The organism is Rouxiella silvae, assembly GCF_002093625.1.
Taxonomy (GTDB): Bacteria; Pseudomonadota; Gammaproteobacteria; order Enterobacterales; family Enterobacteriaceae; genus Rouxiella; species Rouxiella silvae.
In genome coordinates this window covers 1-50,622 of sequence record NZ_MRWD01000042.1, presented here as the reverse complement: position 1 = coordinate 50,622, position 50,622 = coordinate 1, and the positions used below count along the sequence as shown (strand labels likewise).

The following is a 50,622-nucleotide window of genomic DNA, read 5'->3' as shown; positions in this document are numbered from 1 at the left end:
CTAGCAGTAAGCCTTTTTCAGGCTCAAAGAAATAAATTATAAAAGCTATTTTATTTGGAACTGAAGGGCTGTTATTGTCTGTTAGCTGGAGTCTGCACTGAGATTATATACATTTTTTAGCGAATTGGTTGCTACAAGCCAAGGGCGGTAGCGTTACCTTTTCTAAGTCGTAGTCTGAAAACTCTAGAAACAACGCGTGATTTTTCACAATTTTCCGCGCTGCCGAGTTAAAGTACCGGCACAATTACTTGTACTTGTGTCTAATCATTATCACCTGGCCGGAAAGTGATGTAGACAGTGACTCTTAAAAATCGAGATGGTCTGAAACCTATGCACAAAAATCTGTTTAAACTTTCTGCGCTATTCTTTGCTGTGGGCTTTTTGAGCAGCTGTACAGTTGTACCGGGACAGTCGTTAACCGCCGGAAATAAAAACGTCGTTGAGGTGCCAGACAGCGATTATGATCTGGATAAACTGGTAAATATCTATCCAATGACGCCAGGGCTTGTTGCCTCTATGCAACCTGCTCCTATTATTGCGCGCCCTAACCTTCAGTTGGATACCACACTTAAGAGCTACCAGTATCACATCGGCATCGGCGACGTGTTGATGGTAACTGTCTATGACCACCCAGAATTGACTACGCCTGCGGGACAGTATCGCAGCGCCAGCGATACCGGTAACTGGGTGGGTGCCGACGGCAATATTTTCTATCCTTATATAGGCAAGGTACACGTAGCGGGTCTGACGCTGAGCGAAGTTCGTACTACTATCGCCAAAAGGCTGGCTACTTTCGTAGAGAGCCCGCAGGTTGATGTCAGCATTGCGTCGTTCCGTTCGCAAAAAGCCTATATAACGGGTGAAGTTGTTACCTCAGGTCAGCAGGCGATTACCAATATTCCTTTGACCGTGATTGACGCAATCAATGCCGCAGGCGGCCTGACTGCCAACGCTGATTGGCGGGATGTTGTTTTAACCCACAATGGTCGCGATGAGCATTTGTCGCTGGAAGCGTTAATGCAGGACGGTGATTTGACTCAAAACCGTCTGCTTTACCCGGGAGATATCCTTTATGTCCCGCGTAACGATGACCTAAAAGTGTTCGTAATGGGTGAAGTGATTAAACAAGGCACCTTGAAAATGGACCGCAGCGGCATGACCCTCGCAGAAGCGCTGGGTAATGCTAACGGCATCTCGCAAGATTTGGCCGATGCGACCGGTATCTTTGTTATTCGCAGCACTCGTGAGGGCAAACTGGCTGATAAAAACGATAAAGGCAAGATTGCCAATATCTATCAGCTGAATGCAAAAGACGCATCGTCAATGGTATTGAGCACCAATTTCCAGCTCCAACCCTATGACATCGTCTACGTAACTACCGCACCAATCGCACGTTGGAACCGCGTAGTCAGTCAGATCGTACCAACGATTACCGGCTTGAACAGCGCGATTGAAAGCGGCTACTACATTCGTAATTGGGATTAACACTACGATCCCGGGTATCGCAGCCTAACCCAAGGTCAGCAGCCTGATACCCGGGTTCATATTATTCATCTCTGGCGAATCCAGGAAAAGATGATGAAATATTGTCTGGCTATACCCACCTTAAACGGTGGTGGAGTTTGGAAAGAATCAATAGAAAGCATTAAAAAGTATGCACCTGATGGCCTTGATGTTTTGGTTATTGATTCCGGGAGTCGCGACGAAACCGCCGTTTTAGCCGAACAGGCCGGATTCAAAGTTGTGAGTATTAGCAGTCAGGAATTCAATCATGGAGGCACGCGAAACCTGGCCGTTGAGTTAGCCCCGGAGGATTGCGAAATTGTGGTATTTTTAACACAAGATGCCATCCCCGAAGAAGGAAGCCTGCAAAGACTGGTCGCAACCTTCGAAGATCCCAAAGTCGCATGCGCCTACGGTCGCCAGTTACCCCACCGAGACGCAACGCCAATATCCAGACATGCTCGAAATTTTAATTACACAGCACAAAATCATGTATACACCCGGGAAGATATCCCCGAGGTTGGCCTAAAAACTGTTTTCACCTCAAACTCGTTCGCAGCCTATCGCATTTCTGTATTTAAAGAATTAGGTGGGTTTCCTTCTAATACTATTCTCGGTGAAGATATGTTTTACGCTGGGAAAGCAGTATTAGCAGGATATAAAGTTGCTTACGAGGCAGAAGCTATCGTCCGACATTCTCATAATTATACTTCGGTTGAGGAATTCAAACGTTATTTTGATATCGGTGTATTCCATGGAAAGGAGACCTGGATACACGATAATTTTGGCGGTGCGGGGGGAGAAGGAAAAAAGTTTATTTTTTCTGAGCTGCGATTTTTGCTTAAACACGGAGTGTTGTATCTCCCGCGCGCGTGCATTAACAATTTTATGAAAATTGCTGGATATAAGTTAGGGAAGAATTATAAAACCCTGCCTTTCAGATGGGCCCAAAAGCTTAGTATGCACAAGCGGTATTGGAAGTAACGACTCCCCTTTGCTTTACTTTATTCGTTGAGGAAAAAATGAAAATTATCGTAACAGGTGGTGCTGGTTTTATTGGCTCGGCCGTCGCAAGAAATATTATTAAGAATACCCAAGACAGCGTACTGGTTATTGATAATCTGAGCTACGCAGGCAATCTTGCATCATTAGCTCCGGTCAGTGATCATTCACGTTATCGGTTTGCTCAAATTGATATTTGTGACGCCGAAGCCCTTAACGCTATTTTTGCGGATTACCAACCTGATGCGATAATGCATTTGGCTGCAGAAAGTCACGTAGACCGGTCTATTGATGGCCCGGGTGCTTTCGTGCAAACCAACGTGGTGGGCACCTACACTCTGTTGGAAGCAGCACGTCGTTACTGGTTGAGTTTGGCTGAAGACAAGAAAGCGGATTTCCGTTTCCACCACATCTCTACCGATGAAGTTTACGGTGACCTGCACGGCGTTGATGACCTGTTCACCGAAGAAACGCCGTATTCACCAAGCAGCCCGTACTCCGCTACCAAAGCAGCCAGTGACCATTTGGTGAGGGCCTGGACTCGTACCTACGGTCTTCCTACGCTGGTTACCAACTGTTCGAATAACTACGGCCCGTATCATTTCCCTGAGAAGCTGATCCCGCTGATTATCCTCAACGCGCTGGCGGGCAAACCGCTTCCCGTTTATGGCAAAGGCGACCAGATCCGTGACTGGCTCTATGTAGAAGACCATGCTCGTGCGCTATACAAAGTGGTTACCGAAGGCAAAATAGGTGAGACATATAATATCGGTGGTCACAATGAACGCCAGAATATTGATGTCGTTAATACTATTTGCGATTTACTGGAAGAACTTGTCCCACAAAAACCTGAAGGTATTAAACACTACCGTGATTTAATTACTTGGGTTGCCGACCGCCCTGGCCACGATAAACGTTATGCTATTGATGCAAGCAAAATTGATCGTGAATTAGGTTGGAAACCAGAAGAAACGTTTGAAAGCGGAATTCGTAAAACGGTTGAATGGTATCTGCAAAATTTCGAGTGGGTAAATACTATTAAAGCGGGTACTTGGACTGAACGTCTTGGTCTTACAAAATAAATTTAAGGTGACAGTATCATGAAAGGTATCATTCTGGCTGGTGGTTCAGGAACGCGTTTATATCCCCTTACCCGCGGTGTGTCGAAGCAGCTGCTCCCTATTTATGATAAGCCAATGGTGTATTATCCAATCTCTGTATTAATGCTGGCAGGCATTAAAGATATATTGATTATTACAACACCTGAGGATAACGAAGCATTTGTCCGCCTGTTAGGTGATGGATCACAGTTCGGTATTAATTTAAGTTTCGCGATTCAACCAAGCCCGGACGGTTTGGCCCAGGCCTTTATTATTGGTGAAGACTTTATTGCTGGAGATAAATGTGCGCTGGTATTAGGTGACAACATCTTCTTCGGTGAAAGTTTCGGTCGTAAGCTGGAACACGCCGTTCAAAACAGTGAAGGCGCTACCGTCTTTGGTTATCAGGTTATGGATCCTGAACGCTTTGGTGTGGTTGAGTTTGATGCCGACAACCGCGCGATTTCCATCGAAGAGAAACCGACTCATCCTCGCTCCAACTGGGCGGTGACCGGCCTTTATTTCTATGACCATCACGTGGTTGAAATGGCCAAGCAGATCAAACCTTCTCATCGCGGTGAGCTGGAAATTACCACGCTGAACCAGATGTACATGGATTTAGGCAAGCTGAAGGTTGAACAGTTAGGCCGCGGCTTTGCCTGGTTAGACACCGGCACCCACGATAGCCTGCTTGAAGCGTCTCAATTTATTCACACTATTGAGAAACGTCAGGGCTTCAAAGTTGCCTGCCTTGAAGAGATTGCCTTCCGTAAAGGCTGGATTTCGCGTGAACAAGTTTCTGAACAGGCGAAAGTTCTGGCTAAAACCGGCTATGGCAAATATCTGACACAGCTGATTGAATCCAAGGAAATCTAACATGGAAATCATCGATACGCCTCTCGTCGGCGTGAAAATTATCCAGCCAAAAATCTTTGGTGATAGCCGTGGTTTCTTTCTAGAAACGTTTGAGAAAAAACGTTATCAAGAAATGTTGAATATCGATCTGGAGTTTGTGCAAGACAACCACTCCCGCTCTTCCAAAGGCGTCTTGCGCGGCATGCATTTTCAAACGGCCAATCCTCAGGGAAAACTGGTTCGCGTTGTGCGCGGTGAAGTCTACGACGTTGCCGTAGACATTCGTCCCGACTCCCCTTCCTTCGGCAAGTGGCACGGCGTGCTGCTTTCTGAAGAAAACAAAACCCAATTCTGGGTGCCACCGGGTTTAGCGCACGGGTTTGTCGTTCTGTCAGACGTTGCTGATTTTGAGTACAAATGCACCAATTATTATGCGCCTCAGCTTGAGGCGTGTTTAATCTGGAATGACCCGGAAGTCGGCATTGAGTGGCCAATCGAAAACCCGCTTTTGTCAGAGAAAGACAAATGTGGGAAACCACTGCGGGAACTGGTGAAATGAAAATTTTACTGACCGGTGCTAACGGCCAATTGGGGCGCTGTTTCCAGGACCGCTTACCTGAGGGCTGGCAGATTGAGGCCCTCGGTTCTGCGGAACTTGATATCAGCAATGCCTCCCAGGTCGAAGCAGTTATTGCGGCATGGAAACCCGACGCCATTGTTAATGCCGGTGCCTACACTGGCGTTGATAAAGCTGAAAGTGAGCCAGAAGTGGCGGCGCGAGTTAACACTCAAGGGCCTAAAAATCTGGCGCTGGCGGCGCGCGCAATCGGCGCGAAGCTGATCCACGTTTCTACCGACTATGTGTTTGATGGCCAAGGCACCCAGCCGTATTTAGAAACCGACCCAACGGCTCCGTTGGGGGTTTACGGCAAGACGAAATTAGACGGTGAGCATGCGGTTCAATCCGTACTGCCTGACGCCGCGATCATTCGTACCGCCTGGGTATTTAGCGAATATGGCAATAATTTCGTAAAAACCATGGTTAAGCTTTCTGAGAAACGCGATGCACTTGGCATCGTTAGCGATCAGCGCGGATGCCCGACCTATGCCGGTGACCTTGCTACAGCAATCATCAAGCTGCTTGAGCAGGATGCAGCAGGCGGCATTTATCACTACGGCGGAAGCCGTGAAGTTTCATGGTTCGAATTTGCCGATAGAATCTTTGACGTGGCAGTTTCTCAAGGTCGTATCGAGAAAAAACCTGCGCTGAGTGCTGTCACTACCGAGCAGTACCCCACTCCGGCAAAACGTCCAGCGTATTCAGTGCTTGACGGTAAAAAGATTAAAGCTCTGGGAATTTCCCTGTCCGACTGGGACAAGGCGCTGACTGAAATTATCAATAAGTTTTGACGTTAAGCACGACTGTCTTACAGCTAAATCGTCGAATCTATCCGGTGATTTAGCTCATGAATCTTCCGAACGCTGAGACACTATGAGAAAAATAAACGTTATTCTGGCTGCCTATAACGGTGAGAAGTACATAACAGAGCAGATACAGTCGATTTTACTCAATTTTACTCATCTCCCCGAGTACGACTGCCACCTTTTAGTGTCCGATGATAATTCTTCTGATAACACCTCGGCGATTGTTCAACGTTTCAATCAACAGGACCCGCGCATTGAGCTGCTTGATAACAGCAAAAAAGGCGGACCTCGCGAGAACTTCAACTACTTGATTACGCATACTGACGCCGATTACACCTTCTTCAGCGACCAGGATGACCTGTGGTTGCCGAATAAAATGCGTTTGTTTATGGATAGATTTGTTGAGCTGGAACAGCAGAAATCAGGTCCAATACTGATTCACTCGGACCTCTGCGTTGCCGACAAAAACCTGTCACCGGTGCATCCTTCGATGTTCACCTACCAGAATTTGAATCGAAACCCAAATTTCGCCGCACTCATTGTCAGTAACTCGGTAACCGGCTGTGTAATGGCGCTCAACCGTGAACTGCTCATCGACGTGCAAAACAGTCGCATCGGTGAGTCCATCATGCATGACTGGTACATCGCCCTGCTGGCATCAGCCACGGGACGTCTCAATTTTATTGATCATTCGCTCATTCTTTATCGTCAGCATGGCAACAATCAGGTCGGCGCGAAATCAGCCTCTCTCCGCGATATGCTGTTTGGTGGTTCGATGAAGAAAAAAATGGCGCTGACGCGTGAGTCGGTGCTCAAAACGCGAGCCCAGGCTCAGCTGTTTCTTGAAGATCACGGCCAACGGTTAAAACCGGAAGATAAAGCGCTGCTGCAGGACTACGTTGAATCCTTTGAAAAAGGCAGCTTCTCTAGATTTAAACTATTTAACAACCGTGGCATTCGAAAATCCGGTATGTTAAGAAGCGTTTTCTTCTTCATTTTTTACGTACTGGGTCGCTAGAACCGAGACTGGTTTCGGCATTTGTACTCATTTATCCGTTATCGTCATGCCTGACCAAGCAATGCGGTGCTGCCTTGATTAGGTAAAAGGTTATTAGAATGTTCACGATCCATGAGCCGAAGAAATTTTTATCGAAAATAGCCATTTTTCTCATAATGGGCCGCAGCGTTTTATGCATTCCAATGATTGGTCTGCACCTCATTTGTGATTCCCGAGCACTGGCGCGCTTCTTTAAACTTATTGCCCCCCTGACGCTGCTGATTTTCATTTTTGCCGTGTATTCACTAAACCAGATTAATGAACTTAGGTGGGTGCTCGGTCAGTCGCGTGACATTATGCTGGCGTTTGTCGTTTTTGCTTTTCTGGCCTCAATTCCGGCAAGCTTTGGCGGTGAACTGCTGGCCTATCGCTCGCTGAAAAGTGCAGCAATATTTATTGCCGTGGCCAAAATTTTAATCATCCTGATTGGTGCCGTCACCGGTATCGACCCGATGGTTATCATAAAGCTCATCACCAAAGTGTGGGATATTCACCTGATGACGCTGGGCGTGGACGACAGCTTTTTAACGCGCTTGCAAATCCCGATTGACTCCGCAACGCCGTTCCTGCTTTACGTCGTGGTGAGCGAATTGCTGCTTAGCAACCGCAACAGAATTAGAAATTATATCGGTTTTGCCCTGTTGCTGGTTTCTTTGTTGCTGACTTTCTCGCGATTCTTTTGGGGCTGCGGGCTGCTGCTGATGGCATTGAGCTTAATTTTTAACTCTAAGCTGTCGACCAAAATGTACTTCATTATTGGCGCCTGTGTGATTGGCTATATTCTTTATGCCTTCACACCAGTGGGAGATTATTTTGACAAGATTGTTGGTACCCGTTTTGGTGCTAACGTGAATAACTCGGCGTCGGACAGTTTCCGTATTACCCAAAAGGCGGCGCTCAGCCAACGCATTTATGACAACGTCATCTTTGGACACGGACTGGGCTACTATTTACCTAGCCTAATACGTGCTTCCGATACGCCCTATCTTTATGAAAACCAGACGCTGTCAATGATCATGAACCTGGGATTTGTCGGGTCAATGCTGTTGATATTAACGCTCGGCATGGTTATTTTCGGCTATTGCTACAATCAGCAGGAAACCAAGTTCCTTAATATTATGTTGACCCTGCTTTTCATGACGCTGTGGATCGCGGGAGGATACTTCAACCCACTGCTGTTCGGGTCATCCGGGGGCGTTATCCTGTTTTTCTGCGCACGCCATCATGCGATTGTAAAAAACTTTAAAATGGAATCGTCGCCTGTGTACTCGGCAGCAAGGACTTAACATGAAAACGTTGATTCAACCGTTACGGTCAAGAGCCTTTAAGACTCAGAATCTCAACGAAAGCCTGCAGGCCGCCGAAATGTATGGCTCTTTGCTACATACCGTGGATATTGGCCAGTATGACGACCCTGCGCTTGAGCAGGCTTTGATTGACGCAGCTGAAGCCGCACTTCCTTCGCTGGCGCCTGTGGCCGATAAAAGAGACTGCCTGCACATTATTTCTGAAGCTTATATTATTGGCGGCCACACGCGACTAATGGAAAAGTTGGCCGGCATGCACACTGAAAAGCCGGACCTGCTGATTACCCGCAGCGCCGACGAAAAGGCGCTGGCGCGATGCAACTCGGTGTTTTCGACAGTGTATGAAATTAAGTCTGTTGAATTACTCGAAAAAATTGCCGAAATTCGCGCGCACTGTGCTCTCTATAAACGCGTGGTGTTGCACATTCACAGCAATGATATTACGACGGTCGTGGCCTGCGGGTTGGTAAAGAAGATCCAGCCGCTGCGTGTTTATTTTGTCAATCACGCCGATCACGCCTTCACGTTCGGCAGCGCTATCGCCGACTACTACTTTCAATTAAGCAGTTATGGTGCTCGCCTTGACAGCTTAAAAACATTAGCTGGAGAAACCTCATTTCTGGGTATTCCGGTTACCGACGTTCGCCCTGCTACCTCAGCCAGCGTTGATTTGTCATCGCCAGAGCTGTTGGTTGACAGCAAACTTAATTTTTTCAGCTCCGGCTCAGCCATCAAGTTCAAACCTTTTCAAGGTGCAGATATTCGCCCGCTGGTCAGGCGCATTCTTGATACCTGGCCAAAAGCCACCTTTACGCTGGTCGGCATCACACCGCTGACTAACTTCTGGTGGTGGCCACTGAAAATACGCTACGGCAGCAGACTGAAAATATTGCGTTTTTTACCCTACGATAAATTTATCGGCCTATCGCGTGAAGCGGATTTTTATGTAGACAGCTACCCCTTCCCTGGAGGAACGGCTTTTGCAGAGCAGATACTTGGCGGCAAACGTGGCATTGGGTTGGTATCGAAGGTGCAAGGATATTCTCCCGCTGACAAGCTGAAAACAGACTCCGTGGATCAGGTTATCGATAAAATTAAAAATTATTCAGACGAGGGCGTGGTTGAAGAAATTATCAGTGTGAACGGTTATGAAGCCGTAAAAGCACGCTATCTGGCCTGTTTATACGAAGATACCGCATCAACGTTCAACATGGAGAGTCTGGTTCCCTGGAGCGGCGATTCACAAAGTCTGCGGGTACGTAAACAGATATTCGTTCCGGTGAGCCCTGCGGTGATGAAATACCTGTTCAAGACCGACAAGCAACTTTTTATAAATCTCTTTTTACGCATGTCGCTATTTAATAAAGCCTACATTAGCTGGAATGCAATAAAGGGCTAATTAACTTTTATGACTTCCTTGAAGTACTCCAATAAACGACTATTATCTACTCGGCTCAATCTGGGCCTATTAACTGCCGTCATTGGCGAATAAAAATATAAATAAGACTCTGCATTCATCCGCCCCTTAATTCCGCAACGTTGTGAAAAAAGGCGGAATAATTGCATGATTTTCATCCAAGAATATCTGTCATAACCATTCTATCTCGGTGGGCTTAGCAATAGATACCGGCTTTAAAATGTGACATTAGAATTGGCCTATAAGGTCTCCTAAAAGTCCCAAGTATAACTAATCATAAGGTTAGAGGCGTTATTATGAATTTATTTACACACACTGATGAAAAAGACTCTTTGCAGCCGCCACAGCAGGCCGTCGTCGACCTGGTGACATTCACCGATGAGCGCGGCTGTCTGGTCAGCGTGGAATCAATGAATCAAGTGCCGTTCGATATCAAAAGACTGTTTTACATCTTCAATACTAACGCTAATCAGAATCGCGGTTTCCACGCACACCGTAGAGACAAGCAGTTCCTGATTTGTTTGGTGGGTAAACTGCGTGTGCGCCTGAACGACGGGACTAAAATCAGCGATCATTGGCTCGACAGCCCTTCAAAGGGTCTGCTGGTCAAGGACATGGTTTGGGTCGAAATGCATGACTTCAGTAAAGACTGTGCCCTCGTGGTACTGGCTAGCGAAAAATACGATAAAACCGATTATATTCATGACTATGATGTCTTTTTAGCGGAGGCAAAAGAGCGAAATGAAAACTAAATATTCGGGAAAGACTATTTTTCTGCGTTTTGCCGAAGTTGAAGACTACGCGTTTGTACACAGCCTGCGCGTTGCGCCCAAAAGCGCCACTTTTCTTTCCAAAGTGGATGATGACCCCCTTCAGCAAAAAACTTGGCTGACCGAGTATAAAAAGCGTGAAGCGGCAGGCGTCGAGTTCTACTTCATCATTTCACGTATTGACACGCAGCAGCCTGTCGGCTCAATACGCGTTTACAACGTGGATTTTGAGGCAGGAACGGCACAGGTTGGTAGTTGGATCCTCAATGATAACAAAACAATGTCGGCGGGGATCGAGTCAATCCTGCTGATTATTGAGATCATGTCTGACATGAAAATGCCGGTTCTGATTGTTGATGCGCGTAAAGATCATTCAACCGCGCTGCGTTTTATCAAGAAGATATCTCACCGCTATCGTGGAGAAGACGAGACTAATCATTTTTATGAGATAGACGTACCTGTCTTGTTGGCCACTTTCTATAAAGAAAACCAACACTATATTTTGCCAGAGCTCCCTGAAAAGGACGTTTGAATGATCAACTTTCTTAACCTCAAGAAGATAAACGCATCCTATGCGGAAGAGTTAAAAGCGGCTTCGGCGCGCGTCATCGACTCTGGATATTATATTCTTGGTCCTGAAGTACGCACTTTCGAGCAGGAATTTGCAGACTTCTGCGGGGTTAAACATTGCATTGGACTTGCTTCCGGACTGGATGCATTAGTTCTCATACTGCGTGCCTGGAAACTGATGGGCAAACTGCAGGACGGTGATGAAGTTATTATTCAGGCCAATGCCTACATCGCCTGCGTACTTGCCATTACAGAAAACAACCTTAAGCCCGTATTTGTTGAACCGGACGAGCACAGCTACAACATTGATCCAGCAAAAATTCGCGAAGCTATCACCGCCAAGACCCGCGTAATCATGCCTGTGCATCTGTATGGCTACCTCTCACCCATGCCTGAAATCATGGACATTGCGCGTGAATCCAATCTTTTGGTACTTGAAGACTGTTCACAGTCTCATGGCGCAAGCTTGGGTGACAAACGTGCCGGTTTTTGGGGCGATGCCTCGGCTTTTAGCTTCTACCCAAGCAAAAATCTAGGCGCGTTGGCTGACTCTGGTGCGGCAACAACCAACGACGAAGAGCTTGAGACCATGCTTCGCGCACTCCGCAACTATGGGTCTAAAGAGCGCTACTACAATCTTTACCAAGGCGTGAACAGTCGCCTGAGTGAAATGCAGGCCGCCCTGTTAAGCGTCAAGCTGAAATATTTCTGGCAGGAAGTCGATAACCGCCGAAGCATTGCCGAGCGTTATCTGGCCGGCATCAAAAACCCGCTGATTACACTGCCGCAGGTTGACCGTACCGAACAGCACACTTGGCATTTGTTCGTGGTCCGCTGCCAGCAACGCGATGCGTTCAAAGCCTATCTTCATGAAAACGGTATCGAAACGATTATTCATTATCCTAAACCGCCTTATCTGCAAGCGGCTTATCCAGAAATGAATCATTTAAGTTTCCCGCTTAATGAACAGATTCATGACGAAATTTTGAGCCTGTCTGCCGATCCGTCGCTTTCAGATGCTGACGTTCAGCACATTATCGATACCTGCAACAGGTTTGCAGGTTAATTACATGACTCATTTAGCGATAACGTGTGACTTTGCACATGTAAAACCCGCCAGATGATCACATCGTGATTCTGGCTCTAACCTTGGGTCGTATCGCCTTATGACTATTTCCCGCAGGAAGTTATTTAGTTGGCTGGTGCCTTCAGCTGTGGCGGGTTGGATGGGGGGACGCGCAAACGCCGCGCAACCGACCCAACACACGCAGGCCGCTCAGGCGCAGTTAAACACGGCCGCTTCATTGAAAGAGTTAACCACCCAAACTGGCGCAGGCCTTACCGGTTACGGAGTCAGGCAGCCCTATAGCAAAGGTACCGTCGGCGCAAAACTCTATAACTTTATCACCATTGAAGACTTTGCCGATGAGAACAGCGCGGCGGGTGATTGGAGTACAGCGATTAGAGCCGCGGTTGAATTTGCTGCTAACGCAGGAATTCACGACGTTTACGGCACCGGCAACTATGAGATTAGTAAACCGGTGGTGCTGTCAGGCGCAGTATTAGGTAATAAAGGTCTTAACTTAAGCCTTTCACACCTGGTAGCCAGCAAAAACTGGCCGCGCAACACCACGTTATGGGACGCGACGCCGATGATAATCATCGGCGATCAGGTTCAGGTCAGCGGATTGAATCTGCGCATTAATATGCTTAACGGTGGCGGTCGTGCCGACGGCATTCGCGCTAACGGTGCTGGATTCGCGCTTTCTCATCTTCATATCGGTGATGCGCGAGAATGCATTAGAGTGGTTGCCAATGGCGAACAGACTTGGCCCAATGCCTCGGTGCAGCTTACCGGCGACTTTTGGACCGATAACTGGCTCGCCATTTATCTCTCACGCGGCACCAAAGGCACCGCGCCCATCTCCGAAGCGTGGAAAATAGACGTGAAGTTTATTGCCGCCAACCGCTACGGGGGAATACTGCTCCGAGGTGGCTCACAGTACGCCCAAATAGCCGGTGACCATGACTATAATGGCCGCTACCTTTCAATGTTACGTGTTGATAGTCTTGAGGGCCTGACGCGCGGAACAAAGGTTAAGGGGAGCCGGGGCAGCGGTGAAATCCTCACGGCATTCCAGGACCAGCATCAATTCTGGGTAGCCATTATGGAACCACGGGATGTGTCGGCTCCAGAGGGTAAAAGCAGTTATTCGGCGGGTGAAACGCTAACCTCAAGCACTAAATCTTCGATTAAACGCAAGATTTTAGAGGTACACCGCGCCGCCGATAATGAGTCTGGCACTAACTTTATCGATATTCTTCACGATTTTGAAGGCGAGCCTTTTGCACGAATACAGGCCACTATCGGTTACTGCAGCGGTATTTATGGCAGTTTAATGTTCACCTCTTTCATTACTGCACAAAACAGCTTTTCGGCGCTAACCGATAATATACGTGGCTTGGGGGTGTCGAGTTCAGGAACTATTCTTGCACTTTATAACCGAGCAGAGAGTGACACCGCTTTTGCAAATATCACCGCCGACTATGTTAATTTCCAGAAAAAACTTTATATGGGGGCGCATTTATATGAAGGTATCGGTACTGCACAAGTCATAGGCCGCTCTTCATCAGAATTCACCACTCTATTTAGCCTGAATGAATTTCCTGAAGACCGCTATCTTCAAGAGTTAAATCTGTATAAGGTTTACATCAAGACTAATGTACTTGGTGTTGCAGGGGAGTTTTTGGTTAATCTCACTTCGGACCCTTCCGTTAAGGAGCCGATGGTCGCTCAAGCAGTGCTTTGGAATCAGTCAGCTTTCGCCTGGCGAGTCTCTGGATATGATTTCCAGGTCAGGCAAGACTCCGTTGACCAACTGCAATTTGTTGCCAACATATTACGCGTCTAAGGGTTAGGAATATTATGCTGACAGCAAATACTACAATATCAGCCAGTGTTGGTAAGAAAAGGAACCTTTATATCGACTTATACCCTTGAAGCAAACGGCCTATGCCGGAAGTGGCTGTTTGGCTACACCCTGAGCTGCTAGCATTTGTTTATACAAAAATTCCTATTAAGCAAAATTCCATAACCAAATTGATTGCGGGATTAACATGTCAGAAAAACAAGACGCAACATTAGCCAAGATAGAGAAAAATTCCAACAATCTGGACTTGGGGCGCTTATATGGCGCAATACTTGACGATCGTTGGCTGGTAGCAATTACCGTAGCCGTTATGATGGTGTTTGGCGTAATTTTCTACTTCTTCGCCACGCCAATTTACAGTACTGATGCCATGGTGCAGGTTGAAAGCACCGGCGGGAACGCGCTGCTTAGCGATATTTCCAAATTCCTGCCTAATGCCGAACCTAAGTCAGATGCACAAATCAAACTGATTAAATCCAAGCTGGTGCAATTCAAAACCATCAAGGATCTAAATCTCGATATTGAACATCAAGAACACTTCTTCCCAATATTTGGTAAGGGATGGGCGCGAATGACTCACCAACAGGTGAGCTCGTTGTCTATCAATAAACTCGATGTTCCTTCGAATATGCTTAATCAGTTATTGGTCTTCACCGTCACTGGCCCGAATACTTACACCTTAAGCTTTAATGACAAGACGCTGCTGCAGGGTACTACCGGGCAAGAGCAGTCCGCCAACAATATTACTATCAACGTTGATACGCTGAATGCCGCTCCGGGCAGTGTTTTTACTGTTCGTAAAGTTCCTATGCGCGATGCCTATGACAGGCTGGTCGACAGCTTATCTGTGCAGGATGCGGGTATCGACACCGGCGTTATCCAGCTTGGTATCAAGGGTGAAAACCCAGAGCGCGACCAGGCCGTGCTTAACAGCATTGCCAGCAACTATCTTTTGCAGAACGTTGAGCGTAACTCGCAGGAAGCGGCAAACAGCCTGGCCTTCCTTAAACAACAGTTGCCGATGGTGCGCAGCGAGCTTGATTCCTCAGAAGATAAGCTGAACGCTTACCGCATGCAGCGTGATTCAGTCGACATGAACCTCGAGATTCGTTCCTCTCTCGACACCATGGTCAACCTGGACAACTCACTGAATCAGCTGACTTTTAAAGAAGCAGAGATCTCGCAGCTTTATACGCCTGAGCATCCAACCTACCGCGCGCTTATCGACCAGCGCAAAGTGCTCGAGAATGAGAAAACCGCGCTGAACAAGAAAATCAGCCAGCTTCCTCAAACTCAGCAAGAGTTAATGCGCCTGACGCGTAACGTCGACTCTCAACAAGAGATCTTCATGCAGTTGCTGCGCAAACAGCAAGAGCTGGGTATCAATAAAGCCAGTACCGTGGGTGACGTACGTATCGTTGACCACGCGACGTCTGAAATTGCTCCAGTCTTCCCGAAATTTGGTCTGATTGAAGTCATGGCTGCTATCCTGGGTGCTTTGATGGCCGTTATCTTTATTATCATGAAGATAATGATGCGTCGCGGTATTGAGGGGGCACGTGAGCTTGAAGAGCAAGGGATCACCGTTTACGCCAACGTACCTTTCGCGACCAACCTTTCTCGTTTAGCAAGTATTCCATTCATCAATACGTTGGGTGGGAAGAACAAGAAGGCCAAGAAGTCACGCGAAGTTCTCGCTATTACCGACCCAGCAGACCTGACCGTAGAATCACTGCGTAGCCTGCGTACCAGCCTGCACTTCGCCATGATTGAGGCGAAGAACGACATTCTGATGATTACCGGTGCCGTACCTCAGGCAGGTAAGAGCTTCATCTCTGTCAACCTGGCGGCCGTTATTGCTCTGACGGGTAAAAAAGTACTGCTGATTGACGCGGACATGCGTCGTGGCTCAGCGCATGAATATTTCGGCTTTAACCCGCGCGTCGGTCTGTCAACGGTGCTTTCGGGCCAGCAGTCAATTGAAGAAGTGCTGCACGAGACTGAAATTCCCGAGCTGCAAGTGATAACCCGTGGCCGTACTCCGCCGAACCCGGCAGAGCTTCTGACCAGCAAGCGTTTTGAGGATTTACTTGAGTGGGCCAACCAGAACTATGACCTTGTCGTTATCGATACCCCGCCTGTTCTTTCGGTAACTGACGCCAGCATCATCGGTCAGATAGTCGGTACCACCATGATGGTTGCGCGCTTTGAGCTCAACACCGTTAAGGAAATTGAAGTCAGTATTAAACGTCTGGAACAAAGTGGCGTGAGCGTGAAGGGCTGTATCCTGAACGCCATCGTACGCCGCTCGGCGAACTACTACAGCCAGAACTACAGCTATGACGCGTTCTACACTTACGAATACAAACGTCATATCGATAAAGACTAACGTCTCCCACGTTTAGTCTCACGCCAGTCTGGAAGTATCCGCTATACGGTACTTCCAGACTGGCATTTTTTTTGATCAATCGTCATGACTTTCCGGATAGAACGTTAACCATGAAACAATACATAGCGAAGATATTCAGCAGCGATTTTTTACGTAAAATATCGTGGAATCTGCTGGGGTACGCCCTGCCGGTGATTGTCGCTATTATCATGATCCCGGTGGTAATGAGGCATACAGGCCTGGAACGTTTTGGCGTGCTTACGCTGATCATTGTTCTTATCGGCTCAATGACTGTGTTTGATTTCGGTATTACCCGCTCGGTGACCAACTCGGTCAGAAAATATCTGGATGAGAAAAACGACCGCGCCATGCTAACGGTGGTGAAAACCGGCTGGCTGATGATAACCTGCGTGCTATTGGTGATATCGGCGCTGTTTTGGTTTAAAAGTCAGTGGATTGCCACGCATTTCTTTAACGTGTCAAACCAAGAGATCCGCGATGAAATTGCCGCCAGCATGAAGGTGGTCGCCTTTAGCCTGCCGTTTGTTATTGCTCAAACTATTTTTGTCGGCGTCATGGAAGCCTTTGGTGCTTTTAAAAAAATAAGCCTCGGTAAATCACCCTTTTCGATACTGATGTATCTGGTACCGATGATTATCTCTTTTTATACCCCGAATTTGTTCTATATTACGCTCTCACTTTGCCTGCTGCGTTGTATTATGGCGGTGGCGTTTTATCTGATGATGTGCAGCGAAATACGCAAGGTCACGCCAATATCATTAATGAGCATCGCTCCCACGCGTCATATTGCACTGGAGTTGGCAAAATACGGCGGTTGGGTTTCGGTGGGCAATATCATTGCACCGATCATGCTGTATATTGACCGATTCTTTGTCGCCGGGATCGTGGGTGCCAGCGTATTTGCCTATTACACTACGCCGTATGATGTAGTTTCGCGGTTAGCGATTGTGGCAGTTAGTGTGTGCGGCGTTTTATTCCCCATGCTGGTGACTAAGATTGCGCAGGATGTCCGCAGCGCTAATTCATACTTTAATAAAGTGATGCTGGGAATTTTTGCGATATTAATTATCCCGGCCGTGGCGGGTATTTTTCTTTCGAAGTGGTTTTTGTCGGTGTGGATCAATCCGGATTTTGCCGAGCATTCATGGATAATTTTCTCCATGTTTTTGGTGGGCTACTTGCTGCATGGCCTTATTCAACCGGCTTTTGTCTGGATCCAGGCCAGCGGTAAACCGTGGATTATTGCCTGCTGCGAAATTATCGATTTATCGATGTACGTGATTTATCTGCCGTGGATGACCCATCATTACGGAATAATTGGAGCGGCCAGCGCGTGGAACTTCCGCATGTTGCTGAACCTGGTGGTCTTACATATTCTTCGCTACGTGCTGTATAAACGCGACCTGAGAAAAAGCACCGGCCTACAGCCGGCGATGTAAAACGCTAGCCCGTGGGCGACTGTCCAAAGGCATTGACGTTGCAGCAAACACCCAAGGTACCCACCGCTGCAACGTCAAGAACGCAGGAGATTTTATTTGTCGCCGAAATGAATGACGGTGCGAATGGATTTACCCTCGTGCATCAGGTCAAACGCTTCGTTTATGCTTTCAAGCGGCAGCTTGTGGGTAATGAACGGGTCGAGTTTGATTCTTCCCGCCATCGCATCTTCTACCATCCCCGGCAACTGCGAGCGGCCTTTAACGCCGCCGAATGCAGAACCGCGCCATACGCGCCCTGTGACTAGCTGGAATGGACGGGTTTTAATTTCCTGACCTGCTCCTGCCACACCGATAATTACACTTTCACCCCAGCCTTTATGACAGCACTCTAACGCAGCGCGCATCACGTTCACGTTGCCGATGCACTCAAAGCTGAATTCCACGCCGCCGTCAGTCATTTCTACAATAACGTCCTGGATAGGTTTGTCGAAATCATTAGGGTTAATGCAGTCAGTTGCCCCCATTTCGCGTGCCAGCTCAAACTTGCCGGGATTGGTGTCGATGGCGATAATACGCCCTGCCTTGGCCTGCACCGCGCCCTGAATTGCCGCAAGACCAATCCCGCCCAGTCCGAAGATGGCAACATTGTCACCCTCTTTCACTTTTGCCGTGTTGTGCACCGCACCAATACCGGTGGTCACGCCGCAGCCCAGCAGGCAGACTTTCTCCAACGGCGCTGCGGGATTAACCTTGGCCAGAGAAATCTCTGCCACCACGGTATATTCGCTGAAGGTGCTGGTGCCCATATAATGATAAATCGGCTGGCCCTGATAGGAGAAACGTGTGGTGCCGTCCGGCATTAATCCCTTACCTTGGGTGGCGCGCACTGCCTGACACAGATTAGTTTTACCCGATTTACAGAATTTGCATTCACCGCACTCGGCGGTGTAAAGCGGGATCACATGGTCGCCGGCCTGAAGCGTAGTGACGCCTTCGCCCACTTCCACCACAATACCGCCGCCTTCATGGCCTAATACCGCCGGGAATACGCCTTCAGGGTCATCGCCAGACAGCGTGAATGCATCGGTATGGCAAACGCCGGTGTGGGTGATTTTTACCAGCACTTCCCCTTTTTTGGGTGGCGCAACGTCAATTTCGACAATTTCAAGAGGTTTGCCGGGACCAAATGCTACGGCTGCACGTGATTTCATAATGCTTCCTAATCGATTGATAACGAATAGCTTCTCTGCCAATTGGCGAGACGGGTTATTTTAAGTAAGAGCGGATAAGACCTGAGATTTCATCGGTACACTGCGTTCTTTGGTCAAGCGTGGGTTCACCGGTCAAGAGGGCATCCTTGAGGTGGATCTCTATCATTTCAGCTAATAGACCGTTTGCAGCACCACGAATGGCGGCAATTTGTTGCAGCATAGCCACACAAGGTACGTCGCTGTTCAATGCGCGTTCCAGAGCCTCTACCTGTCCGCCAATGCGTCGGATACGCGTTAAAACCTTTTTTTTATCTTCTGCTGAATTAGGCATTCGCGATGTCTCTTATACTATAGGGGGGTATAGTATATTTGTTGTTGATAACTGGCAACAACAAGTGTAGCTAAATTCAAGCGAACTATTAATCCCGCTTTGTATTCAACCACTGTAATGCATTGCTGGCCGCTAACACTTTTCGAGTTAATGCCATATCAATCTCGGAGATGAAATCATCGGCGATTTTTTTTCCTTGCTCACGCACTGCATCTGGGTCGTTTTCCAGACCAAGTGGCTTCAGTTCTTCGTTCAATTTCTCAGGGGTTATCGTCTCTAGTGCCTGATACTTATGTTCAACAGCGCGTTCATAGCTAGGTTTATCAATGCGTTGTATCGCACATATCCATGCCGACCACTGTGAGAACCACAGTGGAAAGTTGTTATTCTCGGCTCTAATAACGCGATCGTAGGCTGACAGAAGTTCCAGACAGGTAATATTCGCCACATCAAAAGACATCATTTCATCGGTGAATGAGGTCAGTTGAAGAGAGGTTCGCAGCTTCACCTGATAGGCCAGGTAAATGTCAATTTCATCAATGAATACGTCACTCTTTTTTGCCAACGAGACCAATTTTTCCTGCGCGATGATTTCGAGCTGTTCAAGACGAAACATTTTTCGGCCTAGCAAAATTAATTCAGACAACCGGTTGTCATATTTACCGCCTTCAACCTGATTCACGATGAGCGCTTTCTGCATATCATTGAAGGCCAAGGCCACGCGATCTTCACAGCTTTCGGTCGCCCCTTTCGCTATCAAAAACGTCATTCTGCGCAGGTCAGGATCCAATGCAAGGGTTCCTAACCAACTTGCAACTCGATGCTTAAACGATGACACCTTCCTGACGCTCTCAGTTTTGCCTAATCGCCGCAAAAATATTTTAAATGCGTGCGCGTTCTCCTCAAGCTCAATGGCGTTCCAGTTCGGCTCCACTTGGCGCCTGCCCTCCTCCGGCAGCCATTCTGAGACTTCTGCAAACAGCGATTCTTGCCCCATAAGAATGGGCAGATAGGGCGACGTGAATATGATGATGGCTGAACGGTGGCTCGGCTGCTGTACCAGCGACTCCAGCCGTAAGCAGCTCGTATAGGTTAGCGGGTTGTTATTGAGGTTTATCGAGCAGTGGCGTGGCAATGAGTTTATGTTATCAGGGAGTGTGGAGATTAGGTTGCCGTTTAAGTTTAAAATTCTTAACCTCGGGGGATAGTTCTCCTTCAGTGCCACGATACGGTTTTCACTCGCGTTAATACGTCTCAATGTTATTGGGATGTGAGCCGGTAAGTCACGGATAATATTGTCATTGACGTACAGCGTTCTCAAAAACGGCGGTAACGTTTCAGGCAACGCGTCCAGATTATTGTTACTTAAGTCGAGCATGATTATTTTGTGCGGTAACAGCGCTGATAAGTGATTAATCTGGTTAAAACAGGCATCCAAATTACGTAATTTCTCAGGCAGCGCCGAAAGCACTGTCAGCTGATTATAGCTTACGTCTAATCGAGTTATTCCCGCGGGCCATACTGCGGGTAACGTCGTGACTCGGTTGCCCATAGCGTTAAGCAAAGTGATATTGGGGGGCAGTTCCGGCGGCAGCTCAGTCAACCCCAGCCCATTTATCTCCAACTCAACGGTATTTCTTTGAAGACAATCTTTCATTCTTGCCACACAAACATCACGCTGCTCGCCAGCCCCTTCTTTGGATTTTTTCTGCCAGTCATCCCAAATTGAAAAATAATCGGCATGACTTTTCTCCTGCCCCGTCACTGCATTTATCTGAGACCGAGAAGATGAGGGCGAATTGAGTGCGACCGAGAGTAAATTCGAATAAACATTGGGTGCGATCATAGGATTAAAATTGTTGCCCTGATAAGGATTTATAGATTATGAATAGGGCAGTATGCGTGAGGTTTGATACGGTTAATTTCAAATTCCGCTTAATTTTACAAGCTTTTGAGCTTACTTCGCGGAGCCTAAGCTGATTTATTGGGTAATGATGAAACTTGCCAACAACGATATTCTTTTCCACCGCGGCAGCCTGCTTGACGCGGAGGGCATGATTTTTGACTCTTACAGTCTCGAACAGGATGCGGAAATTAGGGGCAATTACTACGCCATGTCGCCAGAGATAGGCGTGGCCAACGCTTCACAGTGGCCTTTTAGCGTGGACTATGCGTCACAACACAGGCTGCATATTATCAATGGAATGGGAGTATCGCTTGGGGATTCGATTATCGGCCTAACGGCCATTAGGGCACTGCGGTATTTGAATCCTCAGCTTGCTACCACCCTTTACCGCCCTGCTAAAGCCCCTGACTACGTTGAACAACTGTATCGACTTGCCGACAGCATTGTGACTCAATGTCGACCTCTACCTTTCTCATTGCAGGCGATTGACGCGCGGGATGTGCGCATTGATATTGGCAATCACGTGTTCTGGCCCGACTTTTCGACGCTGCCGATGATTGATTTTTTTCTTACTGCGCTAGGCGTGGATCCCAAAGAAATCCCCGATGAATGGAAACGCAATACTTGGCTACAGGAGTTGGCATTGCCTTGCCTACCGTCCCCATGGAATAACAGAGACTATGTGCTGTTTTGCCCACAGGCAAGCACGCCAATCCGCACTATTCCCGCCGAAGTCCACGCGCATGTGATCGAAAAACTGTGGCAGCAGTACGCGCTACCAGTATTGGGATTTGGCGATGTGAACCACGCGCAATATATTGATATCAGAAATCTTTCGCCTGATACGGGCCATTTTCTGGCGTGGATCAAACATGCCTCGGCGATGCTGACCTGTGATTCGGCGGCGGTACATGCCGCAGCGGGTTTTGATATTCCGACGCAGGCCTATTTTACCTCTATCGAGCCCGAGCTGCGGATACGAGATTATCCGCGCTGTCAGCCTGTTTTCGTCGCCGTGCCTGAGCTTGCGCATCTGCACAGCAGCGCACAGGCTTCACACATCGAGTTAGTAAAATTAGCGTATCAGCGGGTAATAAACGGCAACTTAACTCCCTGAATAAAAGGAAGACGGATTGGAATACACGACGACCCTATGGCAGCACGGCGATTACGCCCTTACCTCCGATAAGTCGACACTCGATCGACCGTTTATTCACGCCTTTTTAACCCGTTCGACCTGGGCAAAGGGCATCAAAAGCGAGGTGGTTAATACGGCGATTGATCACAGCCTGTGCTTTGGCCTTTATCATCTGGGTAAGCAGATCGGCTTTGCTCGGCTGGTAACCGACTTTGCAACATTCGGCTATTTATGTGACGTCTTTGTGATTGAAGAGTATCAGGGAAAGGGACTGGCGCGATGGATGATGTCGGCGTGCCTGGAGCACCCGACGCTGATACAGCTCCGACGTATTATGCTGGTGACCTCCACTGCCGCCGGACTGTATGAAAAAGTCGGTTATTCGGCAGTAAACGCTGAAAACTTCGTCTGGCAAATTAATCGACCCGATATTTATCAGCAGGGTGAGTGCTTTTAACCCTATCACCCTGTAAATATAAGGCCAGCCCTCGCGGACTGGCCTTTTTTACACTTAATGATTATCTGGACCGTGAAGTAATGATGTCATCCGCCACGTTGCGCGGCGCTTCGGCATAGTGGTGAAACTCCATAGTGTAGGTTGCTCTGCCCTGCGACATTGAACGAAGCACGGTGGAATAACCAAACATCTCTGAGAGTGGAACTTCGGCTTTAATAAGCTTACCGCCGCCGCCGAGGATCTCCTCCATGCCCTGCACCGTTCCGCGCCGTGAAGAGAGGTCTCCCATCACGCTACCGGCGTAGTCTTCGGGTGTTTCGACCTCTACGTGCATCATTGGCTCAAGGATCACCGGGCTGGCCTGTCTGGCCGCCTCTTTGAAACCAAAGATTGCCGCCATTCTGAAGGCCATTTCCGACGAATCCACCTCGTGATAGGAACCAAAGGTCAGTGTCACTTTGACATCCACCACCGGATATCCGGCCAAAATGCCGTTGCTCAACGCCTCAACGACGCCCTTTTCTACCGCAGGGATGAACTCACGCGGCACCACGCCGCCTTTGGTGGCATCGACAAACGCAAAGCCTTTACCGGACTCCTGAGGCTCGAGTGTAAACACCACGTGGCCGTACTGCCCTTTGCCCCCAGATTGGCGAACAAATTTGCCATCAACGTCTTCCACTTTCTTACGCACGGTTTCACGATAAGTCACCTGCGGCTTGCCGATATTGGCCTCAACGCCGAACTCGCGCTTCATGCGGTCAACGATTATCTCAAGATGAAGCTCACCCATGCCGGAAATGATCGTCTGCCCTGATTCTTCGTCGGTACGAATGCGAAACGACGGATCCTCCGAGGCTAAGCGCTGAAGTGCAATGCCCATTTTTTCCTGATCGGCCTTGGTTTTTGGCTCAATTGCCTGGGAAATAACCGGCTCAGGAAACTCCATTTTAACCAGCGTTATCAGTGCAGTTGGGTCACAGAGCGTTTCACCGGTGGTAACGTCCTTCAGCCCCACGCAGGCGGCAATATCACCGGCGCGTATTTCGTCTACCTCGTGGCGTACGTTAGCGTGCATCTGCACGATACGGCCAATGCGCTCTTTCTTGCCGCGAATTGGGTTGTAGACGCTGTCCCCCTTGGACAACACGCCAGAATAGACGCGCACGAAAGTCAGTTGGCCGACGTACGGGTCGGTCATCAGCTTGAACGCCAACGCCGAGAACTTTTCGCCATCGTCCGCCTGACGATGAATTTCATTACCGTCTTCATCACTGCCCACCACAGGTGGAATGTCCAGCGGTGAAGGCATCAGCTCGACGACTGCATCCAGCATGCGCTGAACGCCTTTGTTTTTAAACGCGCTGCCACACAGCATCGGCTGAATTTCACCGGCGATGGTGCGCTTACGCAGGCCGAAGGTGATTTCATCCTCACTTAAATCCCCCTCTTCGAGATATTTAGTCATCAACTCGTCGGACGCTTCGGCCGCGGACGCAACCATTTTCTCTCGCCACTGTTCGGCGCTAATCAGCAGCTCGGCCGGTATAGGCGCATAGTTGAACGTCATGCCCTGCGTGGCGTCGTCCCAATAAATGGCACGCATTTTACGCAAGTCAACCACGCCAGAAAAATGCTCTTCGCTGCCGATAGGGATAACTATCGGCACCGGATTCGCCTTCAACCTGTCGACCATCATCTGCCGTACGCGGAAAAAATCGGCGCCCTGACGATCCATTTTATTAACGAAGGCCAGACGAGGAACCTTGTATTTATTGGCCTGACGCCACACGGTTTCCGACTGCGGCTGCACGCCGCCTACCGAGTCGTACACCATTACCGCACCGTCGAGGACGCGCATCGAGCGCTCCACCTCAATGGTGAAGTCAACGTGCCCAGGCGTGTCGATTATATTGATACGATGCTCGTCGAACCCGTGGTCCATCCCCTGCCAAAAACAGGTTACCGCCGCTGAGGTAATCGTAATGCCACGCTCTTGCTCCTGCGCCATCCAGTCCGTTGTTGCTCCACCGTCATGCACTTCACCCAATTTATGGTTCATGCCGGTGTAGAACAGGATGCGCTCGGTGGTGGTCGTTTTACCGGCGTCGATGTGTGCTGAGATACCAATATTGCGGTAGCGCTCAATAGGAGTTTTGCGAGCCATATAATGTCCTTAGTAGAGGATGGCTAATGGTTAAGGCGGGAACTGTTTCCCGTCGACGTGTCTATGTATTGATAGAACGCAAACATACTACAATTGTACGAGTATATACGAACAATAGTTATTTGCTATCAGTGTTATCGCTCTAGGCTTAAGCCTGGCCGTTGCATCGCAAAGAGTGTGTGGGCTATGATCCGGTTTCAAAAAGGGCGACCATGCGCCTTTTATCAAGATCTATTGAGTATCGAACAGGAAAACTATGATTGCCAACCATCCGGAACGTGAGCAGATCCGCTTAGAAAATGTTTTGACTGCGTTGGGAAATCCCTTGAGGTTGGCGGTGGTGCAAAGGCTGGCCAATGGCGGTGAACACCCTTGCGGTACCCTACTGCAAGGGTTGTCCAAGTCAACGCTGACTCACCATTGGCGGGTGCTGCGTGAGAGTGGGGTTATCTGGCAGCGGCCGGACGGGCGCGCCAATCTACTGTCGCTGCGTCGCGAAGATCTGGACGCACGTTTTCCTGGCCTGCTCGACTCCCTGCTGCACGCGGTCGAAAACGACAGCATTACGCTGGAGTCCACCGCTCGCCATCTGCCTGAAAACAACGCGCAAGAAAAATAAACGCTATTTCGCCTCATCAAGCTGACTTTTCACCAGCGCGCAGAACGTATTGATCATCGCCGAACTTTGTTGATCTTTGCGCTGCGCCACCTCTTTACGCTGCGCCAAGTAGAGCGGCGCGTGCAGTTCGGCGGCGTTTGACAGCGGTAAATACACCACGCCGTCACCCCCTAATCTGACCATACAGGCGGGCACGATTGAGACGCCGAGCCCTGCACCGACCAGGCTCAGGCACGAGGTTAAACGCGGTGCCTCCTGAATAATGCGCGGACTGAATCCCGCCCGATAACAAGCCGCCAGAATTGCATCGTAAAGCCCCTGGCCCGCCGGGCGTCGGTATAAAATAAACCCTTCATTATTGAGACTATTTAGCGCTATAGGACCGCCTGTATCCTGAGCCAGTGGATGCCCAACCGGCAGCGCAACCATCATCGGCTCCTGTAAAATTCGCTCAATTTTCAGCTCAGGCATGCCCAGCACCGGTGTGCGTACAAACGCCACGTCCAGGGTTCTGTTGACCAGCGCCTGCAAAAGTTCTGTACTACCAGACTCTTCAAGCTGTGCGGTCACCAGCGGATACACCTCGCGATAGCGGCGCAGCACATTGGGCACAAACGCATGCAGAGCGGCCGAACTGGTGAATCCGATACGAATATTACCCTGCTTGCCCTCGGACGCTCGCTGCAGGGTGGCATTGAGATTTTCGGCACGCTGGAGCAGTAATTTCGCTTCTTGAAATAGTATCTTACCTATCTCTGTCGGCTCTACCCCACGCGGTAAGCGCTCAAGTAGCTTAACGCCAAACTCCTCCTCAAGGCTCTGCAATAGTCGGGTCAGTGGCGGCTGTTGAATGTACAGACGTTGTGCCGCACGAGTAATATTGCCTTCTTCAACCACAGTTACAAACGCGCGTAACCGCCTCAGTTCAATATCTGCCATACCTTAAAGGTATCCTTTATGTTCTTTAAATGAATTAGACATACTGACATATCAACTGGCATCATACTTAAAAAGCATACCTCAATTAACTATTTTTATAACCGAGCGTATTCATGTCAGCACCTTTGAATAGCAATGTCAGCCACGAAAATCTACCCGCTCATTCAGGCATCACGCCGAACTGTCGCGAACTTTTCATTGGTTTTTTTATGTTGGGGTTAACCGGATTTGGCGGCGTATTGCCGATGGCGCGGCGAATGATCGTGGAGAAGAAAAACTGGTTAAGCGGCGACGAGTTTACTGAGTTGCTGGGCCTGTGCCAATTTTTACCCGGTGGCAACATCATTAACCTGTCAGTCGCGCTAGGTAATGAATTTCAAGGTCTTAAGGGGGCATTGGCGGCGATCCTTGGACTTATTTGCGCCCCCACCGCCATCGTTGTCGGTCTCGGACTGGTTTATGCCCGCTATCAAAATGACGTGGTGGTTGAACATCTGTTTGCTGGTCTCGCCGCCGGCGCGGCAGGCCTGCTGCTCTCTACAGGCATCAAGATGCTGTTGCCGCTTAGAGGAAAATGGTTGCAGCTGGCTATTGTGACGCTCGGGGTTATCGCCATCGCCGTACTGCGTTTACCGATGCTCTCGGTGATGCTGGTTCTGGCCCCCATTAGCATTCTGCTGTTCTGGAGAAGTCAAAAATGACCGGCATCCTCATTACCTTGGCGCTGCTGTTTACCCAGCTTTCAGTGATGGCATTTGGCGGCGGTAACACGATTCTGCCTGAGATGCAGCGTGAAGTGGTGCAGAATCACCACTGGATGAGTGCCCAAGAATTCAGCGCCCTTTTTGCGCTGGCGCAGTCTGCACCTGGTCCGAACATGATGATTGTGCCGCTGGTAGGGTGGCAGGTTGCCGGATGGGCCGGCTTGCTGGTGTCATCCTTGGCAAAATTTGGTCCATCGTCGATTATCACGCTTATCGTAATGGGCGGCTGGAAACGCTACAAAGATAAACCCTGGCGTCGCATAGTCCAAAGTGGACTGGTGCCGGTTACCGTGGGGTTGGTTATATCCAGCGGCCTGTTAATCGCTAAGGCTTCGGCCACCAGCGTCATGCTTGCCGCTGTTATCGCCCTGTGTACGCTGCTGGCGATGAACAAGAAAATTCATCCACTTTGGGTATTGGCGCTTGGCGCCGTACTCGGACTGGTGCTGGCCTAAAGCGTTTCTTAATCCAGTAAAACCGCGTTGCGACAATCGACAGGTAGCCTCAGGGATGAAGCTCTTGTCGGTTGACCCCGTCCCAATCTCAAAACTTTATCCCAATTACAGGCAGTTGAGCGTTAACAAGGAGCAGGCGTATGTCAGTGAACGATGTCGGATTCAGCCATATTGCATTACAGGTTAAAGACCTCAAAAAAAGCATCGAATTTTATCAGCGCTATGCGGCAATGCAGATTATCCATCAGCGTGAGCCCGGCATAGCCGAGGCACAAAAGGTGGCCTGGCTGTCAGATTTAACCCGTCCTTTCGCACTGGTGCTGGTGCAGTCACAAACCACCGTCGACACCCCGTTGGGTCCCTTTGGCCATCTTGGCATCGCCTGCAGTAGCCGCGAAGAAATTGACGCTAAGGTAAAACTTGCTGAACAGGAAGGCGTTCTGCGCCGAAAAGCACAGCAATCACTGCCACCGGTAGGCTACTGGGCATTCTTCACCGATCCAGACGGCAACACGCTGGAACTCTCCTACGGTCAGCAGATTGGCATGGAAATCATTGCCGCACGGCAGTCCACACTCGGCTAAAATATCGCGCGATACCCCCTCCTATTACCGCGTTTTTTTGTCTTCCCCTCTTAGCAAAACGCGACAGAAATTTGTCGTGTAATGTCTTATGAAAAAAACCACCCTCCTTCAATAAATCAGGATTGCCAAAGACCTTAGCTGTCAATAAATGTTGGGAAATGTCACTAATTATATTAAATAATAATGATACTACTTATCATTTCGTTTACCATGCTTGCGTTTTGGCGTAAGAATCCTGACATAGGCGCTGAACCTCCTGTTTTGATCGCAACGTACTTTATTGACTGTTTGAGAAAACAATTTTTATAGGGAATATGAATCATGTTGTTTGCTTTTCCATTCAAGCGCCTCACCGTCCTGTGCGCGTTGGCCATTTTTTCTCCTTTGGCCGCCTTCGCCGATGATACTGTCGTGGTCACAGCGTCACCTTCTGATAACGCCGATGCACCAACTCAGGGTTACACTGCCAAAACCAGCAAGGCGGCGACCAAGACCGATGCTCCGCTGATTACTACCGGGCAGTCTGTTTCGGTGGTCACTCGCCAGCAAATGGACGACCAGAATGCAACCACAGTTAACTCTGCGCTGAACTACACGCCGGGCGTGTTCACCAACTTTGCCGGCGGCGCCACGCGCTACGACACGGTTTCACTGCGCGGTTTCCACGGCGGTGATGTCGATAACGTGTTCCTCGACGGCTTGCGCATGGCCTCCGACGGCGGAAGCTACAATATCGTCCAAGTTGACCCTTGGTTCCTTGAGCGCATCGACGTCATTAAAGGTCCTTCCTCCGCACTTTACGGGCAAAGCATCCCAGGCGGACTGGTGATGGAAACCAGCAAACGCCCACAGTTTGCTAGTGAAGGCCACGTGCGTTTGTCCGGCGGCAACTTCAATACTAAAGGCGGCGCGTTTGACTATACGGGCGCAATTAACGATCAGTGGGCGTTCCGCCTGACCGGTCTGACCCGCACCAGCGACACACAGTACGACCACCAGCGCGAAGAGCGCTATGCACTTTCGCCACAGTTGCTGTGGCAGCCGAATGAAAATACCTCGCTGCTGCTGCGCGCCTATTTGCAGAAAGACCCCTCAGGCGGCTATCACGCGGCGGTGCCGGGCGACGGCAGCATCTACTCCAGCCGTGGCGACAAACTTGGCCGCGGATTCTTTGACGGCGAAAGCTCGCGTAACGAATTCAAACGTTGGGAACAGATATACAGCTATGAGTTCCAGCACAGCTTCAATAACACTTGGTCTTTCCGCCAAAACGCCAACTACACCCACTCAAACACCTCGCTGCAACAGGTGTATCAGGGCGGCTGGAATGCCGACCGTACGCTGTTAAACCGCTACTATTCCGGCGAGCAGTCTTCGCTTGATTCGTTCGCGATTGATAACCAGCTCGAAGCTGATTTCGCCACCGCAGCGCTACAGCATAAAGTGGTATTGGGCTTTGATTTCCAGCATTACACCAATACGCTGGATGCGCAGGGGGGTTATGCCACCACGCTTGACCCTTACACCGGCGTCTCGGGCGGTAACGCCGTTGACCTTTACAGCTCAACACACGGTAAACGTCGCTATCAACAGTCTGGCGTGTATTTGCAAGATGATATGGTGTACGACAAGTGGCACATGACGCTGTCTGGTCGCTATGACACGCTGAAAACCAAAAATACTCAGTACGAAAGTATTTACGGCGTAGAAACCGACAGCGAGCGCAGCGACAAACACTTCAGCAGCCGTGCCTCCCTGCTGTATGCCTTTGACAACGGCATTTCGCCTTACGTCAGCTACAGTCAGGCGATGACCCCTTCTGCCCTATCAGGCCAGAACGGCACGCTGCTTAAACCGATGACCAGCGAGCAGTACGAGGCAGGTTTAAAATACCAGCCGGTGGGCAGCAGCAATATGTACAGCGTCGCGCTGTATGACCTGACGCAAAAAGACGTCGGCAACCGCGTCGTTATCGGCAGCTATTTCGACCCCGCGGGCAAAGTGCATTCACAGGGCATCGAGCTTGAAGCGCGCAGTAAAGTGACCGACCGTCTTAACATCATTGCCGGTTATACCTACAACCGCGTGAGATACGAAGACGCGATTGACGGTACCAGCGGCAATACGCCATACGTCACGCCAAACCAAATGGCCTCGCTGTGGGCGCAATATGATGCAGGTCTCGGCATCAACGTCGGCGGCGGTGCGCGCTACATCGGCAAGCAGTGGGCCGATAACGCCAATACCCAACGCATTGCCTCAACCACGCTGTTTGACGCCTCGGTGAAAATGAATCTTGCAAGCTTTGCGCCCTCCCTGAAAGGCGCTTACGTTCAGCTTAACGTCAACAATCTGACCGATAAGAAGTACGTGGCAGCCTGCTACGGCACCAGCTATTGCTACTGGGGCCAAGAGCGCACCGTCGTCGCAACGGTTGGCTATGACTTCTAAGCTTAACGTTTAACCCGCCCTCGCTGCGTACGGACTTTTCGTGCGCAGCTCTCTCTTTAGTCCAACCACTCGCCATCGATTGACGCTTTACGAAAGCAAAAAAATCAAAACAAGCCATCGTTTGTTAGATTTTTGAGAAAGTTTTGGCCTGTTTGAAATATTTCTTTATAATTAGCATCCCTGAAAAGTGATTGGTTACACATCTTGATTCACTCTCAAGCGCCTGTGTACATACAATATAAGGGTCAATCCGGATGCTGCATTCCGGGTAAAATCCCATAAACCAGTGCCTGTGTGGCAAGAATAACCTTAGAAAATATGAAAATGAGCATTCGCGCGATCTTTACTTTGGTTTTAGCTGTTGCTGCGTATAGCCAGGCTGCTTCTGCAGTTGTCTATCCACTGCCAGCAAACAATGGCCGTTTAGTTGGTGAAAACATCACCGTTGTCGTTCCACAAAATAACAAACTGCCGTTGGAGCATTTCGCTGCACAGTATCAAATGGGTCTGGCAAACATGCTGGAAGCTAACCCGGGCGTAGACACTTACCTGCCAACGTCTGGCACCGTACTGACTATTCCTCAACAGTTGATCCTGCCAGATACTCCACACGAAGGTCTGGTCATCAACAGTGCAGAAATGCGCGTTTACTACTATCCGAAGGGCACGAACACCGTAGTGGTATTGCCAATTGGTATCGGTGAACTGGGTAAAGATACCCCGCTGAACTGGGTGACCACGGTACAGCATAAAAAAGCCGGTCCTACTTGGACACCTACGGCCAAAATGCATGAAGAATATGCGGCGCAGGGTCAATGGTTGCCCGCAACCTTCCCGGCTGGCCCAGATAACCCAATGGGCCTGTATGCGCTCTATGTCGGTCGCCTGTACGCTGTTCACGGCACCAATGCCAACTTTGGTATTGGCCTGCGCGTGAGTCACGGCTGTGTGCGTTTGCGTGACGCCGACATCAAGTGGCTGTTCGAGAACGTGCCAGTCGGCACCCGCGTGCAGTTTATCAATGAGCCGGTGAAAACTGCCGTGCTGGCCAACGGTGCGCGTTATATTGAAGTGCATAACCCACTGTCAGCTAATCAGGAAGAGTTCGACTCACAGCAGCCGCTGCCAATCAGCCTTTCCGGCACCAACGCCACTGTGATGGCAAACCCAAGCGTTAACCAGCAGGTGCTTGATAAAGCCATTGCTCTGCGCTCCGGTATGCCGACTCAGGTTAACTAACTGTTAGCTTGTAAACGCTAGCCTCCGCCTGCGCGGGGGCTTTTTTTTGCGCATCCCTTGTCTATTTGCTCACCACCGCCCCTGCTACCCCCGCATAACGATTGCCTATGCCCGCACGGCTTTACTTATTTTTTAATCTTCAGTAAAACTTATAGCTGACTTGCTCGTCGTCAGACTGACCTGCCTACCGCCCATCTGGAGATTTTATGCCGCACATTTCTGCCAACGCACTGGCCATCCCTGCATCGGGAATTCGCCGCATTTACGAGTTGGCCTCAGCCCTCGACGATGTCATTCAACTGAGCATTGGTGAGCCAGAAAGGCCCGTCGCCCGACACATTCTTGATGCCGGTGCCAGCGCTTGGAATGCCGACGTCACGAATTACACCCCCAACAGCGGAATGGCCCTACTTCGCTCAGCGATTGCCACCAAGCTCGAGCGTGATAATCACTATCGGGTTGACGATGATCAAATCCACGTCACCGCAGGCGGCTCACAGGCGCTGCACATGGCAATGTCATTAACCCTCACCGCCGGTGACGAGATCCTAATACCTGACCCGGGCTATGCCACTTTTTCGATGATCCCGACACTGCTTGGCGCGGTGCCGGTGCCTTATCATTTAAAAGCAGAAGATGAGTTTCAGCCTTCGCTGTCCAATCTTGAGCAAAGCGTTACCTCACGTACCAAAGTGTTACTGATTAACAGCCCATCTAATCCACTTGGCGTGGTTTACAGTGCTGAAAAATTGACCGAACTGCTGCATTTTGCCGCCAAACACGATTTGTGGGTGATAAGTGATGAAGTTTACGAGTACTTCACCTTTTCGCATGCGTTTACCAGCGTCGCGTCGCTCGATACCGAAGGTCGGGTATTTAGCGTTTATTCAGTGTCAAAAACTTATGGTTTGACCGGCGGTCGCGTGGGATATCTGGTGACACCGCCGGGCGTGGCATCAACCTTCCGAGCCGCGCAGGAAGCTACCGTTAGCTGCGTCAATTCCCCGGCGCAACTCGCGGTACTCGCCGCCCTTGAAGGCCCTCAATCGTGCGTTCACGAGGCCCGCGCGCACTATGGCAGCAACATTGAAGCCGCCTGTGCGGTGCTCGACCATCGGGGTTTTAACTATCAACGTCCGCAGGGCGCATTTTATATCTGGATTGACGTTTCACACGTCAGCGAGGGTGATGTGGCTGCGTGGGCAGAACACTTTTTACTGACTCAGCGTGTGGCGGTCGCGCCCGGCGTCGCTTTTGGCCCGGCAGGCGAAGGGTGGATCCGCCTTTGTGCAGCGGGTAAAACAGCCCCCCTGCTAGAAGCAATAAAAAGGCTACCCGCACCGCACAACGGCTAAAACTGGGGAAGATGTTCAATGCAGAAGGTCAATAACCGTTAGGGATCTTTCTGCATTTTAATTGCCGATGCGCCGTATAAAAAAATCTGCACGCCACGTTTAACCATCAATGTAATCTGATCGGGTTTAAACAGCACCGGGACACGCTGATAGAGCACAATGTCAACTTCTGCTCTCATCAGCGAGGTAAACTGTGTCGCCCTGAGCACCGCATCTCCCGCTGCCAGCTCACCATTCTCCATGGCAACCCACATCAACTCGGCCAACTTATCCATGCTTTCCTGAGTGCCAGAGGCAAGAAACAGCTCACCAATATTAGAGTGCCCCGCCTCACCAATCACGCAGCGGTAAATTTTTATCGCCTTGTCATCGGTAACTAAAATTTCGAGCATCCGCTCACCAAAGCGCTGGAGTTTTTGCTCAAGCGTTGTGGTGTGATCACTGTAAGTGGAAAGCTCTGACGCGGCGGCGGCCAGCAACTGCGTACTGTAGGTTCTCACCACTTTTTCGAACAACTCTTCCTTCGAAGCAAAATAGTTATACAACGTGGCTTTTGATCCCCCCATTCTTTTGGCAACCTCATTCATTGAGGTGCGTTCATAACCCATCTCCTGAAAAAGCGCCGTAGCCGTATCAATAATTGATTTCCTACGTTCTTCCGACAGTGTTCTCATCCCGTCTCCCATGACAGTTGGATGTTGTTAACATAAGCTCACCAGCCCACTTGCCCCCTATAATACGCCGCCGTTCACCCAGTGAATCGCGTCCTGCCAACGTGGGTGAAAAAGTAATAAGGCGGTTCTGGTCTATACTCAATGATGTAGTGTGTAAACTTAATAATAATCCTAGAGGTAATAATGATTATTTCTGATGAAGCAAAGGGCAACGCTCTGATTGGCGAGGCGGCAATGAACCTTATCTTCAACAGGGAGGATGTGAACGTCAATACGTTGCTGAAAAACCTTAAGAGTATGGCCGAAGTAGAAGAAGATGAAAATCGACTGTTGTTGATGCATGAAGTTTGCCGCTGGCTTCAAGGCTATTGCAGTCTTGGGAGTGTGTCTCCTGAAAGGTCAGGCTGGCTAGACTCCAACTACCACGGGAGCAGTGTAGCCCCCTCAAGGCAAACCATTAGGCTGGTACCTTCCCCGAAAAATCGTGGTTAACTCACCCTACTCGCCAACGTGCCTGCCTATAGGGCAGTCAGTTGGCGTTGTGTTTTTATGTGAAGAATAATCAATTTTATGCATGTCTATACATTTAAAACCGCCTTTCAACGCCCCCAAATAATTGTTAACCATCTGATTTAAAAAGATTAGCATCTTTTGACAAAAAAAATAAACATTCAAATCTAATATAGTTGTACAAATTCGTGCTTGTGTATAACTTTGCACGTATAAAATTGAGCGTTATCAACCCCATCGTGTTAAGGATTACTTATGCGTCAGGACGAATACAGTAAATCACAGATGAGCGATACCCTTTACATGCTTAACAATGTCCCTGCCCTTTCACAGGATGAGACAATGGGTCAAATTGTGGTTGAAATTTTGCGGGCTGGGGTGAGCCTGAATCGTAGAAACTTGTGCACAAAATTGCTGAGTCGAATCGAGAACGCAAAAAACGCTGACGAGGAAAAGCATTACCATGAGCTTATTCGCTTGGTGCTTGAACGTGATTCATAAGTTTTCTGGTATCTTATAAATAGGCACCTGAATTCCGAGAAGCTGATATGAATAGAAATGACGACGAAAAATTAATTGATATCGTAATGGGGAAAGCCGTGCTGGCAATGTTGCACGGTGGCGGCCCAGTCTCTACCGCTGCCCTTGTTGCCGAACTCAAATCGATGGCAGTTACTGAGAAAAATGCGCTTCGTCAGCGTGCCTGTGAAAAAGCAATAACAGAAGTCCGCAATAGCGCGAATGCTACTCGGCAACAAACTACTTTTAAGGTCCGCGGAAGCGATAACGTCGGCCACATTTTTTCTTCATCAGGCCCGACTGACGATAAGAAAAAACACTGATCAATTTTAATCGCACAACTTAATTTATAACGGGGCACTTTGCCTTAAGAGGACACGGCACATGCAGCAACTCTCTGAAGAGAATGAGGTTTTCGAGCATTTTGCAAGCGCAGGCGATCTGTATGCCAGCGAAACAGAAGTTCTGGGTGCTGTGATAAGAAAAATTACCGCGCAGCAAGGTTTCATCACCAAAAAAGCCATTATTTTGAGCCTGCTGGCCAAAATGGAAGCCACCCTCGACGTGGTTGAGCAGGACATTTTACGTAAAACGCTGGAGTTGGTGGTAGGCATTACGCCAGACGATCCGGACCTGTAGTGGTTCCATTGCGCGATGAAATAATAAGAACGCCCAATAGATAAAACGGCATCCCAACCACTGATTAAGGTGCCGTTTACTTCGTGGCGGATTTATTGTCTTTTATCTGGCTCTTAACCGCTACCGAGCTTCAGTCTCCAGAAAAGTCTTAAGCTGCTCGCGGTTAGGCAGTGCGGTCATGGCACCTTTCGCGGTGGTTGCCAGTGCTCCACAGGCTATTGCTTGAGCCAAAATGGCTGACCACTGCTGCTCTGAAGTCTCTACTCCGCTTTGCGCCAATCCCGCCAGAAGCCCCGCCACAAAAGCATCTCCCGCCCCGGTAGTATCAACAACCTTGATGGTTGGCGCCGAATAATGCCTTATCGATGATGTCTGCCGTACATAAACCGTGACCCCTTTTTTACCCTGCGTCACCAGCAGCAATTTAGGCCGATAGCGCTGTACCATAATATCGACGGCCGCCGCTGTCTGCGGTTCTGCGGTTAAAAAGCTCAGCTCATCCTCTGAAACTTTAATCACGTCCGCCAGCAACAGTGCCTGATGCAGGCATTCACGTAAATCCTGTTCGCTTGTCCATAAATCTTGGCGAATATTCGGGTCGAAGCAAACAATACCTCCTGCCGTGTGCATGCGCTGCATGGCTAACACAGCTGCCGAGCGGGAAGGTTCGGCTGAAAGCGATATTGAGCAGAGATGCAGTACCTGCCCCTGTTCAAAGGGCGGGATATCACCAGGCTCAAGGAAGAGATCCGCACTCGGGCGTACCATGAAGGTAAAAGAACGTTCGCCATCGTCAGCGTTTTCAACCACGACGGTAGAGGTGCGGTGCGCGGCGTCTTTAAGCATGCAAGTTACGTCAACCCCCTCATCGCGCAGGGTATCTTGCAGAAATTTACCGAAGGGATCGTCCCCTACTCGCCCTATAAACGCGCTGTCGCCATCCAAACGACGGACGCCGACCGCCACGTTGGCCGGTGCGCCGCCTGGGCACTTTAGGAAACTGTCATCACCCTGAGTGATTAAATCCACTACCGCATCTCCCAACACCCACACTCGATTATTCATCTTCATTCCCTGCGTGTTATGACTTTATGATAAAAGAGAAAACCGGTTTAGCTTATCAGGCGCAACTGAATTATCACATCAGTGATTGGATTTGCCAACAAGATCACAATTTCGCTCTTTTACTGCCTAACATGATTGCAAAGCGACGAGGCCAATGATTATTGTGTGCAGGAAAACCAGTTTAGCTTTTTAGCTAATTATGTTTTCCCATAATAATTAAACCTCTTAAGAGTGATAAAAATGATGATCAAACCTCGCTACCTCGCTGTTGCTATTGGTCTTATTCTTTCCAACGCCGCCGTGGGTGCTGAATCTTCTCCCCTAGACATTGAAGCTCGCCTTAATGCGATGGAAAAACGTCTCCAATTGGCTGAAAACCGCGCGGCCAAGGCCGAGGCGCGCGCCAGCGAAGCTGAAAAACAGGTTAAGCAGCTCGAAACTCGCACGGCTAACAATGAAATTCAGACGCGTGAGGTGGCCAGAACGGCCGAAAAAACGCAGCAACAAGCCGCCAACGTGGCACAGCGTACCGAAACGCTAGCTAATAATGAAAAGAGCACATCTCACGGCGACGACGGCTTTAAATTCAGTGGTTATGCGCGGTCAGGCATCATCATGAACGACTCAGGCGCCTCGACGGAAAGCGGTCCCTACGTAACGCCTGCCGGCCAGACCGGTGGCGCAGTGGGTCGCCTCGGCAATGAAAACAACACCTATGTTGAAGTGAATCTGGAGCATCGCCAAACCATGGCCAGCGGTGCGACGTCGCGCTACAAGGTGATGTTGGCAGACGGCCAGCGCAGCTATAACGACTGGACCGGCGCCACCAGTGAACTCAACGTTCGTCAGGCGTTTGTGGAGCTAGGCTCGCTCCCTACCTTCACCGGCGCGTTTAAAGACACCACGCTATGGGCCGGTAAGCGTTTCGACCGCGACAACTTCGATATTCACTGGCTAGACTCTGACATCATCTTCCTCTCCGGCACCGGCGGCGGCATTTATGATGTGAAATGGGGCGATAACCTGAAAAGTAACTTCTCACTTTACGGGCGAAACTTTGACGACCTTAAAGACGACAACAACAACGATACCCGTATTGAGAACTACATTGTTACCGCCAATAACTTCGCTGGCCCAATGCAGTGGATGCTCAGTGGACTGCGCGGCAAAAACAATCAGCAGCGTGAAAACGACGCAATACAGGGCCGCAGCAATGCCGCAGAAACGGGCTTCCATACCATGTTGGCCTACCACGGTGATAGCTTCTATGGCCTGCGTGAGGGCACGTCTAAAACGGCGCTGTTGTACGGTCACGGCTTAGGGGCAGAAGTGAAGGCTCTTGGTTCCGATGGCCGCCTGACTGCCGATGCCAATACGCTGCGTCTGGCAACTTACGGCATTACACCGCTAAGCAAGGACTGGAGCATTGCACCCGCGATATTGGCGCAGCAAAGTAAGGATCGCTACATTTCGGGGGATGATTACAAATGGGTCACGCTTAACGCTCGCCTGATTCAGAAAATAACCGACAACTTCGAGCTGGCTTATGAAGGCAGTTATCAGTATATGAATCTCGACCCGCGGGGCTACAACAGCTACAACAAAGTCAGCGGAGGTTTCTATAAGCTGACCTTTGCTCCCACCTTTAAAGTCGGTGATATCAGCGACATGCTGAGCCGACCAGAAATTCGATTCTTCGCCAGTTATATGGACTGGAGCAAAGATCTCGACAACTATTCTTCCAGCGACGCCTTTGGCACCGACGGATTTACCGCAGGCGGGCAGTGGAATTTCGGCATTCAAATGGAAACTTGGTTCTAAATAAAGACACCGGTTTGATGAACAAAGATGCGCCTGGTCTAAACGGGCGCAGACAGGCAAGGATAATTTAAGGGATACTATGAATATCAACGCAATCGCAAACCAACTGCTTCCCCTGCTGGGCGGGAAAGAAAATATTGCCAGCGCGGCACACTGTGCAACGCGGCTGAGACTCGTGCTGATCGACGACAGCCTGATAGACAAAAAGGCGATTGAAAAAGTAGAAGGCGTAAAAGGCTGTTTCAGCAATGCCGGGCAGATTCAGGTCATTTTTGGCACCGGCTTGGTCAATAAAGTCCACGCAGAGTTTATTAAAGCGGCAGGCATCAGTGAGTCCAGCAAATCAGAGGCCGCCAACATTGCGGCGCAAAAATTAAATCCTTTTCAGCGCATTGCGCGCGTGCTGTCGAATATTTTTGTGCCGATCATCCCCGCTATTGTAGCATCCGGCCTGTTGATGGGCCTGCTAGGGATGGTTAAAACTTACGGCTGGGCCAGCCCCGACAGCGCAATTTTTATCATGCTCGACATGTTTAGCTCGGCGGCGTTTATCATTCTGCCGATCCTGATTGGCTTTACTGCCGCTCGCGAGTTTGGGGGTAATCCGTTCCTAGGTGCCACACTGGGTGGCATACTGACTCACCCCGCCCTGACCAATGCCTGGGGCGTGGCGAGCGGTTTCCATACCATGAACTTCTTTGGTCTCGAGATTGCGATGATAGGCTATCAGGGCACCGTGTTTCCGGTGTTGCTGGCAGTCTGGTTTATGAGCTTTATCGAAAAACGCCTGCGTAAGGTGATCCCCGACGCGCTGGACTTGATCCTTACGCCGTTTCTAACGGTGATTATTTCCGGCTTTATCGCGTTTCTGGTTATTGGCCCCGCCGGTCGCGCACTGGGCGACGGCATTTCGTTCATACTGAGCACCCTGATTACCCACGCGGGCTGGATGGCCGGACTCATTTTTGGCGGACTCTATTCCGTTATCGTTATTACTGGTATTCATCACAGCTTCCATGCCATTGAGGCCGGATTGCTGGGTAATCCTAATATCGGCGTGAATTTTCTGCTGCCCATCTGGTCGATGGCCAATATTGCCCAAGGCGGCGCGTGTCTGGCGGTATATTTTAAAACACGCGATGCGAAAATTAAGGCTATCGCCGTCCCATCGGCCTTCTCGGCGATGCTGGGTATCACCGAAGCGGCCATTTTTGGTATCAACCTGCGCTTTATGAAACCGTTCCTCGCCGCACTGGCCGGTGGCGCACTCGGCGGCGCTTGGGTGGTGGCGATGCACGTCAATATGACCGCCGTAGGCCTGACGGCTATACCGGGCCTGGCGATTGTGCAAGCCAGTTCAATGCTTAGCTACGTTATCGGACTGCTCATTGCCTTCGGCAGCGCCTTTGTGCTGTCTTTGTTGCTGAAATACAAAACGGAGAGTGAATAATGACTGAAGCACATTTGCTCAAACAGGCGCTGCGCAGCGTAGTGTCGGGGCAGGCTAAAGCCAACGCCTGCGCCTATCGCCCGGGTTGGCATCTGGCACCTCCGGTCGGTTTACTCAATGACCCTAACGGTTTCGTACAGCACAACGGACGCTATCATCTGTTTTATCAGTGGAACCCGCTGGCCTGCGCGCACGGTGCCAAATTTTGGGGACACTGGAGCTCACTGGACCTCGTCAACTGGCGGCATGAGCCACTGGCGTTGGCCCCGTCTGAGGAGTATGAGTCGCACGGCTGCTACTCGGGATCGGCGGTGGTGGATAAGCAGCATCTTACCCTTATTTACACCGGCAACGTGAAATATGCCAACGGCAGCCGCACCGCCTTCCAATGTCTGGCGCGTGAAAACGCCGACGGTGAGTTTGACAAAATAGGGCCAGTGCTCAATCTGCCGCTGGGTTATACCGGCCACGTGCGTGACCCTAAAGTGTGGCAACACGACGGGCAGTGGTTCATGGTGCTCGGCGCGCAAAGCCTCGACCTGCAAGGCAAAATCCTGCTGCTGCAATCCCCCGATTTACTGACCTGGCAATCTCTTGGCGAAATTGCCGGTTCCGGACTTAACGGGCTAGGTGAATTCGGCTACATGTGGGAATGTCCGGATCTGTTTAGACTGGCGGAAAACGATGTGCTGATTTGCTGTCCGCAGGGACTAACCGCCGAGCCGCATCGTTATCTAAACACCTTCCAGTCTGGCTATTTTGTGGGTGAACTTGACTATCAACGCGGTGAATTCCCGCACGGCGAGTTTAACGAACTAGACCTGGGCTTTGAATTTTATGCGCCACAAACCACGCTCAGCGAAGACGGTCGTCGTTTGATGATTGGCTGGATGGGTATTCCTGACGGCGATGAATTCTATCAGCCTACCGTTGAACAGGGTTGGATCCATACTCTGACCTGCGTGCGTGAACTGACGCTGTGGGCGGGTAAGGTCATACAGCGCCCTGCCCGCGAACTGCAGCGCCTGCGTGGAGAGAAACAGACCTGGAGCGGCACGGCACAGCAGGCGCCACACTGGGATATTACCCACGCCGAAGTCGAAATAGACACTGATCAGCCGTTTAGCGCCCAGTTTGGCGAGGCATTAGCGCTGGTCTGGGACGGTGAATGGCTGACGCTGACCCGCATAAACCGCCGTACTAACCAGCCTGAAACCCGGTTCTGGCACGGCGCACTGCGCCAGCTCACTGTGCTGTGCGACAGCTCCAGTATTGAAATTTTTATTAATCAAGGTGAGGCAGTGATGTCCTCACGCTATTTTCCAACCTTACCCGCCCGTTTAACGCTGGCAGGAAGTGAGCAGATTGCGCTGAGCTACTGGCCGTTGGCGAATTGCATGATAGAATAACCCTCTTGTCCGATAATAAAACGTGGCGCAGTGAAAAAGACAAAACGTATCACCATCAGTGGCATAGCCGAACTTGCCGGGGTGTCGAAATCGACGGCCAGTCAGGTACTCAACGGCCACAGCAAAAAGTTTCGCATTTCTGATGCCACCCGAGATCGCGTGCTTGCTGTGGCGGCCGAACAACACTATCAGCCCAGCATCCATGCGCGTTCGCTTAATGTAACGCGCAGCTTTACGCTCGGGTTAGTGGTGCCTGAAATGACCAACTACGGCTTTGCGGCCTACTCCAATGAGCTAGAAACGTTGTGCCGCGAGAAAGGCATGCAGCTGTTGATTGCCTGCACAGATGAAAATACCAGTCAGGAAACGCTGGGCGTCAATAATCTGATCCAGCGCCAGGTCGATGGCCTGATTGTTGCGTCCAGCATGCTCAATGATGCGGAATACGTGAAGATCAGCCAACAGCTGCCGGTGGTGTTGTTTGACCGTCATATGCAAAATAGCGCACTGCCGCTGGTGGTATGCGAGGCGATAGAATCCTCCGCCCAGTTAGTTGCCCGGGTGGCAAAGCATCATCAGGACGAGTTTTACTTCATTGGTGGGCAGCCACGTATCTCCCCCACCCGCGACCGACTGGCCGGCTTTCAACTGGGGCTAGAGCGCGCTGGCATAAGCTGCAAGCCAGAGTGGATAGTCTATGGCAACTATCACCCAAGCTCCGGTTATGAGATGTTTGCTAACCTGTGCGCGCGGCTTGGGCGGCCGCCGAAGGCGCTATACGTCGCCTCCTGTGGTCTGATGGAGGGCGTATTACGCTACATGAGCCAGCATAAGTTGCTCACCAGCGACATTCACCTTTGCGGTTTCGATGACCACTTTCTCTATGACTCGCTGTCGGTAAAAATTGACACCGTGGCGCAGGACTGCCGGGAACTGGCAATACACTGTTTTGAAATGGTCATCGACCTTATCGATGAAAAACAGCCAGAAAGCATGCACCGTTATCTTTTGCCGACGCTGCATTGGCGTCATGAGCAATCCCTGGAAGCATAAAAAAAGCGCCGAAAGTTCGGCGCTTTTTTATTACTGACTGATTGACGACTCTACGGACTTACAGCGCCATATCACTCTTGGCAGGCGCAGTAGTGGCCGCTGGCTGTGCATCATTTGCTGCATCTGCCGCTTTCTGTGTCATCTGAATAACCGGTGGTTTCACCAGCTGCAGCGTGGCCGCAGTTTCGTCCCACACGCGCTGAGTCAGCGCAGGGTCATCATTCAGTTTCTGACCAAAGCTCGGTACGATGGCGCGAATTTTGCTCTGCCATTCCGCAGATTTGAACTCCTGCGGGAACAGCTTCTCCATCACGCTAAGCGCAATCGGCGCTGCCGTTGAAGCACCCGGTGATGCGCCCAACAGGGCGGCAACGGTTTTCTGCTGATCGGTCACGATTTCTGTACCCAGCTTCAGAACGCCGCCTTTATCAGCATCTTTCTTGATAATTTGCACACGCTGACCGGCTTGGATCAGTTTCCAGTCTTCTTTCTTGGCATCCGGATAGTACTCCTTCAGCGAAGCAAAACGGTCGTCATCACTCAACATCACCTGGCCAATCAGGTATTTAACCAGGTCAAAGTTGTCCAGACCTACGTGAGTCATTGGCATCACGTTGCTGGTAGTGGTGGTGCTCAGCAGGTCAAACAATGAACCGTTTTTCAAGAACTTGGTCGAGAAGGTGGCGAATGGCCCAAACAGCACCACGCGCTTGCCGTCTAGGTAGCGGGCATCCAGATGCGGTACTGACATCGGAGGTGCGCCCACTGAAGCCTGTCCGTAAACTTTTTCTTGATGACGGTTGGCAATTTCCGGGTTTTCAGTCACCAGGAACGAGCCGCCCACCGGGAAGCCCGCGTAGTTGTCACCTTCAGGAATACCGGTTTTTTGCAGCAGTTTCAGTGCACCGCCGCCTGCGCCAATGAACACATACTTGGCATCAATCTCTCGCTCTGTGCCGCTTTTCACGTCTTTAACCGTCACGTGCCATGAGTTGTCGGCGTTACGTTTGAAGTCGGTAACTTCTGAAGAGGTTTCGAGTTTGAAGTTGCTGTTTTTCTTGAGGCTGCCGATCAGCTGACGGGTGATTTCACCGTAGTTGACGTCAGTGCCTACCGGCGTCCAGGTCGCGGCAACTTTCTGCTGCGGGTCGCGCCCTTCCATAATCAGCGGTGCCCATTTCTGGATCTGGCTATGATCGGTAGAGAATTTCATGCCCTGGAACAGCACGGTTTTTTGCAGTGCTTCATAGCGCTTGTTCAGATACTCGACGTTTTTATCGCCCCAAACGAAGCTCATGTGCGGTGTAGAATTGATAAACGAATGCGGATCGTTCAACACGCCGTCTTTAACCTGCGAGGTCCAGAACTGACGCGAGATCATGAAAGCTTCGTTGATCTCCAGCGCTTTGCTGACGTCAATGGTGCCGTCCGGACGCTCGGGCGTATAGTTCAGCTCCATGTTGGCAGAGTGGCCGGTACCGGCATTGTTCCAACCGTTGGAGGACTCAAGCGCAACGCCGTCGAGTTTCTCAACCATGAGCTGTTTCCAACTTGGCTGCAATTCTTCCAGCCAGGTTCCTAACGAGGCACTCATGATGCCACCGCCGATGAGGAGCACGTCTGTTTTCTCTGGTGAGGTTTCAGCGTGAACCGCTGAACAAACTAACAGTGCTGAAAGAGAGAGCGTGGGAAGCAGTTTTTTCGCTTTGATCATTCCGAGTCTACACTTTGTTATTGATGGTCGTTAAAAAAGTGCGTGGAATTTAAGATATTGTTACCGATAAGTTAAAGTTTTTTTAGTTTATTAACTAATGATATTGAGTTTATGTTTTTTTAGTTACAAAAGAGTCGCCGCTCTTTGTCCCCTCCTCGCCGCTCACGTTGCGCGCTATACTGCGCCAAAGCCTAGGTAATGTTTAACCGCATGCCAGCACCTTAACCCATTCGATTTGAACAGTAATGATGAGCCAACCACAGCAGCGAAGTCCTGTACATAAGCGCCCGATCAAACTCAGTACTCTGATGACCCTCATGGTCGGTGCAGTTATCACCACCGTGCTCCTGAGTGTGCATCTTTTATATAATGCACAGATAGATAACTTCACCCGCATGCATATGCAGGATAAGGCGATGGCCGTGGCGCGCACGCTGGCATCCTCTCCTGAGATTCAGCGCGGCCTTACGCTGCCAAGTGAAAATAATCTCATCCAACCGATTGCCAACGCGGTACGAAATCGTGATGGCCTGCTGTTTATCGTGGTGATTAATATGGACGGCATCCGCTACTCTCACCCCAATCTGCAAAACATCGGCAAACATTTTGTGGGCGATGATTTTATTCCCGCGCTGCACGGCCGTGAAAACGTCTCAGTTAATCACGGCGTACTGGTTGAAGCGCTGCGAGCCTTTACCCCAGTTTACAACGACGAACACCGGCAAATTGGCGTGGTGGCGGTGGGAATTTCGCTTGATGACGTCGCCCAGCAAATCACCCAAAGTCGCTGGAATATCTTCTGGACGGTGCTGTTCGGGGCGGTCGTCGGCCTGCTGGGTATTCTGATTCTGGTGCGGCGATTAAAGCATATTCTGTTCGGGCTAGAACCGTATGAGATTTCTACCCTGTTTGAGCAGCGCCAGGCCATTCTCGAGTCAATCAAAGAAGGCGTGATAGCCGTTGACCAGCACTCGCGCGTCACGCTGATAAACCAAGCAGCGCGCCAACTGCTGCGTGAAACCTCCAGTGAGGCGCCGCTGACCGGCGATGCCATCCCTGAATCTTCTATTATGCTCAGTCATTTACACGAGGCTTTGCACCACGGCAAAGCCTGGCATGATGAAAAACTCAACGTACGCGGCCGTACGCTTATCAGCAATACGGTGCCGGTGCGCAGCGGACAAAGGATTATCGGCGCGGTGTGCACTTTCAGAGACAAAACCGAAATCAGCCAGCTCGGTGAGCGCCTCGACGGCATGGTTAACTATGTTGATGCCCTGACTGAGCGCTCCCATGAGTTTATGAACAAGCTGCACGTCATTTTGGGTCTGCTGCATATGAAAAACTACACTCAGCTGGAGGCGTTTATTCTTCAAACTGCCAATAACTACCAGACGGAAATTGGCCTGCTGATGCAAAAGATCAAGTCTCCGGTCATTGCTGGATTCCTGTTGAGCAAAATTAATCGGGCATCGGACCGCGGACATCAGTTAACACTTCACGATGCCAGTCTCTTGCCCGATAACGGCAGCGACGAACAGGTCGCGGTACTTATTACCGTGTTGGGCAACCTGATTGAGAATGCGCTTGAAGCCTTGGAGCAGCAGCCGCAGGGTGAAATTGACGTCATGCTGCATTATCAGAATGGCTGGCTGGCCTGCGAGGTCAGCGACGATGGCCCAGGTATTGCCGCCGAACAGCTGGCAACGATTTTTGAAAAAGGTGTGTCCTCTAAAGGCAGCGATCGCGGCGTGGGGCTGTTTCTGGTTCAACAGCAAACGGAAAGTCTGGGCGGCAGCGTAACCGTGGAGTCGGAGCCGGGGGTGTATACTCAGTTCTTGATACAGCTGCCGTGGGGAAGAGGAAATATAAATTGATGATCAATGTATTAGTGGTGGATGACGATGCGATGGTGGCCGAGTTGAATCGTTGCTACGTTGAGCAGGTCGCGGGGTTTCGCTGCTGCGGCACCGCGTCTACCCTGCAACAGGCGAAAGACCGGCTGGCACACGGCCATCCGGCGGTGGATTTAGTCTTGCTTGATGTTTATATGCAGCAGGAAAACGGTCTGAATCTATTGCCTGAGCTGCGCAGTGGCGAGCGCTCAATTGACGTAATTATTATTTCTTCGGCAGCCGACGCGGCAACCATTAAAAGTTCGCTCGACTATGGCGTTGTTGATTATCTGATAAAACCGTTTCAATTCTCGCGGTTTGAAGAGGCGTTAAAGGGTTGGCGACACAAAAAACGCCTCATGGACAACCAGCCGTTTTATCAACAGGCAGACGTTGACCTGCTAATCCACGGCAACACCCTGACGGCGGATGAGCAAACCCGGTTACCAAAGGGCTTAACCCAGCAGACACTGCGCACGCTGTGTCAGTGGATAGACCAACATCCGGACAGTGAATTCTCTACCGATGAGCTGGCGGCCGACGTCAGTATTTCACGCGTTTCCTGCCGTAAATATCTGATTTGGCTGGCACAGATGAACATCCTTTTTACCAGCATTCACTACGGCACCACCGGCAGACCGGTCTATCGCTATCGCCTGCAACCCGAATTTCACCCGCTGCTGTTGCAATATTGCCAGTAACGAACTCCTTCTCCCGGCAAAAAAGACCCGTTACACCGTAACGGGTCCGTTTCAGCTAGCCTTGCCGTGAAAGATTAACTGCAACAGCCGGCGTTATTTCAGCACAATGCGCGCGATGCCGTCCTGCCCCTTGGTGGAGCTGTCCTTGTTGAAGTCTTGTTTGAGGGTCACATACAGCGTCTGCCCGTCTTGTGAAACAAGCAGGCTGTTGGGACGCGTGTCGAAGGACCAACTGTTTTTCACCGCATAGGTCGTGGCATCAAGCTGCAACACTTTCTTCGACTCGCGCTGGCTGAGGTAAATCTCATTGCGTTTGGCATTGAATTTAATACCCAGCGCGTCGCCTTCAATACGCTTGATAACCTTACCCGTGCGCTCGTCAAACACCAGTGTCGCTTTGCCTTTAGAATCGTCAGTTACAAACAGACGGCCGGTTGCTGGGTCTTCTGCCAGATTCAGGAACAGGTAGGATTTGCCGTCGTTGGCCGTCCAGCGCTTCTCAATTTTGTGGCTGTGTGGATTGATAACTAACACTTCACCGCCGCCATTGGCCGCATAAATACGGTCGGTAACAGATGAATAAATAATGCCCGTCACCCATTTCCCAGCCTTTGGAATGCGCTTTTTCAATTTCAGCGTCTTGGCATCTACCACCCAAATCACGCCAGAATCCGCGACGCCACCGACGTAAAGCGCCCCGGCATGCCAATAAATTTCACGCGCTGGGATGGGATCACCGTCTTTGGCTTTTTCATTGAAGTTCATGCGTTGCAGCACTTTGCCGCTCTTGGCGTCAATTTTCGAGATGCCGCCGTCCAGCGTGTTGGTGGTGTAAATCACGCTGCCGTCTGGATCTTCGGCCAGCGCGAAGTTTTTCAAATCAGTGTGCGTTTCGCCCTTGGTGGCCAAGGTAGTGGGGTCGAGACGATAAATGATGCCACCGTTGACGTCCTTGAATGACTGGGTGCTAGCGACATACAGCGCATTGCCTTCGGCGGAATAAGCCATCTCATACAGCCCGTCCCCCAGTGTGCGCTGGGAAATCTGTGCATCAACCGTCTTTGCCGCAGCAGGCGCAACTACTGGCACAGTAGCCTGTTTGGCCGGTGCCTGGCAGGCTGAAAGACTAAAAGCGGTAACAATCGCCAGTGCAACGGCGGCCTTACGCGGACTGAACAAAGATTTCATTCTTAACTCCATAAGTGGACATACGGCTTTCTTTTGACCGCAGTGGCAGAGGAAAGCTGATAAAAAGAATGAGAATCATACGCATTACAATATTTTAAGTAAACGTCTTATCTTACCTAAATGCCTACCCGCCTCTGCCGTAGTCCCTGAAATATCCTTATTAATAACAGGTTGTTACATTTTAAACGTGAACTTATTCGGAAATTTTAAAGCAAATCATTATCATTTACATTCTCAATAATAATCTATATTTCACGGTATTTATTCATGCGTTTTAATAGCAGGGAACGCAGCAAGCCGCTGCAAAGATCAGCATTCAAACAGACTTTCTCCCTCACTGTCTTGGCATTGGCGGTGCATTCGCTGCTCAATCCGGCGCTGGCACAGGCGGCCGAAACCACTCGCAGCGCACCCTCAACACCTGATGTGATGGTGGTCAATGCCTCAGGTGATGACTCAAACGGAGACCAACAAGATTACAGCGTAAAGACCACCACCGCGGGCACTAAACTGCTGCTGACTCCGCGTGACGTGCCGCAGTCGTTGAGCGTGATCACCCAGCAGCGCATGCGGGACCAAAACCTGCAAACGGTGGGCGATGTACTGAATAACACCACCGGCGTCTCGCCTTATATTTATGACAGTGAGCGCTCAGGCTACTATTCTCGCGGGTTTATTATTAACAACTACACCTTCGACGGCATTCCGACCTCCGTTAATGATGTGTGGAACTTCGGCGATGCCGGTGATGACACGGCCATTTATGACCGTATTGAAGTGGTCCGCGGCGCGACCGGACTGATGACCGGTGCGGGAAATCCGTCGGCTTCGGTAAACATGGTCCGCAAACAGGCCGACAGCAAAGATTTTACCGGCAATATCAGTGCCAGCTACGGCAGCTGGAACAAACAGCGCTACGTAGTAGACGTCTCTGGTCCACTGAATCAGGAAGGAACAGTGCGCGGCCGCGTGGTCGCAGGGTATCAGGACCAAGACAGCTGGCTTGACCGCTACCACAGAAACAAAAAGTTTATTTATGGCGTGGTAGACGCCGACGTCAGCGACAGCACGACCCTCTCACTCGGCTACAGTTTCCAGGAAGACCACACCGGTAATCCGACCTGGGGCGGACTGCCAAGCTGGTATAGCAACGGCAATCGTACTCACTACAGCCGCAGTACCAGCCCGTCGGCAGACTGGGCGCACTACGATATCAACTCGCGCAAAATTTTTGCTAATCTCACACATAACTTCGACAACGGCTGGAACTTCCGCCTGAATGCCACCCATGCCGAATCAAAGTTTGACGACAAACTGCTTTATGCCGAAGGCTTCCCGGATGAAATGACCGGTGAAGGCGTAAGCGGCTACGGCAGCAAAGACCGGGGAACCCGCAGGCTGGATTCGGTAGATACCTACGCCAGCGGCCCGTTTGAACTGCTGGGCCGCCAGCATCAAATGGTGGTGGGTGTCACCTACAGCCGTCAACACAATGTCTATTCGAGCGCTGCAGCGGATATCTCCAGCGACGACATTGGCGATTACAATAATCTTAACGGCAAACTGGCCGACCCGCAGTGGAGCGACTGGGAGCCGGTTTCCGATGACATAGTGCGTCAAAAAGCGGTCTACACCGCCCTGCGCTTCTCGCTGACCGATCCGCTTTCTCTGATCGTTGGCGCACGCTATACCCAGTACAGCACAATGGGCACCAGTGCAGAGATGACGAAAAACAACATCACGCCCTACGCTGGCGTAGTTTACGACATCAACGACACCTGGTCGGCCTACGCCAGCTACACCTCTATCTTCCAGCCGCAGTCCTACCGCGATGAATCAGGCAACTATCTCGCCCCGACGACCGGTAAAAACTACGAGACCGGCCTGAAATCAGCCTGGCTGGATGGCCGACTCACCGCGACCTTCGCCGTGTTTCGCATCGAGCAAGACAATTTAGGTCAGGAGATAGACGGCGGATTCGTCAACGGTACCAGTGAGCAGGCCTACTACGCGGCAAAAGGCGTGGTGAGCAAAGGCGCTGAGTTTGAGCTTAACGGCGCCATCACCGACAATCTGCAAATGACTTTCGGCGCGACCCGCTACGTGGCAACCGACGCGACCAACGGCCGTCCGAATGCGTTTGTTCCGCAAACCACGTTCAAACTGTTTAGCCGCTATACCCTGCCCATGCTGCCGCAGTTGACAGTCGGCGGCGGCATAAACTGGCAAAACCGCACCTATCAGGACGCCGTTGCGCCTTCTGGTGATACCGTGCGCATCTTCCAAAGTAGTTATCCGCTGGCGAGCCTGTTTGCCCGTTATCAGGTGACAAAACAGCTTGCGGTACAGGCTAACATCGACAACCTGTTCGACCGAACGTATTACAGCTACCTGAGCGATCAGGGTGTGTATGGCGAACCACGCAGCGCCACTGTCAGCGCATCATACTCATTCTGATTTAATATCAAGAGGGGGGAAGGCCAATAAATGAGACCGCCCCCCACGCACACCACGGGTAAATAATGATAAAAATCAGTTATTAAATCTGAAATATTAATTTAATAATTTAAAACTATACCGCAC

The 50,622-nt window shown here is 50.3% G+C and carries 44 protein-coding genes; 35 read left to right on the top strand and 9 right to left on the bottom strand.

What is annotated here, in order from left to right; genetic code table 11:
- Positions 1-330: 330 nt before the first annotated feature.
- The 15 genes from BS639_RS16760 (at position 331) to BS639_RS16690 (ending at position 17,785) form a co-directional block, all read left to right on the top strand.
- Entirely contained in the window at positions 331-1,485 is a 1,155-nt protein-coding gene (locus BS639_RS16760; RefSeq protein WP_055780400.1) for a polysaccharide export protein, read from the top strand.
- A gap of 93 nt (positions 1,486-1,578) precedes the next feature.
- A complete protein-coding gene (locus BS639_RS16755; RefSeq protein WP_055780404.1) occupies positions 1,579-2,487 on the top strand; it encodes a glycosyltransferase in 909 nt (302 codons plus the stop codon).
- 38 nt (positions 2,488-2,525) lie between these two features.
- Positions 2,526-3,587, top strand: coding sequence for a dTDP-glucose 4,6-dehydratase (rfbB, locus tag BS639_RS16750; RefSeq protein WP_055780406.1), 1,062 nt, complete (start codon positions 2,526-2,528; stop codon positions 3,585-3,587).
- Positions 3,588-3,605: 18 nt separating this feature from the next.
- The gene (rfbA, locus tag BS639_RS16745; RefSeq protein ID WP_055780409.1) at positions 3,606-4,481 is read left to right on the top strand and encodes a glucose-1-phosphate thymidylyltransferase RfbA; all 876 of its coding nucleotides are present in this window, start codon (positions 3,606-3,608) and stop codon (positions 4,479-4,481) included.
- A gap of 1 nt (position 4,482) precedes the next feature.
- Entirely contained in the window at positions 4,483-5,019 is a 537-nt protein-coding gene (gene rfbC / locus BS639_RS16740) for a dTDP-4-dehydrorhamnose 3,5-epimerase (RefSeq protein ID WP_055780412.1), read from the top strand.
- A complete protein-coding gene (gene rfbD / locus BS639_RS16735) occupies positions 5,016-5,870 on the top strand; it encodes a dTDP-4-dehydrorhamnose reductase (protein WP_055780416.1) in 855 nt (284 codons plus the stop codon). Before rfbC ends, rfbD begins: the two co-directional genes overlap by 4 nt.
- 82 nt (positions 5,871-5,952) lie before the next feature.
- Positions 5,953-6,903: a glycosyltransferase family 2 protein gene (locus BS639_RS16730; protein WP_055780419.1), complete on the top strand. Its 951-nt coding sequence runs from the start codon at positions 5,953-5,955 to the stop codon at positions 6,901-6,903.
- Between the two features lie 98 nt (positions 6,904-7,001).
- Positions 7,002-8,228: a hypothetical protein gene (locus BS639_RS16725; protein WP_084983678.1), complete on the top strand. Its 1,227-nt coding sequence runs from the start codon at positions 7,002-7,004 to the stop codon at positions 8,226-8,228.
- A gap of 1 nt (position 8,229) precedes the next feature.
- Positions 8,230-9,648: a group 1 glycosyl transferase gene (locus BS639_RS16720; RefSeq protein ID WP_084983677.1), complete on the top strand. Its 1,419-nt coding sequence runs from the start codon at positions 8,230-8,232 to the stop codon at positions 9,646-9,648.
- Between the two features lie 314 nt (positions 9,649-9,962).
- A complete protein-coding gene (locus tag BS639_RS16715; RefSeq protein WP_055780431.1) occupies positions 9,963-10,418 on the top strand; it encodes a sugar 3,4-ketoisomerase in 456 nt (151 codons plus the stop codon).
- A complete protein-coding gene (locus tag BS639_RS16710) occupies positions 10,408-10,968 on the top strand; it encodes a GNAT family N-acetyltransferase (protein ID WP_055780435.1) in 561 nt (186 codons plus the stop codon). The genes BS639_RS16715 and BS639_RS16710 overlap by 11 nt, the downstream gene beginning before the upstream one ends.
- Positions 10,969-12,072 carry a DegT/DnrJ/EryC1/StrS family aminotransferase gene (locus BS639_RS16705; RefSeq protein WP_055780438.1) on the top strand — a complete coding sequence of 368 codons (1,104 nt, stop codon included), beginning with the start codon at positions 10,969-10,971 and terminating at the stop codon, positions 12,070-12,072.
- Between the two features lie 100 nt (positions 12,073-12,172).
- Complete coding sequence (locus BS639_RS16700; RefSeq protein ID WP_084983676.1) at positions 12,173-13,918, top strand: hypothetical protein; 1,746 nt, start codon at positions 12,173-12,175, stop codon at positions 13,916-13,918.
- Between the two features lie 205 nt (positions 13,919-14,123).
- Entirely contained in the window at positions 14,124-16,325 is a 2,202-nt protein-coding gene (locus BS639_RS16695) for a polysaccharide biosynthesis tyrosine autokinase (RefSeq protein ID WP_055780446.1), read from the top strand.
- A gap of 110 nt (positions 16,326-16,435) precedes the next feature.
- Positions 16,436-17,785: an oligosaccharide flippase family protein gene (locus BS639_RS16690; RefSeq protein ID WP_055780449.1), complete on the top strand. Its 1,350-nt coding sequence runs from the start codon at positions 16,436-16,438 to the stop codon at positions 17,783-17,785.
- A 92-nt stretch (positions 17,786-17,877) separates the two neighbouring features.
- On the opposite strand, the gene BS639_RS16685 is transcribed toward BS639_RS16690, so the two are convergent.
- From BS639_RS16685 to BS639_RS16675, 3 genes are all read right to left on the bottom strand, one after another.
- Entirely contained in the window at positions 17,878-18,996 is a 1,119-nt protein-coding gene (locus BS639_RS16685) for an S-(hydroxymethyl)glutathione dehydrogenase/class III alcohol dehydrogenase (RefSeq protein ID WP_055780452.1), read from the bottom strand.
- Between the two features lie 55 nt (positions 18,997-19,051).
- Entirely contained in the window at positions 19,052-19,327 is a 276-nt protein-coding gene (locus BS639_RS16680) for a metal/formaldehyde-sensitive transcriptional repressor (protein WP_055780457.1), read from the bottom strand.
- Between the two features lie 88 nt (positions 19,328-19,415).
- Positions 19,416-21,173, bottom strand: coding sequence for an NEL-type E3 ubiquitin ligase domain-containing protein (locus BS639_RS16675; RefSeq protein ID WP_084983675.1), 1,758 nt, complete (start codon positions 21,171-21,173; stop codon positions 19,416-19,418).
- A gap of 145 nt (positions 21,174-21,318) precedes the next feature.
- Between BS639_RS16675 and BS639_RS16670 the strand changes: the two genes are divergently transcribed.
- Both BS639_RS16670 and BS639_RS16665 read left to right on the top strand, forming a co-directional pair.
- Entirely contained in the window at positions 21,319-22,350 is a 1,032-nt protein-coding gene (locus BS639_RS16670) for a glycosyltransferase family 9 protein (protein ID WP_206601163.1), read from the top strand.
- 16 nt (positions 22,351-22,366) lie between these two features.
- Positions 22,367-22,828, top strand: a complete 462-nt coding sequence (locus BS639_RS16665) for a GNAT family N-acetyltransferase (RefSeq protein WP_055780462.1) — start codon at positions 22,367-22,369, stop codon at positions 22,826-22,828.
- Positions 22,829-22,889: 61 nt separating this feature from the next.
- Here BS639_RS16665 and fusA read toward each other — a convergent pair whose 3' ends face one another.
- Positions 22,890-24,995 carry an elongation factor G gene (gene fusA / locus BS639_RS16660; RefSeq protein WP_055780465.1) on the bottom strand — a complete coding sequence of 702 codons (2,106 nt, stop codon included), beginning with the start codon at positions 24,993-24,995 and terminating at the stop codon, positions 22,890-22,892.
- A 256-nt stretch (positions 24,996-25,251) separates the two neighbouring features.
- Between fusA and BS639_RS16655 the strand changes: the two genes are divergently transcribed.
- Positions 25,252-25,614, top strand: a complete 363-nt coding sequence (locus BS639_RS16655) for an ArsR/SmtB family transcription factor (protein WP_055780468.1) — start codon at positions 25,252-25,254, stop codon at positions 25,612-25,614.
- 3 nt (positions 25,615-25,617) lie between these two features.
- Here BS639_RS16655 and BS639_RS16650 read toward each other — a convergent pair whose 3' ends face one another.
- The gene (locus tag BS639_RS16650; protein WP_055780473.1) at positions 25,618-26,553 is read right to left on the bottom strand and encodes a LysR family transcriptional regulator; all 936 of its coding nucleotides are present in this window, start codon (positions 26,551-26,553) and stop codon (positions 25,618-25,620) included.
- Between the two features lie 113 nt (positions 26,554-26,666).
- Between BS639_RS16650 and BS639_RS16645 the strand changes: the two genes are divergently transcribed.
- The 6 genes from BS639_RS16645 (at position 26,667) to BS639_RS16620 (ending at position 33,401) form a co-directional block, all read left to right on the top strand.
- On the top strand, positions 26,667-27,254 hold the full coding sequence (locus BS639_RS16645) for a chromate transporter (protein ID WP_055780474.1): 588 nt from the start codon (positions 26,667-26,669) through the stop codon (positions 27,252-27,254).
- Positions 27,251-27,772 (top strand): chromate transporter, encoded by a 522-nt coding sequence (locus tag BS639_RS16640; protein WP_055780478.1) that lies wholly within the window; start codon positions 27,251-27,253, stop codon positions 27,770-27,772. The genes BS639_RS16645 and BS639_RS16640 overlap by 4 nt, the downstream gene beginning before the upstream one ends.
- A 140-nt stretch (positions 27,773-27,912) precedes the next feature.
- A complete protein-coding gene (locus BS639_RS16635; RefSeq protein ID WP_055780482.1) occupies positions 27,913-28,356 on the top strand; it encodes a VOC family protein in 444 nt (147 codons plus the stop codon).
- Between the two features lie 321 nt (positions 28,357-28,677).
- Entirely contained in the window at positions 28,678-30,807 is a 2,130-nt protein-coding gene (locus BS639_RS16630) for a TonB-dependent siderophore receptor (protein WP_084983674.1), read from the top strand.
- A 318-nt stretch (positions 30,808-31,125) separates the two neighbouring features.
- A complete protein-coding gene (locus tag BS639_RS16625; protein WP_055780489.1) occupies positions 31,126-32,046 on the top strand; it encodes a L,D-transpeptidase family protein in 921 nt (306 codons plus the stop codon).
- Between the two features lie 206 nt (positions 32,047-32,252).
- Complete coding sequence (locus tag BS639_RS16620) at positions 32,253-33,401, top strand: pyridoxal phosphate-dependent aminotransferase (RefSeq protein WP_084983673.1); 1,149 nt, start codon at positions 32,253-32,255, stop codon at positions 33,399-33,401.
- Between the two features lie 38 nt (positions 33,402-33,439).
- Here BS639_RS16620 and BS639_RS16615 read toward each other — a convergent pair whose 3' ends face one another.
- On the bottom strand, positions 33,440-34,075 hold the full coding sequence (locus tag BS639_RS16615; protein ID WP_084983672.1) for a TetR/AcrR family transcriptional regulator: 636 nt from the start codon (positions 34,073-34,075) through the stop codon (positions 33,440-33,442).
- Positions 34,076-34,258: 183 nt separating this feature from the next.
- On the opposite strand from BS639_RS16615, the gene BS639_RS16610 reads away from it, so the two are divergent.
- The 4 genes from BS639_RS16610 to BS639_RS16595 all read left to right on the top strand — a co-directional run bounded on the left by BS639_RS16610 (position 34,259) and on the right by BS639_RS16595 (position 35,743).
- Positions 34,259-34,567 carry a hypothetical protein gene (locus BS639_RS16610; RefSeq protein ID WP_055780499.1) on the top strand — a complete coding sequence of 103 codons (309 nt, stop codon included), beginning with the start codon at positions 34,259-34,261 and terminating at the stop codon, positions 34,565-34,567.
- Between the two features lie 273 nt (positions 34,568-34,840).
- Complete coding sequence (gene ycgZ, locus BS639_RS16605) at positions 34,841-35,086, top strand: regulatory protein YcgZ (RefSeq protein ID WP_055780503.1); 246 nt, start codon at positions 34,841-34,843, stop codon at positions 35,084-35,086.
- A 47-nt stretch (positions 35,087-35,133) separates the two neighbouring features.
- A complete protein-coding gene (locus BS639_RS16600; protein ID WP_084983671.1) occupies positions 35,134-35,427 on the top strand; it encodes a hypothetical protein in 294 nt (97 codons plus the stop codon).
- A gap of 61 nt (positions 35,428-35,488) precedes the next feature.
- The gene (locus BS639_RS16595; protein WP_055780509.1) at positions 35,489-35,743 is read left to right on the top strand and encodes a biofilm development regulator YmgB/AriR family protein; all 255 of its coding nucleotides are present in this window, start codon (positions 35,489-35,491) and stop codon (positions 35,741-35,743) included.
- A gap of 120 nt (positions 35,744-35,863) precedes the next feature.
- On the opposite strand, the gene BS639_RS16590 is transcribed toward BS639_RS16595, so the two are convergent.
- Positions 35,864-36,808, bottom strand: a complete 945-nt coding sequence (locus BS639_RS16590; RefSeq protein ID WP_084983670.1) for an aminoimidazole riboside kinase — start codon at positions 36,806-36,808, stop codon at positions 35,864-35,866.
- A gap of 240 nt (positions 36,809-37,048) precedes the next feature.
- Between BS639_RS16590 and BS639_RS16585 the strand changes: the two genes are divergently transcribed.
- The 4 genes from BS639_RS16585 to BS639_RS16570 all read left to right on the top strand — a co-directional run bounded on the left by BS639_RS16585 (position 37,049) and on the right by BS639_RS16570 (position 42,541).
- On the top strand, positions 37,049-38,629 hold the full coding sequence (locus BS639_RS16585) for a carbohydrate porin (protein WP_084983669.1): 1,581 nt from the start codon (positions 37,049-37,051) through the stop codon (positions 38,627-38,629).
- Between the two features lie 79 nt (positions 38,630-38,708).
- Complete coding sequence (locus BS639_RS16580) at positions 38,709-40,079, top strand: sucrose-specific PTS transporter subunit IIBC (RefSeq protein WP_055780521.1); 1,371 nt, start codon at positions 38,709-38,711, stop codon at positions 40,077-40,079.
- On the top strand, positions 40,079-41,488 hold the full coding sequence (locus tag BS639_RS16575; RefSeq protein ID WP_084983668.1) for a sucrose-6-phosphate hydrolase: 1,410 nt from the start codon (positions 40,079-40,081) through the stop codon (positions 41,486-41,488). The genes BS639_RS16580 and BS639_RS16575 overlap by 1 nt, the downstream gene beginning before the upstream one ends.
- Positions 41,489-41,518: 30 nt before the next feature.
- On the top strand, positions 41,519-42,541 hold the full coding sequence (locus BS639_RS16570; protein WP_055780527.1) for a substrate-binding domain-containing protein: 1,023 nt from the start codon (positions 41,519-41,521) through the stop codon (positions 42,539-42,541).
- A gap of 58 nt (positions 42,542-42,599) precedes the next feature.
- On the opposite strand, the gene mqo is transcribed toward BS639_RS16570, so the two are convergent.
- A complete protein-coding gene (gene mqo, locus BS639_RS16565; RefSeq protein WP_055780531.1) occupies positions 42,600-44,255 on the bottom strand; it encodes a malate dehydrogenase (quinone) in 1,656 nt (551 codons plus the stop codon).
- Between the two features lie 248 nt (positions 44,256-44,503).
- Here mqo and BS639_RS16560 point away from each other — a divergent pair, with 248 nt between their 5' ends.
- Positions 44,504-46,132 (top strand): sensor histidine kinase, encoded by a 1,629-nt coding sequence (locus tag BS639_RS16560; RefSeq protein ID WP_084983679.1) that lies wholly within the window; start codon positions 44,504-44,506, stop codon positions 46,130-46,132.
- On the top strand, positions 46,132-46,851 hold the full coding sequence (gene dcuR / locus BS639_RS16555) for a two-component system response regulator DcuR (protein ID WP_084983667.1): 720 nt from the start codon (positions 46,132-46,134) through the stop codon (positions 46,849-46,851). The genes BS639_RS16560 and dcuR overlap by 1 nt, the downstream gene beginning before the upstream one ends.
- 93 nt (positions 46,852-46,944) lie before the next feature.
- Here dcuR and BS639_RS16550 read toward each other — a convergent pair whose 3' ends face one another.
- Positions 46,945-48,039, bottom strand: a complete 1,095-nt coding sequence (locus BS639_RS16550) for a YncE family protein (RefSeq protein WP_084983666.1) — start codon at positions 48,037-48,039, stop codon at positions 46,945-46,947.
- A gap of 267 nt (positions 48,040-48,306) precedes the next feature.
- On the opposite strand from BS639_RS16550, the gene fhuE reads away from it, so the two are divergent.
- Positions 48,307-50,496, top strand: coding sequence for a ferric-rhodotorulic acid/ferric-coprogen receptor FhuE (gene fhuE / locus BS639_RS16545; protein ID WP_084983665.1), 2,190 nt, complete (start codon positions 48,307-48,309; stop codon positions 50,494-50,496).
- Positions 50,497-50,622: the final 126 nt, after the last annotated feature.

Bases quoted from the DNA above. Each gene is read 5' to 3' on its own strand.
- rfbD (WP_055780416.1), top strand. From the start codon at position 5,016: ATGAAAATTTTACTGACCGGTGCTAACGGCCAATTGGGGCGCTGTTTC.
- BS639_RS16655 (WP_055780468.1), top strand. From the start codon at position 25,252: ATGATTGCCAACCATCCGGAACGTGAGCAGATCCGCTTAGAAAATGTT.
- BS639_RS16615 (WP_084983672.1), bottom strand. From the start codon at position 34,075: ATGAGAACACTGTCGGAAGAACGTAGGAAATCAATTATTGATACGGCT.
- BS639_RS16640 (WP_055780478.1), top strand. From the start codon at position 27,251: ATGACCGGCATCCTCATTACCTTGGCGCTGCTGTTTACCCAGCTTTCA.
- mqo (WP_055780531.1), bottom strand. From the start codon at position 44,255: ATGATCAAAGCGAAAAAACTGCTTCCCACGCTCTCTCTTTCAGCACTG.
- BS639_RS16625 (WP_055780489.1), top strand. From the start codon at position 31,126: ATGAAAATGAGCATTCGCGCGATCTTTACTTTGGTTTTAGCTGTTGCT.
- BS639_RS16575 (WP_084983668.1), top strand. From the start codon at position 40,079: ATGACTGAAGCACATTTGCTCAAACAGGCGCTGCGCAGCGTAGTGTCG.
- BS639_RS16600 (WP_084983671.1), top strand. From the start codon at position 35,134: ATGAATAGAAATGACGACGAAAAATTAATTGATATCGTAATGGGGAAA.
- BS639_RS16580 (WP_055780521.1), top strand. From the start codon at position 38,709: ATGAATATCAACGCAATCGCAAACCAACTGCTTCCCCTGCTGGGCGGG.
- BS639_RS16690 (WP_055780449.1), top strand. From the start codon at position 16,436: ATGAAACAATACATAGCGAAGATATTCAGCAGCGATTTTTTACGTAAA.
- BS639_RS16630 (WP_084983674.1), top strand. From the start codon at position 28,678: ATGTTGTTTGCTTTTCCATTCAAGCGCCTCACCGTCCTGTGCGCGTTG.
- BS639_RS16595 (WP_055780509.1), top strand. From the start codon at position 35,489: ATGCAGCAACTCTCTGAAGAGAATGAGGTTTTCGAGCATTTTGCAAGC.
- fhuE (WP_084983665.1), top strand. From the start codon at position 48,307: ATGCGTTTTAATAGCAGGGAACGCAGCAAGCCGCTGCAAAGATCAGCA.
- BS639_RS16550 (WP_084983666.1), bottom strand. From the start codon at position 48,039: ATGAAATCTTTGTTCAGTCCGCGTAAGGCCGCCGTTGCACTGGCGATT.
- BS639_RS16650 (WP_055780473.1), bottom strand. From the start codon at position 26,553: ATGGCAGATATTGAACTGAGGCGGTTACGCGCGTTTGTAACTGTGGTT.
- rfbA (WP_055780409.1), top strand. From the start codon at position 3,606: ATGAAAGGTATCATTCTGGCTGGTGGTTCAGGAACGCGTTTATATCCC.
- BS639_RS16730 (WP_055780419.1), top strand. From the start codon at position 5,953: ATGAGAAAAATAAACGTTATTCTGGCTGCCTATAACGGTGAGAAGTAC.
- BS639_RS16755 (WP_055780404.1), top strand. From the start codon at position 1,579: ATGAAATATTGTCTGGCTATACCCACCTTAAACGGTGGTGGAGTTTGG.
- BS639_RS16590 (WP_084983670.1), bottom strand. From the start codon at position 36,808: ATGAATAATCGAGTGTGGGTGTTGGGAGATGCGGTAGTGGATTTAATC.
- BS639_RS16710 (WP_055780435.1), top strand. From the start codon at position 10,408: ATGAAAACTAAATATTCGGGAAAGACTATTTTTCTGCGTTTTGCCGAA.
- BS639_RS16610 (WP_055780499.1), top strand. From the start codon at position 34,259: ATGATTATTTCTGATGAAGCAAAGGGCAACGCTCTGATTGGCGAGGCG.
- fusA (WP_055780465.1), bottom strand. From the start codon at position 24,995: ATGGCTCGCAAAACTCCTATTGAGCGCTACCGCAATATTGGTATCTCA.
- BS639_RS16685 (WP_055780452.1), bottom strand. From the start codon at position 18,996: ATGAAATCACGTGCAGCCGTAGCATTTGGTCCCGGCAAACCTCTTGAA.
- BS639_RS16675 (WP_084983675.1), bottom strand. From the start codon at position 21,173: ATGATCGCACCCAATGTTTATTCGAATTTACTCTCGGTCGCACTCAAT.
- BS639_RS16705 (WP_055780438.1), top strand. From the start codon at position 10,969: ATGATCAACTTTCTTAACCTCAAGAAGATAAACGCATCCTATGCGGAA.
- dcuR (WP_084983667.1), top strand. From the start codon at position 46,132: ATGATCAATGTATTAGTGGTGGATGACGATGCGATGGTGGCCGAGTTG.
- BS639_RS16620 (WP_084983673.1), top strand. From the start codon at position 32,253: ATGCCGCACATTTCTGCCAACGCACTGGCCATCCCTGCATCGGGAATT.
- rfbB (WP_055780406.1), top strand. From the start codon at position 2,526: ATGAAAATTATCGTAACAGGTGGTGCTGGTTTTATTGGCTCGGCCGTC.
- BS639_RS16695 (WP_055780446.1), top strand. From the start codon at position 14,124: ATGTCAGAAAAACAAGACGCAACATTAGCCAAGATAGAGAAAAATTCC.
- BS639_RS16725 (WP_084983678.1), top strand. From the start codon at position 7,002: ATGTTCACGATCCATGAGCCGAAGAAATTTTTATCGAAAATAGCCATT.
- BS639_RS16645 (WP_055780474.1), top strand. From the start codon at position 26,667: ATGTCAGCACCTTTGAATAGCAATGTCAGCCACGAAAATCTACCCGCT.
- BS639_RS16670 (WP_206601163.1), top strand. From the start codon at position 21,319: ATGATGAAACTTGCCAACAACGATATTCTTTTCCACCGCGGCAGCCTG.
- BS639_RS16635 (WP_055780482.1), top strand. From the start codon at position 27,913: ATGTCAGTGAACGATGTCGGATTCAGCCATATTGCATTACAGGTTAAA.
- BS639_RS16700 (WP_084983676.1), top strand. From the start codon at position 12,173: ATGACTATTTCCCGCAGGAAGTTATTTAGTTGGCTGGTGCCTTCAGCT.
- BS639_RS16720 (WP_084983677.1), top strand. From the start codon at position 8,230: ATGAAAACGTTGATTCAACCGTTACGGTCAAGAGCCTTTAAGACTCAG.
- BS639_RS16680 (WP_055780457.1), bottom strand. From the start codon at position 19,327: ATGCCTAATTCAGCAGAAGATAAAAAAAAGGTTTTAACGCGTATCCGA.
- BS639_RS16715 (WP_055780431.1), top strand. From the start codon at position 9,963: ATGAATTTATTTACACACACTGATGAAAAAGACTCTTTGCAGCCGCCA.
- BS639_RS16585 (WP_084983669.1), top strand. From the start codon at position 37,049: ATGATGATCAAACCTCGCTACCTCGCTGTTGCTATTGGTCTTATTCTT.
- BS639_RS16560 (WP_084983679.1), top strand. From the start codon at position 44,504: ATGAGCCAACCACAGCAGCGAAGTCCTGTACATAAGCGCCCGATCAAA.
- ycgZ (WP_055780503.1), top strand. From the start codon at position 34,841: ATGCGTCAGGACGAATACAGTAAATCACAGATGAGCGATACCCTTTAC.
- rfbC (WP_055780412.1), top strand. From the start codon at position 4,483: ATGGAAATCATCGATACGCCTCTCGTCGGCGTGAAAATTATCCAGCCA.
- BS639_RS16760 (WP_055780400.1), top strand. From the start codon at position 331: ATGCACAAAAATCTGTTTAAACTTTCTGCGCTATTCTTTGCTGTGGGC.